Origin of the sequence: Methylomarinum vadi (assembly GCF_000733935.1) — a bacterium.
Lineage (GTDB): Bacteria > Pseudomonadota > Gammaproteobacteria > Methylococcales > Methylomonadaceae > Methylomarinum > Methylomarinum vadi.
In genome coordinates this window covers 2642054-2699724 of sequence record NZ_JPON01000001.1, presented here as the reverse complement: position 1 = coordinate 2699724, position 57671 = coordinate 2642054, and the positions used below count along the sequence as shown (strand labels likewise).

48 protein-coding genes and 1 pseudogene (1 of these 49 cut by a window edge) are annotated in these 57671 nt (G+C 49.6%); 27 read left to right on the top strand and 22 right to left on the bottom strand.

The window, feature by feature from the left end; genetic code table 11:
• The first annotated feature begins 62 nt into the window (after nt 1–62).
• The 11 genes from yidC to EP25_RS0113365 all read left to right on the top strand — a co-directional run bounded on the left by yidC (nt 63) and on the right by EP25_RS0113365 (nt 13757).
• Nucleotides 63–1754, top strand: a complete 1692-nt coding sequence (gene yidC, locus EP25_RS0113410; RefSeq protein ID WP_031434363.1) for a membrane protein insertase YidC — start codon at nt 63–65, stop codon at nt 1752–1754.
• Between the two features lie 2 nt (nt 1755–1756).
• Nucleotides 1757–3103 (top strand): tRNA uridine-5-carboxymethylaminomethyl(34) synthesis GTPase MnmE, encoded by a 1347-nt coding sequence (gene mnmE / locus EP25_RS0113405; protein WP_235185906.1) that lies wholly within the window; start codon nt 1757–1759, stop codon nt 3101–3103.
• A gap of 189 nt (nt 3104–3292) precedes the next feature.
• A complete protein-coding gene (locus tag EP25_RS0113400) occupies nt 3293–3502 on the top strand; it encodes a helix-turn-helix domain-containing protein (protein WP_031434361.1) in 210 nt (69 codons plus the stop codon).
• 25 nt (nt 3503–3527) lie between these two features.
• Nucleotides 3528–6623 carry a type I restriction endonuclease subunit R gene (locus EP25_RS0113395; protein WP_031434360.1) on the top strand — a complete coding sequence of 1032 codons (3096 nt, stop codon included), beginning with the start codon at nt 3528–3530 and terminating at the stop codon, nt 6621–6623.
• Nucleotides 6617–8251, top strand: coding sequence for an HsdM family class I SAM-dependent methyltransferase (locus EP25_RS0113390; RefSeq protein WP_031434359.1), 1635 nt, complete (start codon nt 6617–6619; stop codon nt 8249–8251). Before EP25_RS0113395 ends, EP25_RS0113390 begins: the two co-directional genes overlap by 7 nt.
• Nucleotides 8244–9524, top strand: coding sequence for a restriction endonuclease subunit S (locus EP25_RS22020; RefSeq protein WP_036300583.1), 1281 nt, complete (start codon nt 8244–8246; stop codon nt 9522–9524). Before EP25_RS0113390 ends, EP25_RS22020 begins: the two co-directional genes overlap by 8 nt.
• 13 nt (nt 9525–9537) lie before the next feature.
• Nucleotides 9538–9675, top strand: coding sequence for a hypothetical protein (locus EP25_RS23925; RefSeq protein WP_235185905.1), 138 nt, complete (start codon nt 9538–9540; stop codon nt 9673–9675).
• A complete protein-coding gene (gene darT / locus EP25_RS0113375; protein ID WP_031434357.1) occupies nt 9672–10313 on the top strand; it encodes a type II toxin-antitoxin system toxin DNA ADP-ribosyl transferase DarT in 642 nt (213 codons plus the stop codon). The genes EP25_RS23925 and darT overlap by 4 nt, the downstream gene beginning before the upstream one ends.
• Before the next feature lie 13 nt (nt 10314–10326).
• Nucleotides 10327–11373 carry a type II toxin-antitoxin system antitoxin DNA ADP-ribosyl glycohydrolase DarG gene (gene darG, locus EP25_RS0113370; protein ID WP_031434356.1) on the top strand — a complete coding sequence of 349 codons (1047 nt, stop codon included), beginning with the start codon at nt 10327–10329 and terminating at the stop codon, nt 11371–11373.
• A 19-nt stretch (nt 11374–11392) separates the two neighbouring features.
• The gene (locus EP25_RS22995; RefSeq protein ID WP_200875032.1) at nt 11393–11620 is read left to right on the top strand and encodes a hypothetical protein; all 228 of its coding nucleotides are present in this window, start codon (nt 11393–11395) and stop codon (nt 11618–11620) included.
• 763 nt (nt 11621–12383) lie between these two features.
• On the top strand, nt 12384–13757 hold the full coding sequence (locus EP25_RS0113365) for a DUF6880 family protein (RefSeq protein ID WP_152555645.1): 1374 nt from the start codon (nt 12384–12386) through the stop codon (nt 13755–13757).
• A gap of 61 nt (nt 13758–13818) precedes the next feature.
• On the opposite strand, the gene EP25_RS0113360 is transcribed toward EP25_RS0113365, so the two are convergent.
• From EP25_RS0113360 to mnmG, 4 genes are read right to left on the bottom strand one after another with little or no spacing between them, the layout of a single operon-like run.
• A complete protein-coding gene (locus tag EP25_RS0113360) occupies nt 13819–14694 on the bottom strand; it encodes a ParB/RepB/Spo0J family partition protein (RefSeq protein WP_031434354.1) in 876 nt (291 codons plus the stop codon).
• A gap of 8 nt (nt 14695–14702) precedes the next feature.
• Nucleotides 14703–15473, bottom strand: coding sequence for a ParA family protein (locus EP25_RS0113355; protein WP_031434353.1), 771 nt, complete (start codon nt 15471–15473; stop codon nt 14703–14705).
• On the bottom strand, nt 15466–16095 hold the full coding sequence (rsmG, locus tag EP25_RS0113350; RefSeq protein WP_031434352.1) for a 16S rRNA (guanine(527)-N(7))-methyltransferase RsmG: 630 nt from the start codon (nt 16093–16095) through the stop codon (nt 15466–15468). The genes EP25_RS0113355 and rsmG overlap by 8 nt, the downstream gene beginning before the upstream one ends.
• The gene (gene mnmG / locus EP25_RS0113345) at nt 16095–17963 is read right to left on the bottom strand and encodes a tRNA uridine-5-carboxymethylaminomethyl(34) synthesis enzyme MnmG (protein WP_031434351.1); all 1869 of its coding nucleotides are present in this window, start codon (nt 17961–17963) and stop codon (nt 16095–16097) included. Before mnmG ends, rsmG begins: the two co-directional genes overlap by 1 nt.
• A 55-nt stretch (nt 17964–18018) precedes the next feature.
• On the opposite strand from mnmG, the gene EP25_RS22015 reads away from it, so the two are divergent.
• Nucleotides 18019–18243: a DUF7230 family protein gene (locus EP25_RS22015; RefSeq protein ID WP_036300581.1), complete on the top strand. Its 225-nt coding sequence runs from the start codon at nt 18019–18021 to the stop codon at nt 18241–18243.
• On the opposite strand, the gene EP25_RS0113335 is transcribed toward EP25_RS22015, so the two are convergent.
• The gene (locus tag EP25_RS0113335; RefSeq protein ID WP_327036932.1) at nt 18216–18551 is read right to left on the bottom strand and encodes a TraR/DksA family transcriptional regulator; all 336 of its coding nucleotides are present in this window, start codon (nt 18549–18551) and stop codon (nt 18216–18218) included. The two genes, EP25_RS22015 and EP25_RS0113335, sit on opposite strands and share 28 nt — an antisense overlap.
• 165 nt (nt 18552–18716) lie before the next feature.
• Between EP25_RS0113335 and EP25_RS0113330 the strand changes: the two genes are divergently transcribed.
• The 3 genes from EP25_RS0113330 to EP25_RS0113320 are packed head-to-tail and all read left to right on the top strand — an operon-like array spanning nt 18717 to nt 22536.
• Nucleotides 18717–19622 carry an AAA family ATPase gene (locus tag EP25_RS0113330; RefSeq protein ID WP_031434349.1) on the top strand — a complete coding sequence of 302 codons (906 nt, stop codon included), beginning with the start codon at nt 18717–18719 and terminating at the stop codon, nt 19620–19622.
• Complete coding sequence (locus tag EP25_RS0113325) at nt 19619–20569, top strand: DUF58 domain-containing protein (RefSeq protein WP_031434348.1); 951 nt, start codon at nt 19619–19621, stop codon at nt 20567–20569. Before EP25_RS0113330 ends, EP25_RS0113325 begins: the two co-directional genes overlap by 4 nt.
• A gap of 11 nt (nt 20570–20580) precedes the next feature.
• Nucleotides 20581–22536, top strand: a complete 1956-nt coding sequence (locus EP25_RS0113320) for a transglutaminase TgpA family protein (protein ID WP_031434347.1) — start codon at nt 20581–20583, stop codon at nt 22534–22536.
• Between the two features lie 8 nt (nt 22537–22544).
• Here the strand turns inward: EP25_RS0113320 and EP25_RS22010 are convergent, their stop codons facing one another.
• Nucleotides 22545–22790, bottom strand: coding sequence for a hypothetical protein (locus tag EP25_RS22010; RefSeq protein WP_235185904.1), 246 nt, complete (start codon nt 22788–22790; stop codon nt 22545–22547).
• A gap of 151 nt (nt 22791–22941) precedes the next feature.
• Here EP25_RS22010 and EP25_RS0113310 point away from each other — a divergent pair, with 151 nt between their 5' ends.
• The 6 genes from EP25_RS0113310 to EP25_RS0113280 all read left to right on the top strand — a co-directional run bounded on the left by EP25_RS0113310 (nt 22942) and on the right by EP25_RS0113280 (nt 29619).
• On the top strand, nt 22942–23865 hold the full coding sequence (locus EP25_RS0113310; protein WP_031434345.1) for an SPFH domain-containing protein: 924 nt from the start codon (nt 22942–22944) through the stop codon (nt 23863–23865).
• A complete protein-coding gene (locus EP25_RS0113305; RefSeq protein WP_031434344.1) occupies nt 23865–24308 on the top strand; it encodes an NfeD family protein in 444 nt (147 codons plus the stop codon). The genes EP25_RS0113310 and EP25_RS0113305 overlap by 1 nt, the downstream gene beginning before the upstream one ends.
• A 90-nt stretch (nt 24309–24398) precedes the next feature.
• On the top strand, nt 24399–25058 hold the full coding sequence (locus EP25_RS0113300; protein WP_031434343.1) for a response regulator: 660 nt from the start codon (nt 24399–24401) through the stop codon (nt 25056–25058).
• Between the two features lie 23 nt (nt 25059–25081).
• Nucleotides 25082–26533 (top strand): ATP-binding protein, encoded by a 1452-nt coding sequence (locus EP25_RS0113295; protein WP_051906677.1) that lies wholly within the window; start codon nt 25082–25084, stop codon nt 26531–26533.
• 291 nt (nt 26534–26824) lie between these two features.
• On the top strand, nt 26825–27571 hold the full coding sequence (locus tag EP25_RS0113285) for a methylenetetrahydrofolate reductase (RefSeq protein ID WP_031434341.1): 747 nt from the start codon (nt 26825–26827) through the stop codon (nt 27569–27571).
• 197 nt (nt 27572–27768) lie between these two features.
• Nucleotides 27769–29619: an RNA-binding domain-containing protein gene (locus tag EP25_RS0113280; RefSeq protein WP_031434340.1), complete on the top strand. Its 1851-nt coding sequence runs from the start codon at nt 27769–27771 to the stop codon at nt 29617–29619.
• Nucleotides 29620–29677: 58 nt separating this feature from the next.
• Here the strand turns inward: EP25_RS0113280 and trpC are convergent, their stop codons facing one another.
• The 4 genes from trpC to trpE all read right to left on the bottom strand — a co-directional run bounded on the left by trpC (nt 29678) and on the right by trpE (nt 33679).
• Nucleotides 29678–30475 carry an indole-3-glycerol phosphate synthase TrpC gene (gene trpC, locus EP25_RS0113275; RefSeq protein ID WP_031434339.1) on the bottom strand — a complete coding sequence of 266 codons (798 nt, stop codon included), beginning with the start codon at nt 30473–30475 and terminating at the stop codon, nt 29678–29680.
• A gap of 110 nt (nt 30476–30585) precedes the next feature.
• A complete protein-coding gene (gene trpD / locus EP25_RS0113270; protein WP_031434338.1) occupies nt 30586–31602 on the bottom strand; it encodes an anthranilate phosphoribosyltransferase in 1017 nt (338 codons plus the stop codon).
• 2 nt (nt 31603–31604) lie between these two features.
• The gene (locus tag EP25_RS0113265) at nt 31605–32195 is read right to left on the bottom strand and encodes an anthranilate synthase component II (protein ID WP_031434337.1); all 591 of its coding nucleotides are present in this window, start codon (nt 32193–32195) and stop codon (nt 31605–31607) included.
• Nucleotides 32192–33679 carry an anthranilate synthase component I gene (gene trpE / locus EP25_RS0113260; protein ID WP_031434336.1) on the bottom strand — a complete coding sequence of 496 codons (1488 nt, stop codon included), beginning with the start codon at nt 33677–33679 and terminating at the stop codon, nt 32192–32194. Before trpE ends, EP25_RS0113265 begins: the two co-directional genes overlap by 4 nt.
• Before the next feature lie 164 nt (nt 33680–33843).
• Between trpE and EP25_RS0113255 the strand changes: the two genes are divergently transcribed.
• The 5 genes from EP25_RS0113255 (at nt 33844) to ampD (ending at nt 39085) form a co-directional block, all read left to right on the top strand.
• Nucleotides 33844–34713, top strand: a complete 870-nt coding sequence (locus EP25_RS0113255) for a fumarylacetoacetate hydrolase family protein (protein WP_031434335.1) — start codon at nt 33844–33846, stop codon at nt 34711–34713.
• A gap of 197 nt (nt 34714–34910) precedes the next feature.
• Complete coding sequence (locus EP25_RS0113250; protein WP_268745415.1) at nt 34911–35777, top strand: exosortase/archaeosortase family protein; 867 nt, start codon at nt 34911–34913, stop codon at nt 35775–35777.
• Between the two features lies 1 nt (nt 35778).
• Nucleotides 35779–36402 carry a hypothetical protein gene (locus EP25_RS0113245; protein WP_031434333.1) on the top strand — a complete coding sequence of 208 codons (624 nt, stop codon included), beginning with the start codon at nt 35779–35781 and terminating at the stop codon, nt 36400–36402.
• Nucleotides 36403–36498: 96 nt separating this feature from the next.
• Nucleotides 36499–38511: an LTA synthase family protein gene (locus EP25_RS0113240; protein WP_051906674.1), complete on the top strand. Its 2013-nt coding sequence runs from the start codon at nt 36499–36501 to the stop codon at nt 38509–38511.
• Nucleotides 38512–38542: 31 nt separating this feature from the next.
• Nucleotides 38543–39085: a 1,6-anhydro-N-acetylmuramyl-L-alanine amidase AmpD gene (ampD, locus tag EP25_RS0113235; RefSeq protein WP_031434331.1), complete on the top strand. Its 543-nt coding sequence runs from the start codon at nt 38543–38545 to the stop codon at nt 39083–39085.
• Here the strand turns inward: ampD and EP25_RS0113230 are convergent.
• The 4 genes from EP25_RS0113230 to ribF form a co-directional block, all read right to left on the bottom strand.
• Nucleotides 39082–40983 (bottom strand): TonB-dependent receptor plug domain-containing protein, encoded by a 1902-nt coding sequence (locus EP25_RS0113230; protein ID WP_031434330.1) that lies wholly within the window; start codon nt 40981–40983, stop codon nt 39082–39084. The genes ampD and EP25_RS0113230 overlap by 4 nt on opposite strands.
• A 481-nt stretch (nt 40984–41464) precedes the next feature.
• On the bottom strand, nt 41465–41938 hold the full coding sequence (gene lspA, locus EP25_RS0113225; RefSeq protein ID WP_031434329.1) for a signal peptidase II: 474 nt from the start codon (nt 41936–41938) through the stop codon (nt 41465–41467).
• A gap of 92 nt (nt 41939–42030) precedes the next feature.
• Nucleotides 42031–44862: an isoleucine--tRNA ligase gene (ileS, locus tag EP25_RS0113220; RefSeq protein ID WP_031434328.1), complete on the bottom strand. Its 2832-nt coding sequence runs from the start codon at nt 44860–44862 to the stop codon at nt 42031–42033.
• Between the two features lie 3 nt (nt 44863–44865).
• A complete protein-coding gene (gene ribF, locus EP25_RS0113215; RefSeq protein WP_031434327.1) occupies nt 44866–45801 on the bottom strand; it encodes a bifunctional riboflavin kinase/FAD synthetase in 936 nt (311 codons plus the stop codon).
• Between the two features lie 214 nt (nt 45802–46015).
• Between ribF and EP25_RS22005 the strand changes: the two are divergent.
• A pseudogene (locus EP25_RS22005) lies at nt 46016–47562 on the top strand (NAD-dependent malic enzyme).
• A 71-nt stretch (nt 47563–47633) separates the two neighbouring features.
• On the opposite strand, the gene thyA reads toward EP25_RS22005, so the two are convergent.
• The 8 genes from thyA to EP25_RS0113170 form a co-directional block, all read right to left on the bottom strand.
• Nucleotides 47634–48467: a thymidylate synthase gene (thyA, locus tag EP25_RS0113205; protein WP_031434326.1), complete on the bottom strand. Its 834-nt coding sequence runs from the start codon at nt 48465–48467 to the stop codon at nt 47634–47636.
• A 32-nt stretch (nt 48468–48499) separates the two neighbouring features.
• On the bottom strand, nt 48500–50914 hold the full coding sequence (gene gyrB / locus EP25_RS0113200) for a DNA topoisomerase (ATP-hydrolyzing) subunit B (protein WP_031434325.1): 2415 nt from the start codon (nt 50912–50914) through the stop codon (nt 48500–48502).
• Between the two features lie 79 nt (nt 50915–50993).
• Entirely contained in the window at nt 50994–52067 is a 1074-nt protein-coding gene (recF, locus tag EP25_RS0113195; RefSeq protein ID WP_031434324.1) for a DNA replication/repair protein RecF, read from the bottom strand.
• 7 nt (nt 52068–52074) lie between these two features.
• Nucleotides 52075–53175 carry a DNA polymerase III subunit beta gene (gene dnaN, locus EP25_RS0113190; RefSeq protein ID WP_031434323.1) on the bottom strand — a complete coding sequence of 367 codons (1101 nt, stop codon included), beginning with the start codon at nt 53173–53175 and terminating at the stop codon, nt 52075–52077.
• A gap of 186 nt (nt 53176–53361) precedes the next feature.
• A complete protein-coding gene (gene dnaA, locus EP25_RS0113185) occupies nt 53362–54681 on the bottom strand; it encodes a chromosomal replication initiator protein DnaA (RefSeq protein WP_031434322.1) in 1320 nt (439 codons plus the stop codon).
• A gap of 354 nt (nt 54682–55035) precedes the next feature.
• Entirely contained in the window at nt 55036–56241 is a 1206-nt protein-coding gene (locus EP25_RS0113180) for an ABC transporter permease (RefSeq protein WP_031434321.1), read from the bottom strand.
• A 2-nt stretch (nt 56242–56243) separates the two neighbouring features.
• The gene (locus EP25_RS0113175) at nt 56244–56903 is read right to left on the bottom strand and encodes an ABC transporter ATP-binding protein (RefSeq protein WP_031434320.1); all 660 of its coding nucleotides are present in this window, start codon (nt 56901–56903) and stop codon (nt 56244–56246) included.
• Nucleotides 56900–57671 carry the 3' portion of an efflux RND transporter periplasmic adaptor subunit gene (locus tag EP25_RS0113170; RefSeq protein WP_031434319.1) on the bottom strand. Its footprint extends 371 nt past the window's final position, so only the last 772 of its 1143 coding nucleotides appear in the window; the start codon falls outside the window, past its right edge; its stop codon occupies nt 56900–56902. The genes EP25_RS0113175 and EP25_RS0113170 overlap by 4 nt, the downstream gene beginning before the upstream one ends.

The following is a 57671-nucleotide window of genomic DNA, read 5'->3' as shown; positions in this document are numbered from 1 at the left end:
ATAAAATGCCACCTTTTTACTCCGGTGACGTTCACCCTGTTCCAAATAACTGGTAGATAATAATGGATAATCTTAGATTCGTACTCATCATGGCATTCGTGATGATTTCTTACATGCTGTGGGAAGCCTGGCAATTCGATTACGGCCCCAAACCTCAGTTACCCGTTTCCGATACGCCGGTTGTAACTAGCGGCGGCGCGGATGCACCCGCTGCCGGTGGTGAACTGGGCACCCCTCAAAAAGAAACCGCGCCGTTGGCGAGTGACGGTTCGGGCAGAATTATCCGTGTCAAGACCGATGTTTACGCACTGGAAATCGATACCCAAGGCGGCACCCTGAGCAACCTGGATTTGCTGCAATATCCGAAGGAAAAACCCAATACCGTCGTCAACAAGCTATACAAGATGGTCGGACTGGAACCGGATGCAGTCGATACCTCACCGGTCAGATTGTTCGACAGCAGCGAAGATAAACTATTTCTGGCGCAAAGCGGCCTAGTTGGCGCTAACGGTTCCAGCGCACCCGACCATCATGCCGTTTATGCCGCCAAGCAAGACAGTTACGAATTGGCGGAAGGCGCGGACACTCTGACCGTGCCCTTGACTTGGAGCGATGACCAAGGGATTACGATCACCAAGACTTACACCTTCAAACGCGGCAGCTACGATGTTCACCTCGAACACAAAATTAGCAACAACAGCGGCTCGGTCTGGTCCGGCAGACAATATAACCAACTGTTACGCAAGCCTTTCTCGGAAAGAAACAGCAACAACTTCATCCGCACCTACGCCGGCGGCGTGGTCTATACCAACGAAGAGAAATACCAGAAAGTCGATTTCGAGGACATGGCCGAAGAAAACCTGAACGTCAAAACCGTCGGCGGCTGGACCGCGATGATTCAGCATTATTTCGCTTCCGCCTGGATTCCGCCGCAGGATCAGGAAAACCATTTCTATACAAAGGAACTGAAGGATTGGCGTTATGTGATCGGTTCCTACTCACCAGCGCGCGAGATCGCCCCCAATGCAGAATCGGTCTTCAAAGCGCAATTGTTTGTCGGCCCCAAAATCCAACCGCAAATGGAAGCGGTTGCCAAAGGCCTGGAGCTGACCGTCGATTACAGCTGGCTGACCATCATTGCCAAACCGATTTACTGGCTGTTGAACCAGATCCACGGCTATATCGGCAACTGGGGATTGGCGATCATGGGCGTCACTCTGGTCATCAAACTGTTGTTTTACCGCTTGTCCAAATCCAGTTACACCTCAATGGCCAAGATGCGTAAGATTCAGCCCAAATTGAAAGAACTGCAGGACAAATTCAAGGACGACAGACAGAAATTCAATACCGAAATGATGGCCATGTACAAGCGGGAAAAAGTCAATCCGCTGGGCGGTTGTCTACCGATACTGGTACAAATACCGGTCTTTATCTCGCTATACTGGGTGTTGATCGAAACCGTCGAATTGCGGCAGGCGGAATTTTACTTGTGGATACAGGACTTGTCGGCGCAAGATCCTTTCTACCTGCTGCCTATTCTGTACGGCGTGACCATGAAGATCCAGCAAAGCCTGAACCCGGCTCCGGTCGATCCACTACAGGCGAAAGTGATGAAAATGTTCCCGATCATTTTCACCGTCTTCTTCCTGTTCTTCCCGTCCGGCCTTGTTCTGTATTGGGTATGGAACAACTCGCTGTCCATCCTGCAACAGTGGCATATCACCCGTCAGATCGAAGCGGGCGATAAAAAATAGCCGTGACCCATCTGGACAACGATACCATCGCGGCCATCGCGACACCGCCCGGCAACGGCGGTGTCGGTATCGTACGGCTCTCCGGCCCGGCGGTGAAAAACATCGCCGGGCAAATCGGCAGAAAACCCCCGTTAAAACCGCGCCATGCCTGCTATACCCCGTTCCTTGATGGCGCAGGCGAAATCATCGATTCGGGCTTGATGATCTATTTTCCCGCCCCCCATTCCTATACCGGCGAAGACATCCTGGAACTTCAGGGGCATGGCGGCGCCGTGGTATTGGATATGTTATTGAGAAGAGTTCTGGAACTGGGCGCGCGCCTGGCACGTCCCGGCGAATTCAGCGAGAGAGCGTTTCTCAATAACAAGCTCGATCTGGCCCAGGCGGAAGCCGTGGCCGACCTGATCGAAAGCGGCACCGAACAATCGGTACGTTCGGCGCAAAAATCGCTGCAAGGCGTATTCTCCAACCAGATACACTCGTTGGTCGATGAACTGACCGAACTGCGAATTTACGTGGAAGCGGCCATCGATTTCGTCGACGAGGAAATCGACTTTTTGAGCGACGGCGTCGTCGAAAGCCGCATCCGTTCCTTGCAGGAAAAGATACATGAAATACTGAAAACCGCTCGGCAGGGCAGATTATTGCGCGACGGCATGACCGTCGTATTGGCCGGCAAGCCGAACGCCGGCAAATCCAGCCTGCTCAACGCCCTGGCCGGCCACGAGGCGGCCATTGTCACCGACATCGCCGGCACCACGCGGGATGTTCTCAGGGAGCGTATCCAAATCGACGGTATGCCGCTGCATATCATCGATACCGCCGGCCTGCGCGACAGCGACAACGCCGTGGAACAGGAAGGCGTTCGCCGCGCTCATGCCGAGATAGAGAAGGCCGACAAAATACTGCTATTGATCGACAGCCACGAGCCGGAATCGGAATCGGTTCTCAAATCCCTGCCGGCCAATATCGACATCACCAAGGTCTACAACAAAATCGATCTGCTCGGCATCGAACCGGAAATCGTCGAAACGGAACACAGCGCTTCTATTTATCTGTCGATCAAAACCGGCGCCGGCATGGAACTGTTGACCGAACACCTGAAAAAAAGCGTCGGCTACAACGATGCGGCAGACGACGTCTTCATCGCCAGAAGGCGCCATATCGAAGCGCTGGTCAAGGCCGAACACTTCATCGCCAGCGCCATAGGCCAACTGCAACACCAGTCCGGCGAACTGGTCGCCGAAGACCTGCGCCAGGCCCAAAACCACCTCGCCGAAATCACCGGCGAATTCACCTCCGACGACCTGCTCGGCAAGATTTTCAGCTCGTTTTGTATTGGAAAGTGAACCTTTGCGAAAACTTGTTTTAGGCACCCCAGGCCCAATCAAGCGGCAAAAATGACGCGTTAACTCTTGCCTACGGCGGCCCCGGTTCCTTCCAGCCCCCCCGCAATTTAAGTTCATCTGAAAAAATTTGATTTTTCAATCAATAATGTTAGTTTGTCACCCTTGTCTTCAAACTGACTGGAGAAATCAATGATTCGTTGCCACCTTGCTCGCATGATGGGCGAACATAAATTACGAATAGCCGATGTGGTCAGAGAAACGGGACTTAGCCGAAACACCGTTACACTGCTCTATAAAGAAACTGCGCAAAAAGTGGACTTGGAAGCCATAGACAAGCTGTGTTTGCTGTTTAAATGCCAGGTCGGCGATTTGCTGGAAATAGCACCGGAAAACAACTAAAACGAAAATACAAACAAGGACTGTCATGTCATTCAATGAAGACTCTCGCGTTAAAATCCCTACCATTCTGCATCTTGTTCGGCTGGGTTACGAATACCTATCTCTGAAAGAGGCGACATGGGACATCGAAACCAATATTTTCCCCGACTTGTTCCATAAGGCGATTACCGGCATCAACGAAGGCATTGAGCCGGATGATATTGGGCGTTTGCTGGATGAGGTCAAGTTGACCCTGGATAACGAGGACCTCGGTAAAGCCTTCTACGAAAAGCTCACAGAGCGCTCTGGCACTAAACTCATAGATTTTGAAAATTTCGATAAAAACACTTTTCATGTCGTCACGGAATTGACTTACCAGAATGGTGACGACGAGTTCAGGCCGGACATCATTTTGCTGATCAATGGCATGCCGCTGGTCTTTATCGAGGTAAAAAAGCCCAACAATCACGATGGCGTACTAGCCGAGAGGGATCGCATTAACAAACGCTTTCAGAATCCCAAATTCAAGCGCTTTGTGAATATGACCCAGTTAATGTTGTTTTCCAACAATATGGAATATGACGATGGCTCGCCGCAGCCTATTCAAGGGGCGTTTTACGCCAGCCCTTCTTATCATGAGCCAATATTTAACTATTTCCGGGAAGAAGAGATACTGAACCTGACCGCGTTATTGAAGCCAATCAGTGACGAGCAGGAAAACGCGGTGCTCAAGGATAACAATCTGGAGGTCATCAAAAGCAACCCGGAGTTCGTTACCAACAAAGCGCCGGACAGGCCAACGAACCGGCTTTGCACGTCACTGCTCAGTCAGGACCGTCTGGCATTTGTGCTTCAGTATGCGCTGACCTATGTATTGGAAACAGACGGCATCCAAAAGCATGTCATGCGTTACCCGCAATTGTTTGCCACCAAGGCGATTGAGCAAAAACTGAATGAAGGGGTAAAAAAAGGCATTATCTGGCATACCCAGGGTAGCGGCAAAACAGCACTGGCTTACTATAACGTCCGCTTCCTGACCGACTATTTCCAACACCAGCAAGTCATTCCCAAATTCTATTTTATTGTCGACCGCTTGGACCTGTTGACTCAGGCGCACCGGGAATTTACTGGTCGTGGCTTGGTTGTGCATACCATCAACTCACGCGAAGCCTTCACGCAGGACATCAAAGCGACCAAGGTCATTCACAACAACACCGGCAAACCGGAAATCACCGTCGTCAATATTCAAAAATTCAAAGACGACCCGGATGTCCTGCAAACAAAGGACTACGATGTATCCATCCAGCGCGTGTATTTTCTCGATGAGGTGCACCGCAGCTATAACCCCAGAGGCAGCTTTCTGGCGAACCTGGATCAGTCGGACCGCAACGCCATCAAGATCGGGCTGACGGGCACGCCGCTTTTAGGCGACGACTATAACTCGCGCTTGTTGTTCGGCGACTATATCCATAAATATTATTACAACGCTTCAATCGCGGACGGCTACACCTTGCGTTTGATCCGCGAAGAGATCGCCTCCAACTACAAAATCATGCTGCAGCAGGCGCTGGAAGAAGTGGAAATTCAGCAGGGCGAACTCGACAAGAAAGCGGTCTTCGCGCATCCTCGTTTTGTCGAACCAATGCTGGAGTACATCATCACCGATTTCGAAAAGAGTCGCGGAGCGATGAATGATGCCTCGATCGGCGGCATGGTGATCTGCGACAGCTCCGAACAAGCCAAGGAGATGTTCGAAATTTTCAACGCCATTTATGCTGAAAGCGTGCCGCCTGCATTCATTCCCGGCCAAGCACAACAACCCGAAATAGCGGAACCTAAAACAAGCTATAGCGAAAAAATCAAACAGGCCAACAAGGTTAAAACGGCCGCCCTGATTCTGCACGACATCGGCAGTAAAGAAGAGCGCAAGGAATGGGTGGAAGACTTCAAAGCGGGCAAAATAGACTTTCTGTTTGTCTATAACATGCTGCTCACCGGTTTTGACGCCAAACGCCTTAAAAAATTGTATCTGGGCCGGGTGATCCGCAAACACAACTTGCTTCAGGCGCTGACTCGCGTCAACAGGACCTACAAAGACTTCCGCTACGGATACGTAGTGGACTTCGCCGACATCCGCAAAGAGTTTGACGCCACCAATAAAGCCTACTTTGATGAACTGCAGTCCGAGCTGGGCGACGAAATGGAGCATTACTCCAACTTGTTCAAGTCGCAAGACGAGATCATCGCGGAAATCGATCAAATCAAGGAAACGCTGTTTCACTTCGACACTAAAAATGCCGAGATTTTCTCTCAGCAGATCAACGAAATTCAGGATCGCGAAACCGTGCTGGCGCTGAAAAAGGCCCTGGCGGACGCCAAGAGTCTATACAATCTGATCCGCTTGCAAGGCGATTACGATTTTCTCGAGCACCTGGATTTTCAAAAGCTCAATCTGTTGTATCGCGAAACCAGCAATCATCTGGATCTGCTAAACCTAAAAGAGAACATCGAACAAGGCAGTGATACGACGAATCTGCTAAATGTCGCGCTGGAAGAGGTTATCTTCAAATTCGCCAAAATCAGCGAGGAAGAATTGATACTGGCGGACAAGCTGAAGAATACCTTACGCCAGACACGCGAGGCACTGGCCAGCAATTTTGACCAGCAAGACCCCAAATTCATTACCCTGAAAGAAGAGCTGGAGCGGCTTTTCAAGAAGAAAAACCTCAGCGAAGTCACTCAGGATGAAATGAAACAAAACATCGACGCACTCAACAAAATTCATGAACGTGTCAAGGCGCTTAATCGCCAAAACAATCAAATGCGCCAAAAATACGATGGTGATGTTAAATACACCCGAATTCACAAGCGTTTGACCGAGCGCGGCAATGTCTCCGATTCCGAGCACAAAATTTTCGAGGCCTTAACGGGCGTAAAGCAAGACGCCGACGAGCAGGTCCTGCAAAACACCCAATTACTGGACAATGAAAGTTATTTTGAACGCATGATGATGCCGCTGGTCATCAACCGCTTTATGGACCAACAACATATCAAACTCAATCCCGACGCCTCGCGTTATATCAATAACCTGGTCGTCGCCGAATATCTGAACGAATTTAATACTGGAACGCGTACGTGGTAGAGCTGGAATTTCAACAAAAAACCAAAGAACTGATCGATAGCCTGAAAGGCATTTGCGCCAACTATGGTCTGGGCAATGACGGCAATGAATTCAAGATCATCACTCAGGTATTTCTCTATAAATTTCTGAATGACAAGTTCGCCTACGAGGCCAAAAAGCGCGATGAAGCTATCGCCAACGCGGAAAAGTGGGAAGAAGCGCTTGCCGCGATGAGCGAAGAAAACCTGGAAATGCTGCAATTGAGAATGGGCGTGAACAGTGCAAAGTTGAAACCGTCGCACTTTATCGCTTCGTTGTTTAGCCAACAGAACGCGCCCGATTTCGCCAAACTGTTTGACGATACCTTGATGGACATCGCCATCAGCAATAACGATGTATATGCAATAAAAACCGACGGCGGCGCCAAGGTGGTCTTGTTCGACCGCCTCAGTCAATACATCGCCGACGAATCCAAGCGCGACGCTTTCTGCCGCGCCATCATCAACAAGCTGGTCGAGTTCAGCTTCGAGCGCATCTTCAACCAAAAATACGACTTTTACGCCACGATCTTCGAATATCTGATCAAGGATTACAACAGCAACAGCGGCGGTAAATACGCCGAATATTACACGCCGCATGCCGTCGCCCGCATCATGGCGGCCATTCTGGTTCCTCAGGAGCAACAAGGGAAGATTAAAAACGTCACCTGTTATGACCCGTCGGCCGGCTCGGGTACGTTGTTGATGAACGTCGCTCATGCCATCGGCGAGAAGCGTTGCACGATCTTCACCCAGGATATTTCGCAAAAATCCTCCAACCTGCTGCGCTTGAACCTGATTCTGAATACCCTGGTGCATTCCATCCCCAATGTGATCCAGGGCAACACCTTATTGCACCCCTATCACAAGGATGGCAAGGAGTTGAAGCGTTTCGATTACATCGTCTCCAATCCGCCGTTCAAGATGGATTTCAGCGACTTCCGCGACGAATTGGATTCCAAGGAAAACAAAGCGCGTTTCTTTGCCGGTATTCCGAAAATCAAGGCCAAAGCCAAGGACAAGATGGAAATCTACCAATTGTTCTTGCAGCACATTATTCACTCATTGAAACCGGGCGGTAAGGCGGCGGTCGTGGTACCCACCGGCTTTATTACCGCGCAGTCCGGTATCGATAAAAAAATCCGTCAAAAACTGGTCGATGAAAAAATGCTTGCCGGCGTGGTATCCATGCCCAGCAATATTTTCGCGACCACCGGCACCAACGTTTCCATCCTGTTCATCGACGACAGCAACAAAGGCGACGTGGTCTTGATCGATGCATCCGGCTTGGGCCAAAAAGTCAAAGACGGCAAAAACCAGAAAACCGTTCTTAGAGCCGAGGAAGAACAGCGCATTATCGATGTCTTTAACGGCAAGCGGGCCGAAGAGGATTTTTCGGTGGCGATCGGTTATGACGAGATTGCAGGTAAGAATTACTCGCTCAGCGCCGGCCAGTATTTTGATGTCAAAATCGAATATGTGGATATTACCCCGGAGCAGTTTGCCGAAAAAATGCAGGGCTTTAGCAGCAATCTGGATAGCTTGTTTAGCCAATCACGTGAACTGGAAGTGGAAATCAAAAAGCAGTTGGCGGGGTTAATACATGAGTAAGTGGCCAGTTAAGCAACTGCGTGGCAAAATTTTTATAAAGCATGGATTTCCCTTTAAAAGTGAATTTTTTTCCGATGAGGGCGAATATATTGTCTTAACTCCTGGAAATTTTTACGAGGAAGGGGGGTTTAAACGACAAGGAGGCAAAGAGAAGTTTTACATTGGAGAGGTGCCAGAGGATTATCTACATAGAGAAGGAGATCTCATCGTTGCAATGACTGAGCAGGCTGCTGGCTTGCTTGGTAGTTGTGCAATAGTACCAGCAAGTGGTGTTTATTTGCATAATCAGCGGTTAGGGCTCATTACCGTTAATGAGAAAGAAGTTGTAAAAGAATTTATATACCACCTATTCAAGACCAAAACCGTCCGTGATCAAATTCGTCTAACTTCATCTGGGTCAAAGGTAAAACATACCTCTCCTGAACGGATATGTGATGTTAAAGTTCCTCTGCCGAGTACTGATGAGCAGAAAAAAATTGTTAACGTACTTTCTGCCCTTGATGAAAAAATCGAACTCAACAACCGCATCAACGCGGAGCTGGAAGCGATGGCGAAAACCCTCTACGACTACTGGTTTGTACAGTTCGATTTTCCCGATGCCGACGGCAAACCCTACAAAACCTCCGGCGGCAAAATGGTCTACAACCCAACCCTAAAACGGGAAATACCGGAGGGGTGGGCTGACTGCCAGCTTGGAGGTCACATTACATTTAGACGTGGAATATCATACAAAAGCGGCGACATCCAGGATGATGGCGTACCATTCATTAACTTGAACTCGTTTTCATTATCCGGTGAATTTAAATTGGAAGGCACCAAATACTATAACGGGAAGTTCAAGCCTGAAAGTAAGCTAGATGCCGGAGAGTTGGTTATTGCCATTACTGACGTCACAAGGAACGCGGATATAATCGGCAAAGCATTTGTTATTCCTGATATTTTTGATGAAACTCCTCTGATTTCCTGCGATGTAGCATGCCTATCTTCCAAGACATTCGGCACAGCCTACTTGGAGCAGTTATTTAATTCGGAAAGCTACCATAAATATATAAAACACTACGCTTCTGGGACTCTGGTTCTTCACTTAGATTTAAACGGTGTGAAGTGGTTTAAAACTTATCAACCACCAAATAAATTACTTGAAAAATACGAGCAGCATTGCAAGTCACTATTTAAACAGAGAGATATTGTTTTAAAAGAAAATAAATATCTTGAAGCATTAAGGGACTGGTTACTCCCCATGCTAATGAACGGCCAGGTCATGGTGAAATAATCAAAGGAATGTAGTGGGCTATCAGGCAAACTTTACCGGCTGGCAAAACCTTACCCTCGAAGATTTAGTAGTGGCCTATCGCAAGGCCAAAGCGGATTGTTTCGTTGATAACACGTTTCCTGCCGCCACGGCAAAAAGGAGGCATGAATGATCGTACCTGCACAGCCCAAGATTTATCATATTGTTCATATGGATAGGTTGGAGGCAATAATTGCGTCTGGTGGATTATTGTCTGATGCGCAAATCGTGTCATACAATGCCACTGGTACAACCATTGGCATGAATAGCATCAAACAGCGTCGCTTGCAGGAATTGACACTGGACAATTACCCGGATTTACATGTGGGGGAATGCGTACCGTTTTATTTCTGCCCTCGCTCGATCATGTTATATCTTATTCATCAAGCCAATCACCCGGAACTGGCGTATCGAGGAGGGCAGGCCAAAATACTGCATTTGCAAGCGGACTTGTATGCCTCTGTCGAGTGGGCCCGGCAACATCAACGGCGTTGGGTATTTACCTTGTCTAATGCAGGGTCTTACTATTTTGAAGACCGCTGTGATTTGGCTCAGCTTGATGAACTAGACTGGCAGGCGATTCAGACCAAGCAGTGGCAGAGTTGCAAGGAGGGGAAGCAAGCAGAGTTCTTAATGGAATTGAGTTTTCCTTGGCAGTTAGTGGAATGTATTGGTGTGTACTCGCATTCCACTTATCAGCAGGTGATGAATATATTACAAGAGGCGAATCATCGTCCAACTACTACAATAAAACCAGAATGGTACTACTAAAGGGGGCGTCAGTATGATTGAATTTACATCTGGCGATATTTTACGTGCCGATGCCGAGGCGATTGTGAATACCGTTAATTGTGTCGGGGTAATGGGCCGTGGTATCGCCCTGCAGTTTAAAAAGGCCTGGCCGGAAAACTTTACGGCATATGCGATTGCCTGTAAAAACAAGCAGGTACAACCGGGTAAGATGTTTGTTTTTGATACGGGTCAGCTTGTTAATCCTCGCTATATCATTAATTTTCCAACCAAGCGGCATTGGCGTGGGGCTAGTCGTATGGAAGATATTGAGGCTGGTCTTGAAGCCTTGGTTCAAACAATTAAGGAAAAAAATATTCAATCCATTGCCATTCCTCCTTTAGGTAGTGGACTAGGTGGTTTGGACTGGAACCAGGTTAGGCAACTAATTGAGAAAAATCTTAGTGTTCTATCGGACGTTCGAGTGCTGATTTATGAGCCCAAAGGTTCACCCAGTAACGATACAATGGCACACAATCGCGCCGTGCCTAAAATGACTGCAGGTCGCGCCGTGTTAATTGAATTAATACAGCGCTACTTGAGCGGCCTCTTGGACCCAACCGTCTCGCTGATAGAAGTGCATAAGCTGCTCTATTTTATGCAAGAAGCTGGAGAACCTTTACGTTTGAAGTTTAAAAAAGCGCATTATGGTCCTTATGCGGAAAATCTTCGTCATGTGCTTAATGCCATCGAAGGGCATTATTTATCGTGCTATGCCGATGGCGGTGATGCGCCTGATAAATCTCTGAATTTGATCCCCGGAGCTATTGAAGAAGCCAATTCTTTCCTTGATCAACATCCTGATACGCGTGATCGATTTATTAAAGTGTCTAAACTGGTTGAGGGCTTCGAATCGCCATTCGGCTTAGAATTGCTTGCTACTGTCCATTGGCTCAAAAGACACGAAAAGGCAAAAACCATCGAAGATGTAGTTAAGGCAACCCATACCTGGAATCAACGAAAGAAGCAATTTACGCCTAGACAAATTAAATTAGCGCTAAATGTTTTAGAACGAGAACATTGGATTGGCTCAAGCATTTAAACGGTATGCAGGCAACGAAATGGATACCGAAGATCGAATTCGAGCTTGTTATCAACATTGCTGCTTAAAGTATGTCAATCGAGTGCCGATGAACAATACTTCGTTAAGAGAGCGTTTGAATATTGATGAAAGCAACAGTGCTATTGCAAGCTGCGTTATCAAGCAAACTGTCGAAGCCGGACTAATCCGTTTATACGATCCTAAGGCAAATAGAAAAGCTTATCGCTATGTGCCATTCTGGGCATGACAGCGTTTTCATTTGACGGTCATTTGACAAACGCAATTAATTTTGCATTTTTACACTCGATCTGTATTTAAAAACAACGGCTTAAAGAACTTCTTCATTTGATTGAGTACTTGATTTTGCTCGAAAGATTGTTCTTGAAAAGAGGGCTATTAACCAAAATAGTCGACTGGTCGTCTTGGAATTTCATTTGACAGCCATTTGATTTAAAACTCCAGATTTTTACAGCCAAATGTTGGGCTTCACTATCGCTCAGCCCAACCTACGACATACTTGTGTATAACGGCAAGCCTTAAAAGACAATGGCATTCAAAGACTATCACTATCGGTACTTGGCAAGCTGTAGAAGATTTATCGAATGATGGGCAAGAGTTCTTGAACATCGATTGTCTGCGACACAAATGAAAATACCGATGAAAGAATATCTTTTTTCCTTAATGCAACTCGTAACATGCGCTGATGTAGGGTGCTGGGGAGCTTGCGAACCGCACCGTTCGCGAAACGTTTTAACCACGTTCCGTGCGGTTCGTTACCTCACCGCACGCTACGGGCTGTAGTTTTGCCATGACCATTAGTCTTAAGTATGGCAGAATGCTCTCAGAAACTGACTCGACATTCAATTGTTTACTGTGTTTGTAGCTTTTTTTGGCTGATCAGAGATTTATCAATGTCAGGTCTTAATACAAACTATTGTTAAAAAAAAGCTGACTATACAATAGAAAAAGTGCTGGAACATCGACAGTCTGCGACGCAAATGAAAATACCGATGAATGAGGAAAATCAATTAGCAGCCGGCTTGGCCGAACTGAAAAAAGACGCGCTGGTTGAATTCATCGCCAGTTTATATGGCGAATTTGATACCAGAATCGACCAGCGCATCGAGCGACTACTGTTGAGCGAAGACAGCGAGGCCTTGGTGGATTTGTCGCGACAACAAATTGAAAACCTGAAACGAGGGAGAACGTTTTACGACTACTACGAAACCGACGCCTTTGGCGATGAGATTCAACAATTGCTTGCCGAGATCGAGCATCATATTCTACCAAACTCCCCAGAGCGTGCACTTGCTCTGCTAGATGCGCTTCTGGATACCGCAGCCAACAGCCTGGAACGGTGTGATGATTCCGACGGTTATGTCGGTGGTCTGTATCAGCAAGCCTGTCTGTTATGGTTGCAAGCGGCCAAACGCTGCCCGGCACCATCGGGAGGATGGTTGGAGCGCGTCAAAGACATGGCCGAAAACAACGATTACGCCGTTTTCGACCCCTTGCTGCCTAATGCCCATCTGCTCTTGAGTCAAGAGGAGTTGCGACAACTGGCTTTTTTCTATGAAACGGGACTACGCAAGACGTTGGCTCAACATGCTAACGACTCACGTTATTTGAGCTGGAAAGTCAATCTCCAAGGGGTCGCCGAAGCCTTAAAAGATACGGAGTTGTACCGACGCTCGATAGTACTAGTCAGCCCGCAACCTAACCAGATGCAACTCGATAGCCTGGCGCGCTTCTATATGCTATGCGACGATTATAAAGGGGCGTTGCAGTGGTTGACGGAACCTTGGCCAACGACGGGTTGGCGAGATTCCAATTGCGAACGCTTGACCTTGCTGGCGCAATGCTACGAAGCGCTAAACCAACCGCAGCAACAACGGGATGCGCTAAGGGCGCGCCTCGAACTCAGTCCTACTTACGAAAATCTCCAGTCGCTACTGCCCTTGGTCGCGAAGGACGAAGCAGAGAGACTACGCCAAATGGCAATCGACTTGGCCATGCAAAAAGATTCCGCCGCCAAACTGGAATTGTTACTCAAATTGGAAGAGTTCGATCTGGCGCAACAGAGTGCCGTGGCGGATAGAGAAGAATTAGCACAGTGTCATTATATGACGCTGAGTCATTTGCTGGGAATTACACCGGCGAACTCGGTGCTCCTCCGTGTCGTGTTACAGCGATGTCTACTTGACGACATTCTAAACCGAGGCAAGTCCCAAGCCTATCGTTATGCCGCGGATTATCTGAAGGCTCTGCGTAAATTGGACGAGCAAAAACCGGAATATGACCCATTAATTTCACATTTGCTCTACGAGCAGCAATTGCGCCAACAACATGGACGAAAACGGAGCTTCTGGCCTTTGGTCGGTTAATAAATAAGTTTGGGCGCATCAAGCGCACTCGTTCAGCTTCCTATGAGACACAACATTCCGTTTACCCCAGTCTCTCGACGATGCCATCCAATTCCTCCAGGCTGGTATAGCTGATCACCAGTTTTCCCTTGCCGCTCGGCTGGTGATTGATTTCGACCTTGGCGCCGATTTTTCCGCTTAAATCTTCCTGCAGCCTCAAGGTGTCCGGATCTTTTTCGGATTTTTCGGCTTTTTTAATTTCGGCTGGAGGCTGCTGAGTTTCCTTGACCAGTCTTTCCACCGCGCGCACCGACAAACCTTGCTTCACGGCCTTGTAGGCGATATCGACCTGTTGCTGGCCTTCCAGGCTGAGCAGGGCGCGTGCATGGCCCATTTCCAGCAGCCCCTTGGCCAGCAGGTTTTTGACTTCGCCGTGCAAATCGAGCAAGCGTAGCAAGTTGGATACCGTGGCCCTGGACTTGCCGACCGCCGTGGCGATCTGCTGATGGGTCAAACCGAATTCATCCAACAATCTTTTCAGCGCTTCCGACTCTTCCAGCGGATTCAAATCTTCGCGTTGGATATTTTCGATCAAGGCGATCGCCATCACCGACTGGTCGTCGATGTCTTTGACGATCACCGGCACTTCATGCAATTCGGCCAGTTGCGCCGCGCGCCAGCGCCGTTCGCCGGCGATGATTTCGTAATTATCGCCTTCCAGATTACGGACGATGATCGGCTGAATGATGCCTTGGGCGGCGATCGAATCGGCCAGTTCGCGTAATTTTTCGGGGTCCATGTCCTTGCGCGGTTGATACTTACCGCGCCGCAAGAACTCTATCGGTAATGTCTGCACATCCTGTTGCTTTTTTTGCTCGGGCGTGGCGGCCGCCGGCGGAGCTACATCCCCCAGCAGCGCATCCAGTCCGCGCCCCAAACCTCTTTTTTTGACAGCCATAGCGTCTATTACTTCTCTTTCTCTTTTCTGATCATTTCACCGGCCAGTGCAATATAAGCGACGGCTCCCCGTGACGCCTTGTCATACATGATGACCGGAACACCGTGACTGGGCGCTTCCGCCAACCGAATATTACGCGGAATGCAGGTTCTGAATACTTTGTCGCCGAAATATTCGACCAATTGATCGGATACGTCCTTGGTCAGGCGGCTGCGGTTATCGTACATCGTACGCAAAATACCTTCCAGATGCAGCCCCGGATTGACCGACTCTTGAATGTTGCGCAGCGTCGCCATCAGTGCGGTCAAACCTTCCAGGGCATAATATTCGCATTGCATCGGAATCAGCACGCTGTTGGCCGCGACCATCGCATTCAAGGTCAACATGTTCAAGGAGGGCGGGCAGTCGATCAGGATGTAATCGTATTCATTTTTGATCTGCAACATAGCATCCGCCAGGCGCCGTTCGCGATGGGGGGCGTTCATCAGTTGCACTTCGGCGGCGGTCAGATCGGCATTGCCGGGTATGATGTCGAAACCGATCACTTGATTGCTGATCACCGTTTCCGGCACCGGCACTTCTTCCAGCAACAGCTCGCAACTGGAATGTTCGATTTCGTCTTTCACGACGCCACAGCCCATCGCCGCGTTGCCCTGCGGATCCAAGTCGATCAGCAACACTTTGCGCTTGGCCGCAGCCAACGAGGCGGCCAGATTCACGCTGGTGGTGGTCTTGCCGACCCCGCCTTTTTGGTTGGTTACCGCAATAATCTTAGCCATGATCGCCTTGCCTCTTAATTTGCACCAAACATCGCTGCGCCGTTATTCCCGGCACTTCGATCGGTATTACAGTGTAGTTTTCAGTTAATTGCATTAATTCCTGCTCTGGAACCTGGCCTTTCATGGCCAATAAAACCGCGTTATCGGCCAATAGATGGCCGGTCAGATCGATGATATTTTCCATGCTGGCAAAGGCCCGCATGATCACGGTCGAAAAGGGTCGATCCGGTTTAAATTGCTCGACCCGGCAATGTTGCACCGTAATATTATTCAGCTGCAACTCCAAGGCTGCCTGTTGCACGAAGCGGGTTTTCTTGGAATTGGAGTCCAGCAAAGTAAATGCCGCCTGCGGCAGAAAAATCGCCAGCGGTATGCCCGGCAGTCCGGCGCCCGTGCCGATATCGGCCACCCTGTCGCCCTGCACATAGGGCAGGATGGCCAGACTATCCAGAAGATGCAACCGCGCCATGTCTTGCCGGTCGCGCACCGCGGTCAGATTATAAGCCTTATTCCATTTTTCGATCAGTTTGATGAATGCCAGCAATTTTTCTATCTGGTTCTCGTCATACGGCAATGCCAGCTGCTGCAGCCCTTGCCGCAGGATGTCGCGACATACTTCCATCAGGCGCTTTTCTTCTTAAGATGTACCAGCAACAATGAAATGGCGGCCGGCGTCACCCCCGGAATGCGCGAAGCCTGGCCCAAGGTTTCCGGCTTTTGCAGGCGCAATTTCTCGCACACTTCATTGGATAAACCGGATACGTTACGGTAGTCGACATCCTCCGGCAGGCGCAGGTGGTCGTAGCGGCGCGAGCGATTGATTTCGCTCTGCTGGCGATCGATGTAACCGGCATACTTGGCTTGAATCGCCACTTGCTCGGCCACTGGTTCGGGTATCTCTCGGTTACCGGACAGTTGCAGCAGACGCTCGATATCGACTTCCGGACGCCGCAGCAAGTCCAGCGCACTGGCTTCCTTCTGTATTTTTTTACCCCAGAATTGTTCCGCCATTTCGGCTTCGCCGCTGCCGACTCGGACCCAGGTTTTCGCCAGTTCGCCCTGAAGACGGGAGATCCCCTCGCGCTTTTGCTCGAACAGGCGCCAGCGTTCGTCGTCAACCAGACCCAATTCCCGGCCTTTCTCGGTCAAACGCAGGTCGGCATTGTCCTCGCGCAACATCAAGCGGTATTCGGCGCGACTGGTAAACATGCGATAGGGTTCCTGGGTACCGCGGGTAATCAAATCGTCGATCATGACGCCCATATAGGCCTCGTCACGCCCCGGACACCAGCTTTCCTGCCCAGAGACCAAAAGCGCGGCATTGAGACCGGCAATCAAACCCTGCGCCGCCGCTTCCTCGTAGCCGGTGGTACCGTTGATTTGCCCGGCGAAAAACAGCGCTTCCATGTGTTTGGTTTCCAGCGAAGCCTTCAAATCGCGCGGATCGAAAAAATCATACTCGATCGCATAGCCGGGACGAACGATCTCCGCCTGTTCGAAACCGAGCATCGAACGCACGAAACGGTACTGAATATCGAACGGCAGACTGGTGGAAATGCCGTTCGGATAAATCTCGTTGGTATTGAGGCCTTCCGGCTCGACAAAAATCTGATGCGAGTCGCGTTCGGCAAAACGCATGATCTTATCTTCGATCGACGGACAATAACGCGGTCCGATGCCCTCGATCACGCCGGTGTACATCGGCGAACGGTCCAGTCCGGAACGGATAATGTCGTGAGTCTCGCTGTTGGTGCGGGTGATATGACAGGGGATTTGCCGAGGATGGTCCTCCCGTTTGCCCAAAAAAGAAAACACCGGCACCGGATCGTCGCCATGCTGCACTTCCAGCTTGCTATAGTCGATGGTGCGGCCGTCGATGCGCGGCGGCGTGCCGGTTTTCAGGCGGTCGACCCTGAACGGCAGTTCCCGCAATCTGTCCGCCAGTGCGGTCGAAGCCGGATCGCCGGCCCGTCCGCCGCTGTAATTTTCCAGGCCGATATGGATTCTGCCGCCCAGAAAGGTGCCGGTGGTCAGAACCACGGCACGGGCGTAAAACTCCAGCCCCATCAAGGTCTTGACGCCAATAACGCGCTCTCCTTGCACGATCAGGTCGGCCACGGTTTGTTGGAACAGCGACAGATTGGCTTGGTTTTCCAGTGCGCTTCTAACGGCTTGTTTATACAGGCTGCGATCGGCTTGGGCGCGGGTCGCGCGTACGGCAGGCCCCTTGCTGGCATTGAGCACACGGAATTGAATGCCGGCCCGGTCTATCGCTTGGGCCATCACGCCGCCCAAGGCATCGATTTCCTTGACCAGATGCCCCTTGCCGATACCGCCGATCGCCGGATTACAACTCATCTGTCCCAACGTCTCGATATTCTGGGTCAACAATAATGTTCTCGCGCCGCAACGCGCGGCGGCCAAGGCCGCCTCGGTACCGGCATGGCCGCCGCCGACAACAATAACATCAAACTCTTTCTGGAATTTCACGTGCAAACTATGGTCAAATAAAACGTGTATATTACTGGTTTACAGAGAAAAAATCATGAAAAAACGTAAGAAATCAACAGCCTTGCCGGCTGCGGTGCCGAACAATCCGGTGGCGAAATTCGCCCGCCAATTCAATAAAGCGGCGATTTTCAAAGATAAAAGCAAATATAACCGTAAAGCGAAACATAAAGGCCAGGAGCCTTTTCCGATGAAGTCACGTGAATTCACCGGAAAAGGTTTCGGCCGAACCGCTCAATCTTCGCTTTTCCTGGCGCAATGAGTACATTGGAAAGAATAGGGCATGGCTTGTAGACGTTCCTTTTTTATCGGCTGGCCGCAGACTAGGCAGATACCATAGGTTCCGCTATCGATCCGGGAAATGGCCTGCTTGACTTTATCGATCTCGTCCCTCGTCGCATCGCCAGACGCATTAAACTCCAGATCGTTATCCGTTTCCTCGGCCCGCTCTAAGAAATCCCGAGCCGGCGACTGCCTGACATCGCCGGTTATCTTTTTCAAGCGTTCATCCAAGTCTTCCAGCATGTCGATTAAATTGCTGCGCACGTCGTCGTATTGAGTCAAAACCACTCCCTCTTCAGCTTTTACAACCTGGGCAATGATGCCTCAACTGGTGCCGTTTGTCATCGTCAAACAATCAGTTTATTGAACTATACTTGGTTTTGGCAACTAAACCCATGCACCGTTAACACAATTGTCTAGCGATACTTCTAACGGAAATTAATCTGCTCGATTATGGACAGTTCACTCAATCAATTACTCGAATCGGCCAATCGAATCATTCTCGGCAAACACCAACAAATCCGCCTGGCGGTATGCTGCCTGTTAGCCAAGGGACACCTGCTGATCGAGGATATTCCAGGCGTCGGCAAGACGACGCTTTCCCATACGCTGGCCCGATTATTCGGAATGAATTATCAGCGCATTCAGTTTACCAGCGATATTCTACCCGCCGACATTATCGGTTCGTCGGTATTCGATGCGGAAAATCATCGATTCACCTTTCATCAGGGGCCGATTTTCAATCAAATGATCCTGGCCGACGAAATCAACCGCTCGACGCCGAAAGCGCAAAGCGCATTATTGGAGGCGATGGAGGAGCATCAGGTCACCGTCGAAGGGAAAACCTATGCCTTGCCGAAGCCTTTCTTCGTCATCGCCACGCAAAACCCTTCCCATCAAATCGGTACCTTTCCGCTTCCCGAATCGCAATTGGACCGGTTCCTGATGCGTATCGAGCTGGGCTATCCCAGTCCACAGGCGGAGCGGGAATTGTTGACCGGTAAACAGCGCTATGCCCTGATAGATTCGTTATCGGTTCAACTGCCACCGGAACGACTCGAAGCCATGCAGCAGGCGGCAGGGGAAGTCTATGCGTCTCCGGCCTTGCTGGATTATCTGCAGGCCATTATCGCCTTCACCCGCCAATCCGGCGAATACCACTGCGGTCTGTCGCCCCGTGCCGGCCTAGCTCTACTGAGTGCCGCCAAGGCCTGGGCCTTCATGGACAAGCGTAACGCGGTGATCCCGGAAGACGTTCAGGCAGTGCTGGCTTCCGTCGCCGGCCACCGCATCCGCTCAGGAAGTACCGATTCGGAAGCGATCGTGGCCCCGATACTGAATCAAGTGGCTATCCCTTGAGCGAAGCCGGCTTAAGCCTCAGAGAGCGATTTCGACTCAGCCGTTTTTTGCGCGGCGAGAAACCGGTCGACCAACCGGTCAGACTGACTCACCGGCGTATCTTCATTTTACCCACCGGCCGCGGCCTTGGTTTCGTATCGTTGATCGCCTTGTTATTGTTGATCGCTTTTATTTATAACAATAACCTGGCTTATTTGTTGGCTTTTATCCTGGCCAGCGTCTTTTTCGTTACGATACTCCACAGCTTCAAAACTCTGGCGGGCTTGGTGATGAAATCGACGCACAGCCAGCCCGCCTTTGCCGGCGAGGCGGCCGGTTTCACTTTCACTATCCATAATCCGCTCCGGCAACCGCGAAATAATCTAAGCGTTTCAATACAAACGGAACAGAGCATCGAATTGGCCGCCATGGAACAAAAATCGCTTGTTCTTTATGTCGAGACCCGGCAACGCGGCTGGCTGGCTTGCCCTACCGTCACATTATCGAGCACCTACCCACTGGGTTTCTTTCGGGCCTGGTCCCCTTTACGGTTTAATCTGCAAGCATTGGTCTATCCGAAACCCAGCAATGTTGAATTACCGTTCCCGGAAAGCGATGGCGGCAATGGAGAACTAGGACAGGGCGGAAGAGGTCACGAGGATTTTTACGGAATCAAAAACTACGAAAGGGGAGACCCGATCAGGCAGATACACTGGAAAGCCTTCGCCAAGGGCCAGGGACTCTATAGCAAGGAATACGCCGGTACTACGGCCAGCCAACTATGGCTGGATTACGCAACGACACCGGGCCATAGCCTGGAAGAAAGACTGAGTCAATTATGCCGCTGGGTTATCGATGCGGAACATGCCGGCTTGCCATACGGGCTGATGCTGCCCGGCACCAAAATCGCGCCGGCCCACGGCCGCTTGCACTACGAAAAATGTCTGGAAGCACTGGCATTGTTTTAGGAAACGGATCGATGGCAACGGACAAACGGATTTTCATTTTTTTGTTAGTCTCGATCGGCCTGATCGCGCTTCCCCATTTCAACAACATCCCTTTGCCGTTGTTCGGCTTTTTTTATCTGTTGCTGGGTTGGCGCTTCATCGCGTTATGGAAACCGGCCTGGCTGCCGAACAAATTTTTGGTGTTATTTTTAACCGTGTCCGGCATTGCTTTGCTGTACAGTCAACATCAGGGCATTTTAGGTCGAGATGCAGGAACCTCGTTATTTATCACGGCCTTGGGGCTGAAGCTGCTGGAAGTCAAATCCTCTCGCGATATTTACCTGACCAATTATTTGGCCTTCATCGTCGCCAGTACGCTGTTCCTTTATCAACAAAGCATGTGGATGGCCGTTTACATCTTATCGGTCTGTTGCGTTCTATTGGCCACCCTGGTCACGATTAACAGCCGTCTGCAAAATGCGCTGACCGCGCTAAAAATCGCAGCGCTGATCATCATGCAAGCGTTGCCGCTTGCCATCGTCTTGTTTCTTCTTTTCCCCCGTATCGAAGCGCCGCGTTGGATGTTGTTCGAAGACAAACAGCAAGCCAGGTCGGGTCTCAGCGACACGTTGGAACCGGGCAGCATCAGCCGCCTGGGTTTATCCGACGAGCTGGCTTTCCGAGTGAAATTCGACGGCGACATCCCGCCTCCCGAGCAACGCTATTGGCGCGGCCCGGTGTATTCCTACACGGACGGTAAACGCTGGACGGAAAGTCCGAACCGTTTTTTCCGTCGTTTCATGGACCGGCCCCGTTTCTTGGGCACTCCTTATCGTTACAAATTGCTCATGGAGCCCCAGAAACACCATTGGGTTTACGCATTGGACCTGGCGGCCGAATACAACGATCCGTTGCAACGCACGAGTTTTTACCAGTTGGTCACTCCTAGCACGCCGGAGGAACGGGCGGAATATCGAATTGTCTCTTATCCGCACTATAACACCGGATATCTGACGAAAACCGAACATCACGATAATCTGCAGCTGCCCGGTGAACCTTCATCCCGCATCACGTCGCTGGTAAGACGTCTACACGGTTTCGATGGCGAACCGGAAGCGTTCATCCGGCAACTGCTTAAATTTTTCCGCGAAGAACAATTTTATTACACCCTGATGCCCGACGTCATGAAGGACAACCCGATCGAAACCTTCCTGTTCGAAAGTCGCTACGGCTTTTGCAGCCATTATGCGACCGCCTTCGTTTACCTGATGCGGGTCGCCAATATCCCGGCACGGGTGGTCGGCGGTTATCAGGGCGGGGAATTGAACAAAGTCGGCGGATTTATAGAAGTTCGCCAGGCCAACGCCCATGCCTGGGCCGAAGTATGGCTGAGCGGCAAAGGTTGGGTACGGTTCGATCCGACGGCCGCCGTCGCGCCGGAACGGGTGGAACAGGATGTCAATATCGATTTGCAAATCGCCAGTGGCGAGGTCAATTTCACCCCGGTCGAAATCGGCGCGGCGATGAGCTGGCTAAAACGCGGCCGGCAATTGTGGAACAGCCTCGATTACCAATGGCAACGCTGGGTCATCAATTACAGCAATACCAACCAATCCAATTTACTGGCCGCTCTGGGCATAGACAATATCGAACGATTGCTTTATTGGCTGATCGGCTCGGTAACCTCGGTATCGCTGCTGCTGGCCTGGCTGCTGCTCAGAAACAACCGGCCTAGAGCCGATCCGGTTATGGCGCTGTATCAAAATTTCTGCGCCAAACTGGCCAAGCAGGCGGGCCTGCAAATCAGAACCGGTGAAGGGGCGCGCCATTTTGCCCAGCGAGTCAAACGGCGGCATCCCGAAATGGCCGGACGAATCGACGACATAACCGGCCTATTCATCAAACTGCGTTATCAGGCCGATGCCGAGGAAACAGACCTGCGGCAATTCAAGCGACAAGTCCGAAAATTTCAAATCCCCAAGCGCTAAGCCCGATACTATTTGATCAGTTCCTGCGCGGGAACGATTTTAACTTTTTTTGCCGGTTTCTGCTCGGCCTGCTGTGCCGGTTGCTCGCTTTGCGCCGTCAAAGCTTCCTGCTTGCGCTTGGTGCCTTCGCCGAACAATACCATGGCGATCATGAACAATGCGACCGCTATCATGACGATCGGCATTCTGCCCGGTTTTTCAACCCAAACCAGCAACCATTTAGGGTTGATCAACCCAATGATCAAAACTAGCAACGAGATAATAAGTAAATTGATACCTGCCGTTATCATGAGTTTGCGACCGTTACCTTACAATTAAAAAAATATACATTATTATTAGATAGCTGGGTGTTTGCAATACGCATTCCTTTTTTATTTTAAGTTAGGCGACTAACGGAGAGTTGTTATGACCGGCTTTGGTATATTTGTCACCGCCTTGTTGATCTTTGCGGTGTTGATGGTAATCATGAGCGTCAAATCGGTACCGCAAGGCATGGAATATACCGTAGAACGTTTCGGCCGTTATACCGGCACCCTCACCCCCGGTTTGAACATCATCGTGCCGATCATCGATCGAATCGGCCGCAAATTAAACGTCATGGAACAAGTCCTGGACGTGCCTTCGCAGGAAGTCATCACCAAGGACAACGCCATGGTCCGGGTCGACGGCGTGGTGTTTTACCAGATCATGGATTCGCCCAAGGCGGCCTACGAAGTCAACAACCTGGATCACGCCATCGTCAACCTGGTCATGACCAATATCCGGACTGTGATGGGGTCGATGGATCTCGACGAGTTGTTATCGCGCCGTGACGACATCAACGCCAAATTGTTGAGTGTAGTCGATGACGCGACGACACCCTGGGGCATCAAGGTCACCCGTATCGAAATAAAAGATATCGAACCGCCTCGCGACCTGGTCGAGTCGATGGCCCGGCAAATGAAGGCGGAGCGGGAAAAACGTGCCGCCATTTTGGAAGCCGAAGGCCATAAACAAGCCGAAATTCTTCGCGCCGACGGCGAAAAACAGGCCGCGATCCTCGATGCCGAGGGACGCCGGGAATCCGCCTTTCGCGACGCCGAGGCCAGAGAACGCTTGGCCGAGGCTGAAGCGCGCGCCACCACGATGGTATCGGAGGCAATCGCCAAGGGCGATATTCAGGCGATCAATTATTTCGTCGCCCAAAAATACGTCGAATCTTTGAAGGAGGTCGCCGCGGCGGATAACAGTAAAGTCGTTCTGATGCCGCTGGAAGCATCGAGCGTAATCGGCGCGCTGGGTGGCATCACCGAACTGGCCAAAGAGGCGATGGCTAAAAGGGAAAAATAATGGCCGAAATCGAACTTATCTTTTGGTATTGGTGGGTACTGGCGCTGGTTTTATTAGGGATAGAAATTCTGGCACCCGGCTTTTTTTTTCTCTGGATGGCGATTGCGGGGCTAATTACCGGCATCGTCCTCTTCCTTGTTCCCAGTACCGGTTTTGAAATCCAATTACTGATTTTCTCGGTACTATCCTTCGCCTCTGTCGTGGTGTGGCGCCGCTATGTCGGTAAACACCCCGAACAAACCGACCATCCTTTGCTGAACAAACGCGGCGCTCAATATGTCGGCAGAACCTTTACCTTGATCGAGGCCATCGAAAACGGCCAAGGCAAAATCAAGACCGGTGACAGCATCTGGAAAGTCTATGGCGAAGACTGCCCTCAAGGAGCAAAAGTCAAAGTCACCGCTGTCGAAGGAACCGTTTTTAAAGTAGAAAAAATTGATTAACCGCCTGTCTTAAGAAATCCTTAATTTTTCTTCTATATCTTCAATCGGCAACTATTAGAGTTCCTTTGTTGAACGTACTTCGATACAAACATGCGTTTATTACTGATTGAAGATGATGAAATTCTCGGTGACGGCCTGCAAACCGGCTTATCGTTGGAAGGCTACGCCGTCGATTGGGTGAAAGATGGCAAACTGGCCGACGAAGCCCTGAGAACCAATCTTTATGAACTGGTCGTCCTGGACTTGAACCTGCCCAGGATGAATGGAATTACGCTGTTGGAGGAAATGCGTAAGCGCAGGGATCACACCCCGGTACTGGTATTGACCGCCAAGGATACCCTTAACGACAAAGTATTGGGACTGGACAGCGGCGCCGATGATTTTGTCGTCAAACCCTGCGATCTGGCCGAAATTTGCGCCCGGCTCCGGGCCCTTTACCGCCGCTGCGGTAACGGGAAGCTACCGGTAATCGAACACAAAGGCGTTAAATTGGACCCCGCGTCGCATCAGGTTTTTTACCACGGTCAACCGATCGAGTTGTCGCAGAAGGAATTTGAAATACTCAGCTTTCTGATGAACCACATCGGCCAGGTTTCCTCGCGCACCCGCCTGGAAGAGACTTTGTACGCCTGGAATTCCGAAGTCGAAAGCAATACGGTTGAAGTCCATATCCATCATTTACGCAAAAAGCTGGACAACAAATTGATCAGAACCATTCGTGGCGTCGGTTATATCATTGACGAAGACTGATTGTTCAATTTCTCCAGATCGCCATGAAAATACGACTGTTGCCAAATTCGCTAAAGAAAAAGCTGTTGTTTTTTCTACTGCTGGTTACGGTCATCATTTGGGGGTTGACTGCCTTCATCAGCTATAAGGAATCGCAGAACGAAGTCACCAAGTTGTTCAAGGCCGAACTGGCCCAATCCGCCGGCGTTTTGCACGCCTTCGTCGAAAGTATGCTACATGAAGGATCGCTATCGGAACATTGGGATGTAGACCATACCTCCAATCTGTTGCACACCCATGAATTGACATATCAATATGCCGGTAAAATCGCTTTTCAACTTTGGTCGGTGGAAGACGGCCTGATTCTGCGCTCGGAAAGCGCGCCCAAGTTTGCCTTATCCCAACTGCGCAACGGCTATAGCCTGACGACAATCGACGAACACCGCTGGTATGTATTCAGCATCGCCAACCACAACGGCGAATACATCATCCATGTCGGCCAGCGGGAAGATGTCAGGGAAGCGATTACCATCGACATAGCCAGGCAATTAATGCAAAACTTCTTGCTGGGACTCCCAGTATTGGGGATCGCGATCTGGATCATCGTCAGCCATACTTTATCGCCGATCAGCCACCTTAAGGAGCAACTCTCCAAGCGCGAAGCCGGTTATTTGGAATCCTTACCGCTTAACGGATTGCCGGAAGAAATTTTGCCGCTCGTCGAGGAACTCAATACCTTATTTAGCCAATTGGAACAGGCTTTTGAAAACGAACGCAATTTCACCTCGGACGCATCGCATGAATTACGCACGCCGCTGGCCGGTCTGTTGACCCAAATTCAGGTGGCGCAAAAAGCGAAAGACGAAACCATGCGCGCTCAGGCTTTGGCCAAGGCGCAACAAGCCGTATTGAGAATGACCCGCATGGTGCAGCAATTATTGACCTTGTCTCGAGTGCAGAATCAAAACGAAAATCTGACGCGAATCGCCATCGACATCAACCGGGAAATTATCAGTGTCATCAGCGATATCCAGTCCTTAGCCCGCAACAAAAATATCGATATCGAATTTCAAAGCGGAGAAACCCTGACTATTTCCGGGAACATGCAGTTAATCAATATTTTGATCAGAAACCTGATTGAAAATGCGGTCAAATATTCGCCACTGAACGGCAAGGTTAAGATCCGCACCTTGCGCGAAAAAAACAAGGTTTGGTTCAGTGTTGAAGATAACGGCCCCGGCATCGATGAACAGGATTACGACCGCTTGACCCAGCGTTTCTATCGCTGCGTCGAAACGGCCAATAGCGCGGAAGGCTGTGGACTCGGGCTATCTATCGTACAACGAATTGCCGCCATACACGAAGCGGAAATCCATTTTTCCAGATCGAGCATGGGCGGCCTGATGGTGTTGGTTGTCTTTGATTTGCCCATTATTCGTCCGGTTGCGATTAACCGGCGAAAATCGTATTTTTTCAGAAAAAAATCACAGCTTTAATTACCAATCCTTCCACTTAAATTGTTTTAACCGCTGCTTGAATTTTTCCTTATCCCTGTAATAACTTATCGCTAAAAAAAGCAGCGGCCAAATCAGCAATAAGACTATCTTGGCCAGTGTTGCAAAAGTCATGATGGATATCCCCTTTATTTCTCAAGTCTTTACAGACGATGATCAATATTGCTCAAAACTTGCCGTCAATTCTAACAATGTAAACTCCCGCGATACTAACCTAATCGCGACCGAATCCGATACAATAACAGCATTTGAACCTATAATTATTTCACATTCATGAAAATTTCTTTCGAGATTGTTCCCCGTAGCGAACAGGCGTTCGCGGAACAATATCAGTTCGTGCAAACATTAGGATCATCGATCGACTTGATCAATGTACCGGATATACAGCGTTTTTCCACCCGTAGCTGGGAGACGGTCAAACATATCGATCGCAGCAGACACCAGTTTATTCCGCATTTCCGGGCCATCGATTTCGATCTTAAATCCGGAGATATTTTCCATATCATCGAACAATACGAGTTGGATCACGTTCTGCTCGTTTCCGGAGACCCGCCGGAAGGCTTGAAACGCAGTTTCTACAAAACCAATGTCGTCGATTTGATTCGTGCCGTCACGCTACGCTTCCCCAAGATTTCTGTCTATGCCGGCTTCGACTCGCATCGAAACGGCGTCCAAGACGAGTGCAATTACATCAAACGAAAAGCCGACGCCGGTGCCTGCGGTTTTTTCTCGCAACCTTTTTACGACATGCGTATGATCGAGATTTACGCGGAACAGATGCAGGGCCTGGAAACCTTTATCGGCCTAAGCCCGATCACCACCGAGTCATCGATGAAATATTGGGAAGTTAAAAACAAGGTGCAATTTCCGGCCAATTTCAAGACGGATTACGAATGGAATATCGAATTCGCCAACCAGGCGATCAAGCTGGCCCAGGAGGCCGGCATGAACATCTATTTCATGCCGATCCGGATCGATCTGGAAAAATATTTCGGTAAAATTGCCTTTCCTAATGAATAACAAATATTCCAGGATGTAATTTGACTACGCATCGTTTCAAATCAATGACAAAAACGATATTTGCCATCCATGCGACCGGCGCAGATCGATAGTCTTCGGCCTCTGAAACTACTGGAATAATATACAGACCTACTATTGCCGGCAAGATGGTCTGGATTAGTTCAGAAGAAACAAGTGAACAAATTCTGAGAAGCATAATGAACGAAATGGAATTACTCAATCTGCTTGATCTCGGCGAAGACCAGGAGGTTGAATTCAAATCAGCCGAAGGAGGCTTGCCCAGGTCGATTTGGGAGACTGTTTCATCATTCGCCAATACCGAAGGCGGGTACCTGATTTTAGGAGTTAAAGAAAAAGGCGGTCAGTACCACATTACCGGTATCACGAACCCGGAACTTCAACGCAAAGCATTTTGGGATGGTCATAACGATGCTAATAAACTAAGTCGCCCGTTATGTCGTGAAAATGACGTGCAAATCTTGACAGTCCAAGAAAAAACCCTTTTGTTGATCCACATTCCGCAAGCTTCCCGTACACAGCGCCCAATTTATATCAACGGAAACCCTTTAACCGGCACTTACAAGCGCAACTTCGAAGGAGACTATCACTGCCCTGAGGCAGAAATTCGCCAAATGTTGCGTGATGCGGGAGATGAGCCACAAGATGGAAATATTCTTGAAAATTTCACGCTTGATGATCTGGATACAGAAACCTTTAAGGCTTATCGCAACCGGTTTGCTTCAAGAGAACCCGATCACCCTTTTTTAGCTTTGGATGATCAAAATTTACTGGAAAAACTGGGTGGTTGGCGGTCCGATCGAAAATCGGGACGTTTCGGACTAACCACGGCTGGATTGCTTATGTTTGGAAAGGAAAAAAGCATACTTGAAGCATTTCCCCGATATCTTGTGGATTATCAAGAGCATTTGTCTGACGACCCCGAAGTTCGGTGGACTTTTCGTTTATCTCTCGACGGCCGCTGGGAAAGCAATATTTTTAATTTTTATGCACGGGTTTATAGGCGTTTAACCGACGATTTAGAAGTACCGTTCAAGCTTGATAAGCTTGGTATTAGGCAAGGCGAAACTCATGTCCACGAGGCATTACGGGAAGCGTTGATCAATTGCCTGGTCCACGCTGACCACCATTCTTCGCGTCCGATCAAAATCATAAAACGGCGAGATCGGATTGAGTTTTTGAATCCCGGCCGTCTTCGCATTTCTCTGATTCAACTTTATGAAGGCGGGATCAGTGATCCACGTAATCCAACTATATTAAAAATGTTTCAACTATTGGGTTTAGGTGAAAAATCGGGCTCTGGCATGCCCAAAATACTTCGCGCCTGGCGGGAGCAATCCTGGCTGAAGCCTTTGGTCAGTGAAAATCTCGATCTGGACATGACGCAAATGACCTTACCCCTTATTAGTTTAATACCGGACGAAATTGACCGGGAAATTAAAAATATTGTCGGAAGTACTTATAATCATCTATCCGAATTTGACCGATTTATTCTGGTTCTGGCGCATCGTTTTGATAGCATTAGCAATGCTGATATTAAACTGCATCGCGAAGAACATCCCAGGGAGATTGGCGAGCGCTTAAAATACTTGGTGCAACAAGGATTGTTAAAATCCTCAGGGCATGGAAGAGGAACTCGTTATTCCTTGCAAGGCAAAATTGAGCCCGATTTATTCAGCAATCCGAATATTAGCTCCGAACATAACAAACTTAGCTCCGAACATAACAAACTTAGCTCCGAACATAACAAACTTAGCTCCGAACATTATGCAGACTTATTAAAAATTGCGGAGCCTGTTAGATCTAAAAAAAGAGTTTCACCGGCGCAAGTGAAAGCAATTATTTTGAAATTATGTGGCGATGATTTTTTACCACTCCGAACATTGGCGAAATTATTAGATCGCGCACCCGATACTCTTCGGATCCACTATATTAATCCGATGTTGAAAGACGGTTTATTGGAATTAAAATATCCGATAAAACATACTCATTCTCAACAAGCTTACCGAACGAAAAAAGACATTCCGTAACCGACTTTACTGGAATCGTTAAGCTTCAGGTCCAACAAACGCTTTCGACAGATTTTGGCTAAAAAAACAGTTCCCGCATTTTCTGTCCCGGATGTGCGGCGCGCATGAAGGCTTCGCCAATCAAAAAGGTATAGATGCCGTTATCGGTCATCAACTTCACATCGTCCGGAGTATGGATGCCGCTTTCGGTAACCAGCAAGCGATCTTCCGGCACCATATGCATCAGCTCCAGCGTGGTTTTCAGCGTGGTTTCGAAGGTACGCAAATTACGGTTGTTGACGCCGATCAATTTGCTGTCCAGCTGCAGCGCTCTTTCCATTTCCTCTGCATCGTGCACTTCGACCAACACATCCATGCCCAATTGCGTGGCTACCTCGGACAGCTCCCGCATTTGCGTGTCGGCCAACGCCGCCACGATCAACAGGATGCAATCGGCGCCCAAGGCACGCGCCTCATGCACCTGATACGGATCGATCATGAAATCCTTGCGCAATACCGGGAGCGGACAGCGGTCATGAATCATTTGCAAATAGACTTCCGAACCTTGGAAATAATCCTTATCGGTCAAGACCGAAAGGCAAGTCGCCCCGTTCATCGCATAGTCCTGGGCGATGTCGACCGGGCGAAAATCCTCGCGAATCACGCCTTTGCTGGGAGAGGCCTTCTTGACTTCGGCAATAATGGCCGGTTGTTTCGCCAAAGCCTTGTTGTGCAATGCCTGAAAAAAACCGCGCGGCGCTTCGATTCCGGCGGCGATTTCCCGCAACATTTCGACGGAGTTTTTCGCCTTGCGCCGTTCGACTTCTTCGGCCTTGGTTTCAAGAATTTTCTTCAGGATATCGGGTGTGTCTGTCATGATTGAATTAGTGATTTTTTATCGATGGGTTTCACGACGTTCTACCCATTCTACGTTTATTAAAATTAGTTAGTAAGTTGGGTTAGGCGAAAGCCGTAACCCAACATCAATTAATGTTTTTGTGAAAAAGCGATCAACTCTTCCAATTTGCGTAAGGCCGAACCATCGGCCAACACCTGCCGGGCCCTGGCGATGCCGTCGCCCATGCTCTCGGTCAAATTGGCCGCATAAATCGCCGCGCCGGCATTCAGCAAGACGATATCACGGGCCGGACCCGGCTGATTATTCAAAACCGACTTGACCATCGCCAGGCTGGATGCCGCATCATCGACGGCCAGGCTGGCCAGGCTTTGCGTCTGCAGGCCAAATTGATCCGGCGTAATGGTGTAGTTGGTAACTTCTCCACTCTTCAACTCGGCAACATGGGTCGGCGCGGCGATGCTGATTTCATCCAGGCCATCTTCGGCATTGACCACCAACACATGCTCGCTGCCCAGCTTTTTCAAGACCTGGGCCAGAGGCTCCAACCATTGTTCGGCGAATACGCCGATCAGTTGATTGGGCGCTGCGGCCGGATTAGATAAAGGCCCGAGCAGGTTGAACAAGGTTCTGACCCCCATTTCCTTACGTGGCCCGATCGCGTATTTCATCGCGCCGTGATGTTTCGGTGCGAACAAAAAGCCGACACCGATTTCGTCGACGCATTGGCCAACCTGTTCGGCGGATAAATCCAGATTGACGCCGGCCGCCTCCAGAACATCGGCGCTGCCGCAACTGCTGGACACCGAGCGATTGCCGTGTTTGGCCACCCGCCCTCCGGCTGCGGCGACGACGAAGGCGCAGGTGGTGGAAATATTGAAGGTATTGGCGCCGTCGCCGCCGGTGCCGCAAGTATCGATGATATGCTCGCCGCGTACCGGGACCTTAGTGGCCAAATCCCGCATCACCGAGGCAGCGGCCGCAATTTCGTCGACTGTCTCGCCTTTGCAACGCAAAGCAATCAAAAAGCCGCCAATCTGGGCATCGCTGGCGCCGCCGGTCATGATGGTTTGCATCACCTGACGCATTTCCTCGCCATTCAGATCATTTCTGTCCAGCAAACGCTGAATCGCTTGTTGCATCGTCATGCTCAACGTTCCAGGAAATTACGCAGCAGGTCATGACCGTACTCGGTCAGAATCGATTCAGGATGGAACTGCACGCCTTCGACATCCAGCGTTTTATGGCGCACGCCCATGATTTCGTCGATGTTGCCGGCTTCGTCCTGGGTCCAGGCGGTGATTTCCAGACAATCCGGCAAAGTCGCCTGGTCGATCACCAGCGAATGATAACGGGTCGCGGTAAAGGGATTGCTCAAGCCTTTGAATACGCCGGTATCATGATGAAAGACGGGGGAAGTTTTGCCATGCATGATGCTCTTGGCATGGATTATTTTGCCGCCGAAGGCATAACCAATGCTTTGATGGCCCAAACAAACGCCAAGGATCGGATATTTACCGGCGAACTTGAGAATGGCTTCTACCGAAATGCCCGCCTCTTTCGGCGTGCAAGGACCTGGAGAAATGACGATCTTATCGGGGTGCATCGCCTCTATTTGCTCGACCGTGACTTCATCGTTACGCACCACGCTCACATCCGCCCCCAGCTCACCCAAATATTGCACCAGGTTATAGGTAAACGAGTCGTAGTTGTCGACCATGACGACTTTAACTGCGGTCATGATTGCTCTCCTTCCAGACCAGCTTCGGCCATACTGACAGCACGGAAAATCGCCCGGCCTTTGTTCATGGTTTCGTCCCATTCGTTCCGTGGCACCGAATCGTAAACGATGCCGGCACCGGCTTGTATATGTAAGGTTTGATCTTTAATCACTGCGGTTCTGATCGCTATCGCGGTATCGAGGTTGCCCGACCAGGAAATGTAACCGACCGCGCCGGAATAAACGCCGCGTTTGACCGGTTCCAGTTCGTCGATGATTTCCATTGCCCGGATTTTCGGCGCGCCGCTAACGGTGCCGGCCGGGAAGGTCGCCGCCAGCACGTCGAAGGCATCCTTTCCCGCCTGCAGTTCGCCGGTGACGTTGGAGACGATATGCATGACATGCGAATAACGCTCGATGATCATCTTGTCGGTCAATTTGACCGTACCGATCTTCGCCACCCGGCCGGTGTCGTTGCGGCCCAGGTCGATCAACATCAAATGCTCGGCCAGCTCTTTCGGATCGGCCAGCAACTCCTGCTCGAGCTGCAAATCCTGTTCGACGCTGGCGCCCCGCGGCCGGGTGCCGGCGATCGGCCTGACCGTGACGGTATTATCCTCCAGCCGAACCAGAATCTCCGGCGACGAACCGACGATGTGGAAATCGTCTAGATTGAGGAAATACATGTAAGGCGATGGATTCAGGCAGCGCAACGCACGATATAGATTCAACGGCGCCGCGGCATAGGGAATCGACAAGCGCTGCGACAACACGACCTGCATGATATCGCCGGCGATAATATAGTCCTTGGCTTTCAGTACCGCGTTTTCGAAACCTTCCTGGGTGAAACCGGAAACGAAATCGGCTTCGGTGACATGTTTCGGCGAAGCATGGGTGTCGGGCTTGGCCTTCAATTCCCGCAGTCTGACGATCAGATTCTCCAAACGCGCCACGGCTTTGTCGTAGGCATCGTCCTCGCTCGGATCGGCATGGGTCAGCAACAATACCTTGCCGGACAAGTTGTCGAATACCAGCATCTCCTCCGACACCATCAGCAAGATATCGGGATTGCCTATCGGATCGGGTTTACCCGTCGATTGCAGCCGTTTTTCGATATAGCCTATGGTTTCGTAACCGAAATAGCCGACCAGGCCGCCATTGAACCTCGGCAAATCCTCGACGTCCGGCACCTTGTACTGTTGCCGGAATTGTTCGATCCATTGTAGCGGTTGGGGATGCTGCAAACTTTGCCTGATCTCCCCGTCCTGCTCCAGGGTAATTTGCTGTCCATGCACTTTGACCAGCGTTTTGCACGGCAAACCAATAATCGAATATCGTCCCCATTGCTCACCGCCGTGCACCGATTCGAACAAATAGGAATAAGGCCCATCCGCCAATTTAATGTAGGCGCTGAGCGGTGTGTCCAGGTCTGCTAACACTTCCCTGCTGACAGGGATACGGTTATAGCCTTGCCGGGCGTAGCGATTGAATTGCTCTGGTGTCATTATTGTTATTCAAGGGTTGTTTGGCAGCCTAATTACCGCCTTGCCTGACATCATGATGAATAAAGTGCTTCATTATATCTTTTCATGGCGGTTAACTAAATACAGTTCAGCGCTATTTGTGTTCGTTATACAATGTAATGTTTGCACGATTCACCACGTTACCCATGAAACTGGTCACTTTTCTTTATCAACAACATATAGGCATTGGCGCCGTCGAAGGCGACTTTATCGTCGATGCTTCGGGCCATGACGAAATTCCTGGCAATATGATAGATTTTCTGGCTGCCGGGAAGCGGGCCAAAAAGGCCATGCAACAGCTGATCGACAGCGGCCAAAATCGCATTCCTTTGACGGCAGCCAAACTGCTGGCGCCGATACCCAGGCCCGGAAAATTTCTCGGCATCAGCTTGAATTATGCCGACCATATCGGCGAAACCGGCCTGGAGAAACCGGAATATCCGACCTTCTTCACTAAACAATCGAGCTGCGTGATCGCTCACGGCGATTCCATCCATCGCCCTAAAGTCTCGGAAAAAGTCGATTACGAGGGCGAATTGGCCTTTGTCATCGGCAAACGCTGCCGCCATGTCCCTGTGGAAAAGGCGCAGGAAGTCATCGCCGGCTACACTATCGCCAACGACGTTTCGGTACGCGACTGGCAAATCCGCTCGCCGACCTGGACACTGGGTAAATCGTTCGACACGCACGGTCCGCTGGGCCCTTGGCTGGTGACCGCCGATGAAATTGCCGACCCCCATAATCTCGACCTGAAAACCTGGGTCGATGATGAACTACGGCAAAATTCCAATACCCGGCACATGATTTTTAATTGTTTCGAAATGGTCGCTTACCTGAGCCAGGCGATGACGTTGGAACCGGGCGATGTTATCGCCACGGGAACGCCTAGTGGCGTTGGCGTTAAGATGAAACCGCGCGGCTATCTAAAACCCGGACAAACGGTTAGGATCGAAATAGAAAAAATCGGCGAGTTGGCCAACCCTGTTATCGAAGAACCGGATATAGCATCATTATAATTGTCGGTGGATACGTTCTTCAGGAACTAGTTTAACCGATCACTACTCTGTTTTGATACGGGCGAGCTGCCAAAATGCCAACTCATCGTTTGTGACAGTATAGACAATTAAAAACGTTCGGATAGACCGCTTTTTTGCCTTTCCTCAGATGCTCGTCTATTGTATTAATCGAATAAAAAACAATCAGGGTTAAATAAATGAGCGAAGAGACTTTACAAACATCGGATTCATATTCAGAACCCCAACAACCTTGGTTGTTATATTTGGTTTTAAGTTTATTCCTGTTGGTATTCGGTCCGACAACGGTCTGGCTATATCAACGTTGGACGATGAGCGTTTGGCAAAACGGTCATGGCATTCTTGTCACGCTTTTGGTCATTTATCTGCTCCGCGGGGAATTGAAAAAAACCCAAGATCTGGCGCGCGACTCCAGCCCAGTCGGGTTTCTCTTTTTAGTTCCAGCATTGTTAATGCATATGCTGGATACCGGCATGCATTCGCAAATTCTCTCCGCGATCGCCCTGTTTTTAGCTCTTCCCGGCTTGGCGTTTATTTTCTTGGGGTCTGCCAGAACCAAACCGTTATTGTTTCCTCTGTTTTCGCTTTTTTTGACTTTGCCGATTCCCCTCGTTTTTACCGAGTCGATCCACTTTGCCTTGAGAGTAATCGCCACCGATAGTGTCGCTTGGCTGCTCAAACTGTCGAACGTTCCCGTCTATGCGACGGGAACCACTCTGCAGGTAGAACATGGCACCCTGCAAGTAGCCGACGCTTGCAGCGGTTTTTCCACCCTTTACGCCGCGATTACCATTGCTATTTTGACCGCTTATTTTTGTCATAGTGTTACACGCCGAATCGTGGTGCTTTTGATTGCCGCCCCCCTGGCGATTGTGGTCAACATCGCCAGAGTTATGCTGCTAATCTTATTGGTCAATTGGTTCGGTCTGGATGTTTTAGCCACCTCGGCGCACGAGTTATCGGGTCTGCTGACTTTCATGGTGGCCTTGCCGATCATTTTCTATATTGGCCGCAATCCGGAACAACCTCAATCTGCCGAGAATTAATATGTTTTCCACTCGTTATGCCATTCCCGTGGCATTACTGTTGACAGTAACGCTGGTCCCTTCCCTCATACATAATTATTTCGGCCTTACCGTTACGGATGGAAAAACCACTAATCGCATAAGCAATCGTTTGTCAGACTTCGAATCGAAACCATCCAGTCGGAATCCGGAGTGGGGAGAGGTAACCTTCGATTGTTACGATTGGTTCGAACGAATCTATAAAGATAAACAAGGAAATAGCGTCCGTTTGTTCGTTGGCCGTTCATTCGACCACAAGAAGCTCTATCACCACCCTGAACTTGCTTTGTCTTATGGCAATGATTTGGCGCGTGCGGAAAAAATCGATTTCTCCTTACCTCCGGAAATCACCGTTTATTTGTTGCGCGCTAATGGGAAACGCGGCATGGCCGCCTATGCTTTATTGTATGAAGACGAATTTATCGCCAATCCTATTTTGCATCAGATAAACAACTCCCTGAACTTATTGGTTAGTCCACGCAAACCGTTAACGCTGTTTTATGTGTCGGATGACAATGAAAAAAGTCAGGCTTTATTTGCGGAAACGACCATGGCTCATATTCTCAGGCAGGCCATCGATGATTTTACGTCTTCATCTAATATTTAACCCTGATAGAAACACATTACGGCAAAAGATTCATATTCACGCAATAATTCGGCAACAAAATCAATATCTTAATTCACATCAATAAAACAGAGAATAATGGCCTTTTTTTTAGAAATTGAAAAATGGACGTGGCGCCATCGGCGCTTCGTCGTGGTATTGATTACTATTTTGACCATTCAGTTTTTTGAATTGGCACTACTGCATATTAAATACCAAATTTTTACTGCCGGATTTCTGCAACCCTACTCTTATCGCTCTTGGCCGGACAGGTTTTTATTTCTATTTTTGTCTCTTTGGTACGATTTTTTACTCTGTGGATTATTCGCTAGTCTGTGGTTTTATATTGCCGACAGATTAAACAAATTCGGCGTACTGATTTATTACAATTTCACCGTTCTCGTCCTGTTGTTGATGGGCATATGGCTTGGCTTGAGATTCAAGGTCCTGACCTATTTCAACGATACGATCAATTATCAGATCATCACTAACCTGGGAGGAGGCAGCCTTAAGGATGGGCTATTGTATGCCTCGAATGAAATCGCCCTTTTTACCGGGATTATGTTTCTCATCATCCTGTGTGTATTGTTTAGCACACGTTTTCTAAAAAAACATGAATTTGTCCGCGATTATCATCAACATGTAAAATCCCCCCCGATTTATCCCTGGTTATTATTAGGGATGGTGATTCTGACCCCTTGGATAAACTACGGCATTAATCAGTCAGACTTTCTTCGCTATGGCCTACAGAAAAAAACCGCTTATCGTCTAGTGAACGACGGCTTGAACCGTTTGACTGATTTCGATGACGATGGCTACGGTTTTTTCGGTTATCCCCCCGATTCCGCTTTATTCGATGGACGAATTTATCCGGGGGCATTGGACATTCCCAATAACGATATCGATGAAGACGGTTTTTTAGGCGACGCAGATTTGTTTCCATTGGAAAGAGATCAGCTCAATATTGCACCCCGGCCAGGTAAACATATTGTCTTGATTGTTCTGGAAACCGCGCGTTACGACCTGCTTAAACACAAATTAAATGGTCAGTTTGTGGCCCCTGTTTTACGGAGTATCGCCAAAACCGGCACATCGGTTGAATATGCCTATAGCCATACCGGTTACACCGCAACTTCATTAACCGCGCTGTTCAATCGTGAATTGATCCATAACGACAATAAGATAAAAATGATTGAGTTTTTAACACAAGCCGGTTATCAAATCTCGATTATGTCCGGACAGGACGAATCCTTCGGTAATGTGGCCACGAACACAGGAATGAATAAAAAGGGCAACTATTACTTCGACGCCCGCACCGCCATAGAGGACAGGGTTTATCCTAGCAAGGATTCGGGTAGCCTTAGGCTCAGCGAGGAACGGGTAGTCGAACAATTTCATAAACATTTCCAGGAAATCGATTGGTCCGTCCCTCAGTTTATTTACATGAATTTTCAAGCCGCGCATTTTCCTTATTCTCATCCGAATATGAAAAAACATTTGATAAAGGAATTCATTCCCCGCTCCGATATCAAACCGGAAAATCGCGATTGGGTTGCCGATACCTATTGGAACGCCATTGCCAGCGCAGACTGGGCTGTAGGACAGGTTGTCGATGCCTTGAAAAAAAACGGGCTCTACGACAAAACGACATTGGTTATTCTAGGCGATCATGGCGAATCTTTGTTCGAAGACGGTTTTTTGGGGCACGGTCACGCACTCAATGACGCCCAAACGCATATTCCCTTGCTGTTCAACGATCCCAACATCCAAGTACAGGAAGCCATAGGTCAGAGTGACGTCGCGGAAATGGCGATACGTTCCGCTCTCGGTCTGCCCAATCAATGGCTCAACACCGATAAGACCGTATTCCAATTAGTCGGAAGTTTTAAATTTCCTTCATTGATTGGCCATGTCAAATATGGGGGGAAACGGACCATCTTCGATTTTCGTTCCGAACGCGTGTTTCTGAGCGACTCCCACTCGTGGCACCCTTACCGGAAACTTTTGCAGAATTCCACTGAAAACAATCGTATCATCAGCTTGATCAGAGAATGGGAAACGTTGAAATGGTATGCATTTGATTATGCTCGGCACCAAAGAGCCAATCGTTGATTGCCCCCTCTCGCTTCCTAACCCTTACAATATGGAAATTCGAAATCATCGCCTTGAATCCGCACGTTTCATTCCATCGCCCAATTGTGATGCTCGTCCCGAGGACGAGGATATTTCGTTGTTGGTGATTCATTGCATCAGTCTGCCTCCTCGGCAATTCGGCGGCGATTACATCGAACAATTGTTCTGCAATTGCCTCAATCCCGACGATGATCCATATTTTAAAGAAATTCACCGGCTCAAAGTCTCGGCCCATTTATTGATACGACGCGAAGGCGATATTATTCAATTCGTACCCTTTAACCAAAGGGCCTGGCATGCCGGAGTTTCCTGTTTCGACGGGCGCGAACGCTGTAACGATTTTTCCATCGGTATCGAACTGGAAGGGTCTGAGGCTATCCCATACAGCGACCAGCAATACCAACAACTTGCCGACGTAACTCGCGTATTGCTAGCAACCTATCCGAAACTGAATAAAAAACACATCACAGGACACAGCAACATCGCTCCGGAACGCAAGACCGACCCCGGTTCCTCATTCGACTGGGATCGCTTTAGGCAATCGCTCGATTAATCGAAACGGTAACTGATTTGGAACAGGGTTTGGTCGGATAGACGGTCGCCCGGGCTGAATTCGTCCTTCGATCCCAATACGTTTTGGTGAATCACGGCAACATTCAGAGATTGGTTCTCGTTCAGTTGGAAGGATTTATTCAGCATCAAATCCAAGCGCTGAAATTGCCCGATTTCGCTCGAACGCAAATAGGTCATTTTGCTCTGGTAATAATAACTGACGCTGGCCTGCCATCGTTGGAGAAACTGGTAGGAAGCCAACACATTCAGCGAGTGATGCGGAGCCGAAGCGCCGTAATCGATAAAAGAAGGACTCGCATCGATATTGATCCATGAATACCCTAGATGTAACAATATTTGCCGGTTCGGCCGGTAATCCAATTGCATTTCATAATTGAGCGCAGTGGCGACATCCGCGGTTTGATAATGCATTACCGGCTCCAGCGTTTGTGGATCGATATGAGAGCCCGTGATCTGAGTCAGGCGGCGAAAACGTTGATGGGCAAACTTGAGGTCGGCGGTCAGAGCCTTGTTAAAATATTGGCCATGATAGCCCAATTCAAGGGTATAAAGTTCCTCTGGCAATAAATGACTCGTCGTTTTTACTTGGTAAGGCAAAATCGCTGACACCGTTCTACGAATATCGATATATTGTTCGCCAATGGTCGGCATACGCGATGCCCTGGAGGCGATAAAACGGAAACTATGCTGATCCGACCATAAATAATTCAAGGCGATTCTCGGAGATATATCGGCGTCTTGATATGAATTCTTTTCCAGCAAGGCTCCCAAATTGAGAATAAAATCGTCCAGAAATTTCCATTCGAAATTGGCAAATATCCGGTAGAGCACATTGGTTTTATCGTCGTAGCTGCTTAACCAAAAAGGCAAACGTATCCTATCGAGACGACTACCTACTCCCCATGCCACACGCAGATCATCGAATAGTAAAGTCGAATGCTGTAACTCAAAATCCAGCCTTTCACTCATCGTATCATTATTGAGATTGCGTAGCGCGGAATGGATCGGTTCCACGCTATCCCGACGAAAATGCGTGAGCTGAATCAGTAGTTGTTCGTCCAAAGTCGGTTGATAAGTCCAACTAAGATTTTGCGAAATGCGACGGGAACGTTGATGACGGACCGGATCGGTCAGACTTCCGATAGTACCGGACTGACTCTTGTCCGCACTGTAGCCGAAGTTATATTGCAAGGCGCTTTGCTCAGATAGACGGTAATCGAAACGGGTACTCAGCACATCGACTAACTGGTCGTCGGCAACGCCTTCGAGCCCATCTTCTTGCTGATGCATATAAGCTAAACGATAGCTCAAATCCTTCCATCTCCCCCCGTATCTGGCTGCGGCCCGGTAATAGTCGTTGCTGCCACCTCGGAAAGAGACTTTCGCCCCCTGATCTTGCAATGAATGCGTGGTAATGATGTTGATAACGCCCAAAAATGAATTCGGGCCATACGTGGCGGCATTCGGACCGCGAATGACCTCGATTCTTTCGATATCCTCGATCAACAACGGATAATCATCCCAATGCACGCCGCCGAAACTGGCGCTGTATATGGAGTGGCCATCGATCAATACCTGCATGTCGCGGGAGAATTCATCGGCCATGCCATGATAAGTCACGGAGGGTAGGTTTTTACGTTCGTAGCCCACTTGCATGCCCGGCACCAAACGAAACAATTCGACTATTTCCTTGGCGCCGCTGGCCTTGATCATGGCCTTGTCGATCACCGTGATGGCGGCCGGTGCCGTGAACAATGATTGCTTTAAACGGGTTGCCGTTAACGCGGTCGGCGCGTCGTCGAGAAAAAAATCTTCGGCATGCTGGGCCAACAACGGTTGACTGCAGACTAATAGCAAAACTCCGGCGCCCCGTTTCATGATATTTTCCAAAGCCGGAAAATATCAGTCTTGACAGACATCGTATCGCTGAAAAGAAACATAAAGGGAAACATAACTATTGGCTGGAAAAACCACGCTATCCGGAATATTATTCAATAAGCTTAAAAGGAAAAGAATAGCAAATTATTAAGCTGGCAAGAAAGCTTTTACTGACAGCCAAAAAAATAGCCATAGAACATGAAGGGTTTAAGCCCTCTGAAAACTGAACCTGGCTTCACCTCCTTCTGCCTATATTAATCGATAACAGATTTCAAAAAATGTCCGATCACTTAAGCAGTTACCCTCAATAAACTCGTCTTTCGATCCCAGATTGTTTCTATATATCAAGGCAAGATTCAAGGACTGGTGTTCGGATAGTTTGAATGATTTTCTCACAACAAGATCCAACCGTTGATAAACACCGATTGGACTGGGAGTTCTCAGATATTGCACAGCAAGGCCAGTATCCCGACAATTGATTTCATTTTTGGTCTTTTTGTCGGCCAATACCAAAACTTTCTAATAGCATCAAAAAGACGCCAAGCGTGATCGCCGAGTCGGCTATGTTGAAGGCCGGCCAATGCCATTGACGGTAATACACATCGAGAAAATCGATCACGTAACCGTAAACCAAACGATCGATCAGATTACCGAGCGCTCCCCCCAAAACCAGAGCCAGGGCAATGGCCAGCAGCGTTTCATGACGCTTCAAGCGCGCCAGCCAAATCGTCAATGCGGTACTGATAACCACCGCCAAGGCGGCAAAAAACCAACGTTGCCAACCACCCGCCTCACTGAGCAAACTGAATGCGGCGCCGGTATTGTGGACATAGGTCAGGTTAAAATAAGGAAAAACAGCGATTGATTCATACAACCGCATGGAACCGGCAACCCACAGTTTACTGCCTTGATCCAACAACAAGGCCAGCACAGATAACCACAACCATTTCAACATATTCAAGTTTTTGGCTTGTCCGATTAATTCATAAGTCATTTTCGAAACAACCGGGACAAGCGGCACGAAGCCACTTATCCGATGCCTTTCAGTTAAGCGAAGCGGCGTACCTCGCCGTCGCCGGCAACGTTTTCGACACAACGCCCGCATAATTCCGGATGGTCGGCATGGCTGCCAACATCGGCGCGCTGATGCCAGCAACGCACACACTTAGCATGCTCGGACGCCGTCACTTTCAGTTTAACGCCAGGCAGCTCGGTTGATACGGCATCGGCCGGGCTGTCTTGCTCGGCGAATACTGCTGCGGCCGAAGTGATGAAGACAAAACGCAGTTCATCGTCCAATAGGTTAAGTGCCACTGCGTAGTCATCGTTACAGTACAATGCCACTTCGGCATTCAGCGAGGCACCGATGGTGCCCTTGGAACGCAATTGTTCGATTTCCTTGCTGACCACGGTTCTGACCGCCATGACTTTATCCCAGGTTGCCCGGTTGATGGCTGCGCCTTCGTCCACAGGAAACAAACCGTCATACCAAGTTTCCAGGAAGACCGACTCGACGCGCTCGCCAGGAATGTAGCGCCAAATTTCATCGGCGGTATAGCTGACGATTGGCGCCAACCAGCGGGTCAAGGCCTCGATGACATGGTACATCGCCGTCTGCGCGGAACGACGCGCCAGACCATCCGCCTTGGCGGTATATTGGCGATCCTTGATAATATCGAGGTAAAAACCGCCCAGGTCGATCGCGCAGAAATGATGGACTTTCTGATAGATCAGCTGGAATTGATAATTGGCATAAGCGGTTTTAACCTCTTCCTGCAAACGCCAGGCACGGTCCACGACCCAGCGATCCAAGGCCAACAACTCGTCCTTACCAACCTTATGCGCCGCCGGGTCGAAGCCGTTAAGATTCGACAACAGAAAGCGAGCGGTATTACGCAAACGGCGGTAACCATCGGCGGTACGGGTCAGGATTTCGTCGGAGACATTCATTTCGCCGCGGTAATCGGTCGCCGCCACCCAGAGGCGCAATACATCGGCGCCCAACGATTTCATAACCGATTGCGGCGCGACCACATTACCGCGGGACTTGGACATCTTCTTGCCTTCAGCGTCTACGGTGAAGCCATGAGTCAGTACAGCCCTGTATGGCGCGACATCGTTCATTGCCGTCGAGGCCAGCAAGGATGACTGGAACCAGCCGCGATGTTGGTCCGAACCCTCCAGATAGAGATCGGCCGGAAAATCCAATTGTTCGCGTCGGTTCAACACGCAGGCATGGGTGACGCCGGAATCGAACCAGACATCGAGGGTATCCTGCATCTTATCGTACTGTTCCGCATCGGCGCCGATCAGCTCGGCCGCATCCAATTCGAACCAGGCATCGATACCTTGTTGCTCGACCCGCTGGGCGACTTGCTCGATCAATTCGGCGCTGCGGGGGTGTAACTCGCCGGTTTCCTTATGCACGAAGAAGGCGATCGGCACGCCCCAAGTCCGTTGCCGGGAAATACACCAATCGGGACGTTTTTCCATCATGCCTTCGATGCGCGCCTGTCCCCAGTCCGGAATCCAATCAACCTTCTTGACTTCATTCAACGCGGTATCGCGCAAGTTATTCTTGTTCATCGAGATGAACCACTGCGCGGTGGCCCGGAAGATGATCGGCGTCTTATGCCGCCAACAATGGGGATAACTATGCAACAAGGCTTCGTGGTGCAGCAGCTTGCCCCGTTCCTTCAAGACTTCCAAGACATGATCGTTGGCGCTGAACACATGTTCGCCGGCGAACAATTCGGTGTTGGGCAGGAACACACCGTTCGCGCCCACCGGATTGTCGACCGGTAGATTGTATTTCATACCCACTACGTAGTCTTCCTGACCATGGCCCGGTGCGGTGTGTACCGCGCCGGTACCGGCATCGACCGTGACGTGATCGCCAAGAATGACCGGCACTCGACGTTCGTAGAACGGATGTTGCAGTAACTGATTTTCCAATGCCGCGCCTTTGCCATAGGCGATTACATGATAATCGTCGATGCCGTAACGCGCCATCGCGTCCTTCAGCAATACCTCGGCAATCACCAGGCGTTCCTTCTGGCCGTCGTTGTCGCATTGCACGACGGCATATTCCAATTCAGGATTGAGCGCGACCGCCTGGTTGGCCGGCAGGGTCCATGGGGTGGTGGTCCAAATGACCACCGACAGGGGACCCTCGCCATCGTGTTCAGGGACATGATGAAAGCCCTCCAGGAAAGCGTCCTCATCGATCACTTGAAATCGCACATCGATGGCGGGCGAATGTTTGTCTTCATATTCGACTTCCGCCTCGGCCAAGGCCGACCCACAATCGGTGCACCAATGCACCGGTTTGGCGCCCTGGCTTAGGTGTCCCTTGTCTGCAATCTTGCCCAACGAGCGAATGATGTCGGCCTCGAATTTAAAATCCATGGTCAGGTAAGGATTGTCCCAGTCGCCCAATACGCCCAAACGAATGAATTCCTCTTTTTGCATGTTGACCTGTTTGCCGGCATATTTTCGGCATTCCTTACGGAATTCGGCTTGAGAAACTTTGGCGCCCGCCTTGCCGACTTTCTTTTCCACCATCAGCTCGATCGGCAGGCCATGGCAATCCCAACCCGGCACATAGGGGGCATCGAAACCGCTCAGCGTTTTCGATTTAATGACGATATCCTTCAAGACCTTGTTGACGGCATGGCCGATATGAATCGCGCCATTGGCATAAGGAGGGCCGTCATGCAGAATGAATTTGGGTCGGCCAGCACACGCTTCCCTGATTTTGCAATACAGTTCATTTTCATTCCATTGCTTCAACATCTCCGGCTCGCGTTGCGCCAGGTTTGCCTTCATCGGGAAAGCCGTTTTCGGTAAATTGAGTGTCTTTTTATAGTCCATCGTCATATCTTATTTTAAATCAGCAAAAATCTCTTTAGCCTGCCGCACATCATGATCGATCTGCTGTTGTAACTGTTGCAGCGAATGAAAACGCATCTCATCGCGAATCTTCCGTTTAAAATGCACCTCGACATAGGCGCCGTAAATCTCGCGATTAAAGTCGAATAAATGCGTCTCCAGAATCACCTTGGCGCTACCGTCAACTGTCGGACGAGTTCCCACATTGGCCACGCCGGCATATTCCCGACCATCGATACCGGTCATGGTGACGGCATAGACGCCGACAATCGGCGTGTTCTTCCTGAACATCTCGATATTGGCGGTCGGAAAACCCAGCGTCCTGCCTCTTTTATCACCATGCGCCACCCTGCCGCAAACCGAATAATCGCGCCCCAACATCTTAGCCGCCAAAGCCAGATTACCTTCGCCCAGGGCATCGCGTATCAATGTGCTGCTAATGCGCATGCCATCCAACTCGAGGGAGCGGGTATCCTCGACCTGAAAACCGTATTGTTCCCCAGCCTCCTTCAACATGGCGAAATTACCCCGGCGCGCCTTGCCGAAATGAAAATCGTCGCCAACCACCAGGTATTTGACGTTCAAATTGTCAATCAAGATATCCTTGATGAAATCCTCGGCTCGGTAATTCGCCAAATGCCGATTAAACCCCAAAACCAGCAATTGGTCGACCGGCAATGAGGAGAATTGTATGACCTTTTCCCGCAACCGGGTCAGCCGGGAAGGGGCATTTTCACCGAGAAAATATTCCAACGGTTGCGGTTCGAACAACAACACCACAGCCGGCAAACCCAATTTTTCGCCGTGCGATGCCAATTTTTCTATAACCGCCCGGTGCCCCAAATGCAGTCCGTCAAAGTTTCCTATCGTCAACACACAACCACGATGCAATGGTTCAAGATGAGCTAGCCCCCTGATTAACTGCATGATTCTCTGTTAAATTGGAAACCGTTCATTCTACCATTAACTTGTCAAGCCTAGAAAGTTAAACACCTGGAGTTTGATCAATACCCGCTTTGCACCCACCAAGTCAGTTTTTATTGTGGTGTGATTTTTGCTTAACTTTATTTCATCTTCTTGACATGATCCTGTCACGATAATTTTGTCTGATACCCAAATCCATTATTCGGTAGATAAACTTATGAACCAGAAAAATCGTCCTCTCTACATCCGCTATGCGGGCCCGGTGTTATTAGAAACCTCGTTGCTGAACAAGGGCAGCGCATTTACCGAAGAGGAACGGCGAAACTTCAATCTGGAAGGTTTGCTACCGCACAATATCGAGACCATCGAAGAACAGGTCAAACGTTGTTATATGCAGTTCAGCAGTTTCACTGATGACTTGGTCAAGCACATTTACCTGCGCAATATTCAGGACAGTAACGAAACCCTGTTTTACCGCGTGATGACCGATCACCTAGAGGAAATGATGCCCATCATTTATACGCCGACGGTCGGTCAGGCCTGCCAGGAGTTTTCCCGTATCTATCGCCGTAACCGGGGACTATTCATATCCTATCCGAACCGTGAGCGAATGGACGATATGTTGCAAAACTCCATCAAGCAAAATGTCAAAGTGATCGTCGTGACCGATGGCGAGCGTATTCTGGGTTTGGGCGACCAAGGCATAGGCGGCATGAGCGGATCACCGGCGATGACTATTATGCCTTCGTCGATGAATTCGTCCAGGCGGTCAAACGCCGCTGGCCCGATGCGTTGTTGCAATTCGAGGATTTTGCCGCGCAAAACGCCAACCCATTGTTGGAAAAATATCGCGATGAACTCTGTAGCTTCAACGACGATATCCAGGGCACCGCGGCCGTGACGGTCGGCACGTTATTGGCCGCTTGCCATCATCTCGGCACGCAATTGAAGGATCACCGTATCGTTTTTCTCGGCGCCGGATCGGCCGGTTGCGGCATCGCCGAACAAATCGTCGCGAAAATGTGCAGCATGGGTGTTAGCGAGACGGAAGCCCGCCGCAATATTTATCTGCTCAATTCCCAGGGACTGGTGACGGACAACTCGCCGGAACTGCAGGGCTATCAACGCAATTTGGCGCAAAAGTCGGCCACGCTGGACTGGTTGCCGCAAAACGGAATTCCGCAATTGCTGGATGTCATCGAAAACGTCAAGCCCACCGTTTTGATCGGCGTCAGCGGACAACCCAACAAGTTCAATGAAACCATCGTCAAAGCGATGTTCACACATTGCCCCCGACCCATCATCATGCCGCTGTCCAATCCGACCTCGAAAGCGGAAGGTATCCCGGCAGAAATCATCGAATGGGCCGACGGCCAGGCCATCGTAGCGACCGGCAGTCCGTTCGCGCCGATCGAATATCGGGGTAGGCGCTACCCCATTTCGCAATGCAACAACAGTTATATTTTCCCCGGCGTCGGCCTGGGAGTGATTGCCGCCGAAGCCACCCGGGTCACCGACAATATGATGATGGCGTCGAGCGAAGCCTTGGCGCGCTGTTCCCCGTTGATCACCGGTACCGGCGACAGTCTGTTGCCATCATTAACGGATATCCGCGAAGTCAGTAAAAAAATCGCCAAAGCCGTTGCCCTGCAGGCGATGGACGATAATGTCGCCTTCCTGATTTCCGAAGAGGCGCTGGAGGAAAAAATCGAGAAAAATTTCTGGGAACCGGTCTACCGCAATTACCGGCGCACGTCGTTTTGATTTTCCGTTAGCACCACGATTGCCGAATCTTTTTACCGGCAATCGTGATGCAGGGGTTGCCTAAGAACAAACTAAACCGATATCGGCGCCTTGATATGCGCATGAGACCGATAGTCGGCCACCTCGAAATCCTCGTAGCGATAGTCGAATAGCGATTTTGGTTTCCTTTTGATAACCAATTTAGGTAACGGATAGGGTTTTCGGCTCAATTGCAGTTTCGCTTGCTCCAGATGATTCAGATATAAATGCACATCGCCGCCGGTCCAGACAAAGTCGCCTACCTGCAAATTCGCCTGCTGAGCCACCATATGCGTCAATAATGCATAACTGGCAATATTGAACGGCAAGCCCAAGAACGTATCGCAGCTGCGCTGATAGAGCTGACAGGACAACTTGCCGTCGGCCACATAAAACTGAAACAAGGTGTGGCAGGCGGCGAGGGCCATCTTGCCATTGGCGACGTTCTGTTGCGGACTGACCGACTCGTCGGGCAGATCGGCCACATTCCAGGCCGAGACGATCATGCGCCGGCTATTCGGCGTTTCCTGCAATTGCCTGATCACGGTCGCAATCTGATCGATATGCCCGCCGTCAGGCGCGGGCCACGAACGCCATTGATAACCATAGATCGGCCCCAACTCGCCCCGCTCGTCGGCCCATTCGTCCCAAATACTGACGCCGTTTTCATTCAAATAGACGATATTGGTATCGCCGTTCAAAAACCACAGCAATTCATGAATAATCGATTTCAGATGTACCTTCTTGGTCGTCACCAACGGAAAACCGTCTTGCAGATTGAAGCGCATTTGATGACCGAAGATCGACAAGGTACCGCTGCCGGTGCGGTCGCCTTTCCGATTGCCTTCGTTGAGAATTTTTTCCAGTAGATCGAGGTATTGTTGCATGTTTAATTTAAAATGTTTGAATCCGACTGTTATTACACATCCAGATTAGAAACATCCAACGCGTTCTTGACAATGAAGTCCCTCCTTGGTTCGACCACGTCGCCCATCAATGTGGTGAAGATCTCGTCGGCTGCAATGGCGTCCTCGATGGTCACTTGCAGCATGCGGCGGCTGTTGGCGTCCAACGTCGTTTCCCACAATTGTTCAGGGTTCATTTCGCCCAGCCCTTTGTAGCGCTGGATATGCTGGCCTTTTTTGACTTCGCGCATCATCCACTCGAAGGCCTGCTTGAAACTGTTGACCGGGTGTTGTCTCTCGCCCATGCGTATGAAAGACCGCTCGCCGAACATGCCGACCGTGTCGTAGGCGTATTTGGCGATCTTCTTGTAATCGGAACTGTTGAAAAATGCCGAGGTTAATACAAAAGTTTTACTGACGCCGTGCAGCCTTTTCTTGACCGTGACATCGAAATCATCGGCATTGTTGTAATTCAACTCCAAGGTAAAAACCGCCTTGTGATCGCCCTGTTGCAACAGTTGTTGCAAGCGATCCAGCCATGCTTGAAACTTCTCCCGATCCTGTTTGATTTCATCGCTCAAAGGGTCTAGATACGTCAGCCTCTCCAGGAACAAATCGTCATAACGTCTGGACTGGCGATTGATGACCATCATGACTTCGCTGTACTCGGTCGCCAGTTTTTCCAGTCCCGCCCCTTGTATTACCGGAGAATCCTCGTCGGTTTGCAATTGGGCCTTGTCCAAAGCCAATTGGATCAGATATTGGTTCAACTGCGCATCGTCCTTGACGTAATGTTCCTGCTTGCCCTTCTTGACTTTGTAAAGCGGCGGTTGGGCGATGTAGATATGTCCCCGTTCGATCAATTCGGGCATTTGTCGGTAAAAGAAAGTCAACAGAAGGGTACGGATATGCGAGCCGTCGACATCGGCATCGGTCATGATGATGATGCGGTGGTAACGCAGCTTGTCGATATCGTATTCTTCCTTGCCGATACCACAGCCAAGAGCGGTAATCAATGTACCGACCTCGTCGGAGGAAATCATCTTATCGAAGCGGGCTTTTTCCACATTGAGAATCTTTCCCTTCAACGGCAGAATCGCCTGTGTGCGTCGATCCCGGCCCTGTTTGGCGGAACCGCCGGCCGAGTCCCCCTCCACGATGAATAATTCGGACAACGCCGGGTCTTTTTCTTGGCAATCGGCCAGTTTGCCCGGCAAACCGGCGATATCCAGGGTCGTTTTACGCCGGGTCATTTCCCTCGCTTTGCGCGCCGCTTCCCGGGCCCGCGCCGCATCGATAATTTTGTTGGCGATGGTCTTACCGATCTGAGGTTGTTCCAGCAAAAATTCCTGCAGCTTTTCATTCATGGTGGACTCCACCAATGGCTTCACTTCCGATGAAACTAATTTTTCCTTAGTCTGCGAGGAGAATTTCGGGTCCGGCACTTTGACCGATAGGACCGCCGTCAAACCTTCCCGAGCATCGTCGCCGGTGGTGGCGACCTTTTCTTTTTTCGCCAGGCCGTTTGCTTCGATATATTGGTTAATGGTTCGGGTCAAGGCGCCTCTGAAGCCCGCCAGGTGAGTACCGCCGTCGCGCTGCGGAATGTTGTTGGTATAACAGAAGATGTTTTCCTGGTAGGAGTCGTTCCACTGCATGGCCACTTCCACCGTTACGCCGTCTTTTTCTGCGACGAAATGAAACACATCCTCGAACAGTGGTGTCTTGTTTTTATTCAAGTGCTGTACGAATGCGCTAATACCGCCTTCGAATTCGAACACATCTTCCTTGCCGCTACGCTCATCCTTCAACGATATCCTGACGCCTGAATTAAGGAACGACAATTCGCGCAATCGTTTCGCCAGTATGTCGTAGTGAAACTCTACGTCGGAAAAAGTTTCCTTGCTGGGTTTGAAAGTAATCTGGGTGCCGCTGCCTTCTGCGTCGGCCACCGCTTCTAACGGCGCCAGCGGCTCTCCCATGTGGTATTTCTGTTGATAAAGCTTGCCGTTCTTGCGGATCTGCAACAGCATTTCTTCCGATAACGCGTTGACCACAGACACACCGACACCATGCAGCCCCCCCGAAACCTTGTAGGCGTTATCGTCGAACTTTCCACCGGCATGTAGAACCGTCATAATCACTTCGGCGGCCGAACGCCCTTCTTCCGGATGAATATCGACCGGAATACCTCGACCGTCGTCGGCTACCGTGACCGATCCATCTTGATGAATGATCACATCGACCCCTTTGCAATAACCGGCCAAGGCTTCGTCGATCGAATTGTCCACCACTTCAAAAACCATATGATGCAAACCGGTGCCGTCATCCGTGTCTCCGATGTACATTCCCGGGCGTTTTCTAACCGCATCCAGTCCCTTTAGCACCGTAATATTGGAACTATCGTATTGATCGTTTTTTTCACTCATAAGGTTTTTACCGTATTTATTGATAAAGGGTGAACATGATTGCTCTTTAAACCACCTGCTTTATGTTCCACGTGAAACATCATAAAGATTTAATACAACCATGTTCCACGTGGAACACTTTCAAATCGATTGAATCGTTAAGCTCACCGAAATCGGAAAGTTCGGTAGAAGACATGAATACTTGGCAATTCAATCCAGCCAGATATTTTAACAATTTTGCCTTGTTTAAAGTATCCAATTCAGCAGTTAGATCGTCGATTAAGATACAAACCGAGTTATTGTTGAATTGGTTGAGTAGTTTGACCTGGGCCAACTTTAACGCGAGTACGAGTAATTTCAATTGCCCTCGGGAAACGAAATCCTTGGCAATGCGTTGATTGAAAAGCAATTGAAAATCGGAACGATGGGGACCGCTATGCGTATAGCCATAGCGCAGGTCTTTTTCAAGATCTCCCTGCAATAAGTGCAAAAGCCCTTTCTCTCGATCGTAGCCTGGTAAAAACTTAAGTTGCAATTGCACGTTCGTCAAAAAATGCTCAGCGACTTGTTGAAAAACAGGTTCCAACAGGCGTAAATAATCTTGGCGATAAGTGGTAACGAGTTCGCTGTATTGCACCAGCTTGCCATTCCATACCCCCAGTTGTTTCAATTGCCGGCTCTTTAACAAGGAGTTTCTTTGCAATAACACTTTTTTAAAATTACGCCAATCGGATAAAAAGTTTTGCTTGTGATTGAATATCCCCCAGTCCATAAACTCGCGGCGGATTTGTGGCCCCGCATCCAGCAGTTTATAGCTTTTCGGATGAATCAATTGTAAGGGTAACGAATAAGCCAGATCGGATTTTTTTTTACTTTCCCGATTGATGTGTATATCGCAGTGTTTCTGGTTAATCTGTATGCCCAGTTGAGCAAGATGACCACCAGTTTGTTGGATTTGCGCGGAAACGATTAAGTCGGGTTGTTCGAATTCGATCGCCTGTTTGATATTTGCCGTCCTGAATGAGCGGGCCCGGCCCAGGATAAAAATCGCTTCGAGCAAGGAACTCTTGCCGCTGGCGTTGGCGCCGGTGATTAGATTAAGGGAAGGGGAAGGCAACAATGTTGCCCTATGGATATTCCGGACCGACAGAATATCCAGTTTCACGATTGCCATGAATGTATTAGAGACGCATCGGCATGACAATGAATTTAAACAACGACTGATCCGGCTCTTCGATAAAACAACTGCTAGCATTGCTGGCGAAAGTCATGACCGCCATTTCGGAATCCAGATTGGAAACGGCATCTAGCATATATTGTGAATTGAAAGAGATCGACAAGCTTTCGCCTTGATATTGCATCACCAATTCTTCTTCGGCTTCATCGTATTCCGGATTATGCGTGCTGATTTTCATCAAGTTATCGCTGATATCGAGCGTGACGCCCTTGAATTTTTCGTTGGACAACACGGAAACGCGGGTCAATGCTTCCTTCAGCAATTGTTTTTGTATCAACACCGGATTATGAAACGGTTGGTCGAACACACGGCTAAAATCCGGGTATTTGGCATCGACTAACTTGGCGGAAAAAATCAGATCTTTATAGAAGATACGGATATTGTTATTGGAGAACTGAATAGTGGCTTCCGCATCGGAGTCGTCCAGCAGCCGGCTCAATTCCTGCACGCCTTTTCTCGGCACGATGATACGGGACTCATAACCGGTGGCTTCGCCAATATCGTCATCGTATATGGATAAACGATGACCATCCGAGGCGACTAATTTCAGTCGACTATTGCTGACATGCAATAACAGACCGTTCAAATAATAGCGGACATCCTGGTTTGCCATGCAGAAAATCGTCTTATCCAAGGCCTTTTTCAATTTGCCGGCATTGATCACAAACGTGTTATCGAATTCCGATTCGGTAAATTCGGGATAATTTTCGGCCGGCAACGTCGTTAACGAGAAACGACCACGCCCCGAAGTGACTTTGACTTTGTCTTCTTTCTGTTCGAACTTAATTTCCGCTTCGTTTGGAAGCAAGCGGCAGATATCGAGAAATTTTCGTGCCGGTACCGTCACGGAACCGGGCTGATCGGCATTGAGATCGATTTTGGCGACCACCTGGATTTCAAGATCGGTACCAGTCAAAACCAACTGATTTTCGTTGGCATTGATTAACACATTGGAAAGAATCGGCATGGTTTGCCTTTTTTCGATCACACTGACGATATGCTGCAGCGGCGTTAAAAGCTGATCCCTATTAATAATAAATTTCATAGATTATTTTATTTATTACTGTTATTAGTCCACGGTCGGCCTGTGGAAAAGTTAAAAAATTTATTATAAATCAAATTATTGATTTGTTCGTAACGATGTTGCCAAATAGCGTTGTAAATTGTTGGCAAAGTTGTGGATAAGTCAAGCTGTGTGTTTAACGACAAGTTATCCACAACTTTTTCGCCATTAATGTGACAATGTTCTCAACAGGTTTTGGTAGTCTTCCGACACTTTGACATCGCTTTCCTTCAACGCATCGATACGTTTGCACGCATTGATCACCGTCGTATGGTCCCGTCCGCCGAAAGCGTCGCCGATTTCAGGATAACTGTGCGAAGTCAATTCCCTGGCTAACGACATGGCGATCTGCCTCGGCCGGGTGATCGATTGTTTGCGGTTTTTCGAAGATAAGTCGGCCACGCGGATCTTGAAATATTCGGCCACCGTTTTCTGGATATTTTCGATACTGACCAGTTTGTCCTGCAGGGAAATCAAATCATGCAAGGCTTCCTTGGTAAAATCGATGGTAATTTCCCGTCCTGTGAATTGCGAATTGGCGACAACTCGGCGCAACGCCCCTTCCAAATCCCTGACATTGGAAGGAATGCGTTTGGCGATAAAAAAAGCGACATCCTGATCCAGCTCGACATTCACCAATTTGGCTTTTTTTATCAAAATGGCCGCCCGCGTTTCCAGATCCGGCGGCTCGATCGCCACCGGCAAGCCCCAACCGAAGCGAGATTTCAAACGGTCTTCCAGCCCTTCGATCTCTTTTGGGTACTTGTCGCAGGTCAATACAACCTGATGCTTTTTATCCAGCAGGTTGTTGAAGGTGTGGAAAAACTCTTCCTGGGAACGCTCTTTACCCGCCAAAAACTGAATATCGTCGATCAACAGAATATCGATGCTGCGGTAATAATCCTTGAAACTGTTGATGGTATTTTGCTGTAACGCCCTGACCATATCCTGGACGAACTTTTCCGAATGCAGGTAAACGACATTAGCCGACGGGTTTTGTTCCAACACGGCATTACCGATGGCATGCATCAAGTGGGTCTTGCCCAGGCCCGAACTGCCATAAATAAACAAGGGATTATAAGCCTTGCCGATATTTTCGGAGACTTGCACCGAAGCGGCCCGGGCCAACTGATTCGATTTACCTTCGACAAAACTGTCGAAAGTGAATGCCTTGTTTAAAAAGTTAGGCAGTTTCTTTTTTTGCGCAGGCGTTTTTCCCACACTGGGTGGAGGTTTAATGGCCGGCGCCTTTTTGCTGCCGATTTCGAATTGTAAAACCAGCGTGCCATTGGAAAACTCATACACGGCATCTTCGATCTTGGCAAGAAAATGTTGTTTGACATGATCGATGATGAATCGATTCGGTGCCAATAATCTTAACTTTTCATTGCTTTCCACAGCCTGCAACGGTCTGATCCAGGTGCTGAAATCGGACGAAGGGATTTCATGTTCGAGTTTGGCAAGACAATTATTCCAGATAGCGCTCATTTATCAGTGTGCTTCAATGGGTAAGATTCGGGGGGACAGCCATCATATGGCCAATAGGGTCTAACAAGAATTTGTTGTATCGGTTAATAACAACAAGATAGATATTTTAACTTTATTATTGTTATTAAGTCACCAAAATTCTGTGGATAACTCTTTTTTTAATAATAAAATCAATAAAATGATATGTTATAAACAATGTTGATCAAAGCTGGTTCAAGTTGTTGGCTAGGTTGTGGATAACTCAAACATCGATTTTCACTACAACTTATCCACAACTTTTTCGAGCAGAATATAACAGCTTCTGCACAAACAGTCGGGTGTTGATTGTATGTGTTGTGGCTATGAACGGCTTTTTCAGCGTTTAGACAACGCCATGATCGGGTCTAAATCCGCCGCCTTTCGGGCCGGAAGCACGCCGAACAATATTCCGGTGAAAACGGCGACGGCAACAGCCGCGAAGAGCGCCCAGAGCGGCAGGACCAACGGGAAGTCGGCGTAAACAGTTTGGATCAGGACCAATATGAGTTTGCCAAGCAACATGCCCAACAGTGCACCGGCCAGGGATAAAATGGCCGCTTCAGCCAAAAAAAGCCATTGCAGTTGTGAGCGTGTTGCTCCTAATGCTTTGAGCAAGCCGATTTCCGCAGTGCGTTGTGTCACACTGACCAACATCACATTCATGACCAACACGCCCGCCACTAACAGGCTGATACTGGCGATGCTGGTTACCGTCAATGTCAATGCCGTCAGGATATCGTCGAAAGTTCTGACGACGCTGTCTTGGGTGATAATGGTGATATCGTCTTCGCCCTCGTGCCGTTGTTTGATGATTTTGCGGATATGCTCTTCCGCTTGATACATGGCTTGCTTCGATTTCGCCTCCGCGAGCAGTCGGAATAGGGAGTGATTGTTGAACAGTATTTGCGCCGATGCGACGGGAACGATCACTACTTCATCCAAACCGACACCGATCGATTGGCCTTGTTCAGCCAATACACCGATGATTTGAAAACGTCGGTCGTTGATGCGTAGCCATTGGCCTAATACCTGCTTTCCGGCAAACAATTCCGCTTTGATGGTTTGGCCTATCACGCAGACCGGTACGGCTTTGTCGATATCGATTTTTGGTAGGAAGCGGCCTTGCGCCATATCCAAATGTCTGACGCTGCGCAGTGCCGCTGTCGATCCTAAAATTGAGCTTTCCCGTTCCAGACCGAAAATGGAAACAGGCGCCGAACCGACAGACACGGGAGCCGTAGCCGCGATATATGGACTGGCGGCCACCGCTTCCGCATCTTCCAGGGTTAAGTCTCTCGGGGTTTCGCCGAAGATGGGCGGTTGACCGCCGGTGGTTTCGTTGCGGCCTGGCAGAATGATCAGCAAATGCGTGCCCAGGGATTCGAATTCATTCACGACATAAAGCCGCGCGCTTTCGCCTAACGCGGTTAAGATTGTGACGGAACTGATGCCGATGCTCATCGCCAGCACGATCAGCGATGCGCGCAGGGGTTGGGTCAAGACAGCGGTTAATGCCTGAGAGAAAATGTCTTTGACTAACACGGCTAGACTATTCGGCCGTCGACGATACGAATCCGCCTGCCGGCACGTTCTCCTAGTGCAGGATCATGCGTGATAACCAGCAACGTGACTCCCTGTTGGTTTAATCGTTCCATCAACTCGATGATTTCCAGACCGGAATGCGTATCCAGGTTACCGGTCGGTTCATCCGCCAGCAAGATCGAGGGATTCATGATAGTGGCCCGGGCAATGGCGACACGTTGGCGTTGTCCGCCGGACAATTGGTCGGGGCGGTGTTCGGCCCTGTCGCTCAATGCCACGGTATCAAGCGCGGCGATGACCCGTTGTCGGCGTTCATTTTTGGGAATACCGGCCAGTATCATCGGCATTTCGATGTTTTCAGCGGCACTGAGCCTGGGGATCAAATGAAAAAACTGAAAGATAAAACCAATATTTTCCCGCCTTACCTGAGCCAGACGATTGTCATCAAAACCGGTGACATTTTGTCCATTCAAGCGGTAAGTGCCGGAGGAGGGTTTGTCGAGCAAGGAAATGATATTTAACAAGGTCGACTTACCGGAACCGGACGGCCCCATGACCGATAGATATTCGCCGTCTTGAATGGACAAATTGATGTTATCGAGCGCATGCACGGTTTGCTCGCCCACTTGAAAAAATCGATTGATATTTTCCAGTTCGATCATCGTTCTTCGACTGCATGGACGCCGGCCGCAACCCCTTCGCGGCCGACCGACAGCACTACTTTGTCGCCCTTTTGCAGGCCGGATAACACTTCGGTAAAACTCCAGTTAGCCAGGCCAGGCTGGAAACTACGTTCCACCAGGAGACCGTCGGCGTCAAGTAGCAATACTCGATTGTTTTCCAACACCGCTTCGGTGGGAATGCGCAAGGCGTTGTCCTTTTTTGCCAACAAAACTTCGATATCCGCGCTATAACCGGGCAGCAAGGCGGCCAGGTCCTCGGGGTCGGTGAGTTTGACTTCCACTTCCACGGTACGGGCTTGTTTTTCCTTTTCCAAAACGTAAGGTGCGATTCGGCTTACCGTTCCGGAGCATCGTTTTTCGGCAAATGCATCCAACGAGACAAAGGCCTGCATACCGGTTTTCAGTTTCGGTGCGTCGACTTCATCGATCGGCGCCGACACATACAAACAGCTGATATCCAGCAGGTCGATGGGCGGCAAGGTTGGAATGCCGGGCGGTGAAGGCGTGACGAATTCGCCCAGTTCGGCATTGATTTCGGCAACGACGCCGGCAAACGGAGCTGTTACCAACGTGCGTTCGACAGCAGCCTCTGCCATCTTTAATTTTGCTTGGCCGACCTCGATTTCGATGTTTGAGGCATGACAAAAAGCGCGTTTGGCGTCCGCATCGGTGACGGCCTGGTCTACTTGCTCTTCAGAGACGAGTTGATTGATTTTTTGCAGTTTGGCCAATCTGACCGCTTCCCGT

Coding starts and splice junctions, on each gene's coding strand:
- EP25_RS0113395 (WP_031434360.1), top strand. CDS start 3,528: ATGTCATTCAATGAAGACTCTCGCGTTAAAATCCCTACCATTCTGCAT.
- EP25_RS0113230 (WP_031434330.1), bottom strand. CDS start 40,983: ATGAAACGGGGCGCCGGAGTTTTGCTATTAGTCTGCAGTCAACCGTTG.
- EP25_RS0113310 (WP_031434345.1), top strand. CDS start 22,942: ATGACCGGCTTTGGTATATTTGTCACCGCCTTGTTGATCTTTGCGGTG.
- rsmG (WP_031434352.1), bottom strand. CDS start 16,095: ATGGAAGTATGTCGCGACATCCTGCGGCAAGGGCTGCAGCAGCTGGCA.
- thyA (WP_031434326.1), bottom strand. CDS start 48,467: ATGCAACAATACCTCGATCTACTGGAAAAAATTCTCAACGAAGGCAAT.
- dnaA (WP_031434322.1), bottom strand. CDS start 54,681: ATGAGCGCTATCTGGAATAATTGTCTTGCCAAACTCGAACATGAAATC.
- EP25_RS0113250 (WP_268745415.1), top strand. CDS start 34,911: ATGAGCGAAGAGACTTTACAAACATCGGATTCATATTCAGAACCCCAA.
- EP25_RS22020 (WP_036300583.1), top strand. CDS start 8,244: ATGAGTAAGTGGCCAGTTAAGCAACTGCGTGGCAAAATTTTTATAAAG.
- EP25_RS0113245 (WP_031434333.1), top strand. CDS start 35,779: ATGTTTTCCACTCGTTATGCCATTCCCGTGGCATTACTGTTGACAGTA.
- ribF (WP_031434327.1), bottom strand. CDS start 45,801: ATGCAGTTAATCAGGGGGCTAGCTCATCTTGAACCATTGCATCGTGGT.
- lspA (WP_031434329.1), bottom strand. CDS start 41,938: ATGTTGAAATGGTTGTGGTTATCTGTGCTGGCCTTGTTGTTGGATCAA.
- recF (WP_031434324.1), bottom strand. CDS start 52,067: ATGGCAATCGTGAAACTGGATATTCTGTCGGTCCGGAATATCCATAGG.
- EP25_RS0113300 (WP_031434343.1), top strand. CDS start 24,399: ATGCGTTTATTACTGATTGAAGATGATGAAATTCTCGGTGACGGCCTG.
- EP25_RS0113295 (WP_051906677.1), top strand. CDS start 25,082: ATGAAAATACGACTGTTGCCAAATTCGCTAAAGAAAAAGCTGTTGTTT.
- dnaN (WP_031434323.1), bottom strand. CDS start 53,175: ATGAAATTTATTATTAATAGGGATCAGCTTTTAACGCCGCTGCAGCAT.
- EP25_RS0113285 (WP_031434341.1), top strand. CDS start 26,825: ATGAAAATTTCTTTCGAGATTGTTCCCCGTAGCGAACAGGCGTTCGCG.
- trpE (WP_031434336.1), bottom strand. CDS start 33,679: ATGACACCAGAGCAATTCAATCGCTACGCCCGGCAAGGCTATAACCGT.
- EP25_RS0113265 (WP_031434337.1), bottom strand. CDS start 32,195: ATGACCGCAGTTAAAGTCGTCATGGTCGACAACTACGACTCGTTTACC.
- EP25_RS0113305 (WP_031434344.1), top strand. CDS start 23,865: ATGGCCGAAATCGAACTTATCTTTTGGTATTGGTGGGTACTGGCGCTG.
- trpD (WP_031434338.1), bottom strand. CDS start 31,602: ATGACGATGCAACAAGCGATTCAGCGTTTGCTGGACAGAAATGATCTG.
- EP25_RS0113365 (WP_152555645.1), top strand. CDS start 12,384: ATGAATGAGGAAAATCAATTAGCAGCCGGCTTGGCCGAACTGAAAAAA.
- EP25_RS22015 (WP_036300581.1), top strand. CDS start 18,019: ATGAAAAAACGTAAGAAATCAACAGCCTTGCCGGCTGCGGTGCCGAAC.
- EP25_RS0113355 (WP_031434353.1), bottom strand. CDS start 15,473: ATGGCTAAGATTATTGCGGTAACCAACCAAAAAGGCGGGGTCGGCAAG.
- yidC (WP_031434363.1), top strand. CDS start 63: ATGGATAATCTTAGATTCGTACTCATCATGGCATTCGTGATGATTTCT.
- EP25_RS0113320 (WP_031434347.1), top strand. CDS start 20,581: ATGGCAACGGACAAACGGATTTTCATTTTTTTGTTAGTCTCGATCGGC.
- darG (WP_031434356.1), top strand. CDS start 10,327: ATGATTGAATTTACATCTGGCGATATTTTACGTGCCGATGCCGAGGCG.
- EP25_RS0113400 (WP_031434361.1), top strand. CDS start 3,293: ATGATTCGTTGCCACCTTGCTCGCATGATGGGCGAACATAAATTACGA.
- darT (WP_031434357.1), top strand. CDS start 9,672: ATGATCGTACCTGCACAGCCCAAGATTTATCATATTGTTCATATGGAT.
- EP25_RS0113360 (WP_031434354.1), bottom strand. CDS start 14,694: ATGGCTGTCAAAAAAAGAGGTTTGGGGCGCGGACTGGATGCGCTGCTG.
- trpC (WP_031434339.1), bottom strand. CDS start 30,475: ATGACAGACACACCCGATATCCTGAAGAAAATTCTTGAAACCAAGGCC.
- EP25_RS0113280 (WP_031434340.1), top strand. CDS start 27,769: ATGAACGAAATGGAATTACTCAATCTGCTTGATCTCGGCGAAGACCAG.
- gyrB (WP_031434325.1), bottom strand. CDS start 50,914: ATGAGTGAAAAAAACGATCAATACGATAGTTCCAATATTACGGTGCTA.
- EP25_RS22995 (WP_200875032.1), top strand. CDS start 11,393: ATGGATACCGAAGATCGAATTCGAGCTTGTTATCAACATTGCTGCTTA.
- EP25_RS0113255 (WP_031434335.1), top strand. CDS start 33,844: ATGAAACTGGTCACTTTTCTTTATCAACAACATATAGGCATTGGCGCC.
- ampD (WP_031434331.1), top strand. CDS start 38,543: ATGGAAATTCGAAATCATCGCCTTGAATCCGCACGTTTCATTCCATCG.
- EP25_RS0113330 (WP_031434349.1), top strand. CDS start 18,717: ATGGACAGTTCACTCAATCAATTACTCGAATCGGCCAATCGAATCATT.
- EP25_RS0113240 (WP_051906674.1), top strand. CDS start 36,499: ATGGCCTTTTTTTTAGAAATTGAAAAATGGACGTGGCGCCATCGGCGC.
- ileS (WP_031434328.1), bottom strand. CDS start 44,862: ATGACGATGGACTATAAAAAGACACTCAATTTACCGAAAACGGCTTTC.
- EP25_RS0113175 (WP_031434320.1), bottom strand. CDS start 56,903: ATGATCGAACTGGAAAATATCAATCGATTTTTTCAAGTGGGCGAGCAA.